Annotated in this window: 55 protein-coding genes (2 of these 55 cut by a window edge); 38 read left to right on the top strand and 17 right to left on the bottom strand. The window is 72.2% G+C overall.

Going from position 1 to position 56203, the window contains the following annotated elements:
- Positions 1 to 1986 carry the 3' portion of an NADP-dependent isocitrate dehydrogenase gene (locus KG111_RS14450; RefSeq protein ID WP_205290982.1) on the top strand. It extends 204 nt beyond the left edge of the window, so only the last 1986 of its 2190 coding nucleotides appear in the window; the start codon falls outside the window, past its left edge; it ends in the stop codon at positions 1984 to 1986.
- Between the two features lie 162 nt (positions 1987 to 2148).
- A complete protein-coding gene (locus KG111_RS14445; RefSeq protein WP_205290981.1) occupies positions 2149 to 5682 on the top strand; it encodes an ATP-binding cassette domain-containing protein in 3534 nt (1177 codons plus the stop codon).
- 6 nt (positions 5683 to 5688) lie between these two features.
- On the opposite strand, the gene KG111_RS14440 is transcribed toward KG111_RS14445, so the two are convergent.
- Positions 5689 to 6294 carry a TetR/AcrR family transcriptional regulator gene (locus KG111_RS14440; protein ID WP_205290980.1) on the bottom strand — a complete coding sequence of 202 codons (606 nt, stop codon included), beginning with the start codon at positions 6292 to 6294 and terminating at the stop codon, positions 5689 to 5691.
- A 97-nt stretch (positions 6295 to 6391) separates the two neighbouring features.
- Between KG111_RS14440 and KG111_RS14435 the strand changes: the two genes are divergently transcribed.
- The 10 genes from KG111_RS14435 (at position 6392) to KG111_RS14390 (ending at position 15276) form a co-directional block, all read left to right on the top strand.
- Complete coding sequence (locus KG111_RS14435) at positions 6392 to 7732, top strand: cytochrome P450 (RefSeq protein ID WP_205290979.1); 1341 nt, start codon at positions 6392 to 6394, stop codon at positions 7730 to 7732.
- 95 nt (positions 7733 to 7827) lie between these two features.
- The gene (locus KG111_RS14430) at positions 7828 to 8685 is read left to right on the top strand and encodes an SDR family oxidoreductase (RefSeq protein WP_205290978.1); all 858 of its coding nucleotides are present in this window, start codon (positions 7828 to 7830) and stop codon (positions 8683 to 8685) included.
- Positions 8686 to 8790: 105 nt separating this feature from the next.
- Positions 8791 to 10023: an MFS transporter gene (locus KG111_RS14425; RefSeq protein ID WP_249666150.1), complete on the top strand. Its 1233-nt coding sequence runs from the start codon at positions 8791 to 8793 to the stop codon at positions 10021 to 10023.
- 55 nt (positions 10024 to 10078) lie between these two features.
- Entirely contained in the window at positions 10079 to 11173 is a 1095-nt protein-coding gene (gene trpS / locus KG111_RS14420; RefSeq protein ID WP_205290977.1) for a tryptophan--tRNA ligase, read from the top strand.
- Positions 11173 to 11679: a 2'-5' RNA ligase family protein gene (locus KG111_RS14415; RefSeq protein WP_205290976.1), complete on the top strand. Its 507-nt coding sequence runs from the start codon at positions 11173 to 11175 to the stop codon at positions 11677 to 11679. Before trpS ends, KG111_RS14415 begins: the two co-directional genes overlap by 1 nt.
- Before the next feature lie 40 nt (positions 11680 to 11719).
- The gene (locus KG111_RS14410; protein ID WP_205290975.1) at positions 11720 to 11944 is read left to right on the top strand and encodes an SCO4848 family membrane protein; all 225 of its coding nucleotides are present in this window, start codon (positions 11720 to 11722) and stop codon (positions 11942 to 11944) included.
- A gap of 77 nt (positions 11945 to 12021) precedes the next feature.
- Positions 12022 to 12666 (top strand): hypothetical protein, encoded by a 645-nt coding sequence (locus tag KG111_RS14405; RefSeq protein WP_205290974.1) that lies wholly within the window; start codon positions 12022 to 12024, stop codon positions 12664 to 12666.
- A gap of 89 nt (positions 12667 to 12755) precedes the next feature.
- Positions 12756 to 13370: a copper chaperone PCu(A)C gene (locus KG111_RS14400; RefSeq protein WP_205290973.1), complete on the top strand. Its 615-nt coding sequence runs from the start codon at positions 12756 to 12758 to the stop codon at positions 13368 to 13370.
- Positions 13367 to 14644: a Dyp-type peroxidase gene (locus KG111_RS14395; RefSeq protein WP_205290972.1), complete on the top strand. Its 1278-nt coding sequence runs from the start codon at positions 13367 to 13369 to the stop codon at positions 14642 to 14644. Before KG111_RS14400 ends, KG111_RS14395 begins: the two co-directional genes overlap by 4 nt.
- Positions 14641 to 15276, top strand: coding sequence for a copper resistance CopC family protein (locus KG111_RS14390; protein ID WP_205290971.1), 636 nt, complete (start codon positions 14641 to 14643; stop codon positions 15274 to 15276). Before KG111_RS14395 ends, KG111_RS14390 begins: the two co-directional genes overlap by 4 nt.
- A 118-nt stretch (positions 15277 to 15394) precedes the next feature.
- On the opposite strand, the gene KG111_RS14385 is transcribed toward KG111_RS14390, so the two are convergent.
- From KG111_RS14385 to KG111_RS14375, 3 genes are read right to left on the bottom strand one after another with little or no spacing between them, the layout of a single operon-like run.
- A complete protein-coding gene (locus tag KG111_RS14385; RefSeq protein WP_205291110.1) occupies positions 15395 to 16138 on the bottom strand; it encodes a succinate dehydrogenase/fumarate reductase iron-sulfur subunit in 744 nt (247 codons plus the stop codon).
- 11 nt (positions 16139 to 16149) lie between these two features.
- A complete protein-coding gene (locus KG111_RS14380) occupies positions 16150 to 18210 on the bottom strand; it encodes a fumarate reductase/succinate dehydrogenase flavoprotein subunit (protein WP_205290970.1) in 2061 nt (686 codons plus the stop codon).
- Between the two features lie 14 nt (positions 18211 to 18224).
- A complete protein-coding gene (locus tag KG111_RS14375) occupies positions 18225 to 18914 on the bottom strand; it encodes a succinate dehydrogenase cytochrome b subunit (protein WP_283770615.1) in 690 nt (229 codons plus the stop codon).
- Positions 18915 to 19148: 234 nt separating this feature from the next.
- On the opposite strand from KG111_RS14375, the gene KG111_RS14370 reads away from it, so the two are divergent.
- On the top strand, positions 19149 to 21476 hold the full coding sequence (locus KG111_RS14370) for an FdhF/YdeP family oxidoreductase (RefSeq protein ID WP_205290968.1): 2328 nt from the start codon (positions 19149 to 19151) through the stop codon (positions 21474 to 21476).
- Positions 21476 to 22381 carry a formate dehydrogenase accessory sulfurtransferase FdhD gene (gene fdhD, locus KG111_RS14365; protein ID WP_205290967.1) on the top strand — a complete coding sequence of 302 codons (906 nt, stop codon included), beginning with the start codon at positions 21476 to 21478 and terminating at the stop codon, positions 22379 to 22381. Before KG111_RS14370 ends, fdhD begins: the two co-directional genes overlap by 1 nt.
- 36 nt (positions 22382 to 22417) lie before the next feature.
- On the opposite strand, the gene KG111_RS14360 is transcribed toward fdhD, so the two are convergent.
- Complete coding sequence (locus KG111_RS14360) at positions 22418 to 22861, bottom strand: hypothetical protein (protein ID WP_205290966.1); 444 nt, start codon at positions 22859 to 22861, stop codon at positions 22418 to 22420.
- A gap of 34 nt (positions 22862 to 22895) precedes the next feature.
- Positions 22896 to 23963 (bottom strand): hypothetical protein, encoded by a 1068-nt coding sequence (locus tag KG111_RS14355; RefSeq protein ID WP_205290965.1) that lies wholly within the window; start codon positions 23961 to 23963, stop codon positions 22896 to 22898.
- 188 nt (positions 23964 to 24151) lie between these two features.
- Between KG111_RS14355 and KG111_RS14350 the strand changes: the two genes are divergently transcribed.
- From KG111_RS14350 to KG111_RS14325, 6 genes are all read left to right on the top strand, one after another.
- Complete coding sequence (locus KG111_RS14350; protein ID WP_249666149.1) at positions 24152 to 25900, top strand: methylmalonyl-CoA mutase family protein; 1749 nt, start codon at positions 24152 to 24154, stop codon at positions 25898 to 25900.
- On the top strand, positions 25897 to 28068 hold the full coding sequence (gene scpA / locus KG111_RS14345; RefSeq protein ID WP_205290963.1) for a methylmalonyl-CoA mutase: 2172 nt from the start codon (positions 25897 to 25899) through the stop codon (positions 28066 to 28068). The genes KG111_RS14350 and scpA overlap by 4 nt, the downstream gene beginning before the upstream one ends.
- 10 nt (positions 28069 to 28078) lie before the next feature.
- Positions 28079 to 29056, top strand: coding sequence for a methylmalonyl Co-A mutase-associated GTPase MeaB (gene meaB / locus KG111_RS14340; RefSeq protein WP_205290962.1), 978 nt, complete (start codon positions 28079 to 28081; stop codon positions 29054 to 29056).
- A gap of 170 nt (positions 29057 to 29226) precedes the next feature.
- Entirely contained in the window at positions 29227 to 30573 is a 1347-nt protein-coding gene (locus KG111_RS14335; protein ID WP_205290961.1) for a hypothetical protein, read from the top strand.
- 119 nt (positions 30574 to 30692) lie between these two features.
- A complete protein-coding gene (locus KG111_RS14330; protein ID WP_205290960.1) occupies positions 30693 to 31565 on the top strand; it encodes a hypothetical protein in 873 nt (290 codons plus the stop codon).
- Between the two features lie 18 nt (positions 31566 to 31583).
- Entirely contained in the window at positions 31584 to 32762 is a 1179-nt protein-coding gene (locus KG111_RS14325) for an amidohydrolase (protein WP_249666148.1), read from the top strand.
- Positions 32763 to 32874: 112 nt separating this feature from the next.
- On the opposite strand, the gene KG111_RS14320 is transcribed toward KG111_RS14325, so the two are convergent.
- From KG111_RS14320 to KG111_RS14305, 4 genes are all read right to left on the bottom strand, one after another.
- Entirely contained in the window at positions 32875 to 34167 is a 1293-nt protein-coding gene (locus KG111_RS14320; protein ID WP_249666147.1) for an ABC transporter permease, read from the bottom strand.
- Positions 34164 to 35438, bottom strand: a complete 1275-nt coding sequence (locus KG111_RS14315; RefSeq protein ID WP_249666146.1) for an ABC transporter permease — start codon at positions 35436 to 35438, stop codon at positions 34164 to 34166. Before KG111_RS14315 ends, KG111_RS14320 begins: the two co-directional genes overlap by 4 nt.
- Complete coding sequence (locus KG111_RS14310) at positions 35435 to 36949, bottom strand: ABC transporter ATP-binding protein (protein ID WP_205290959.1); 1515 nt, start codon at positions 36947 to 36949, stop codon at positions 35435 to 35437. The genes KG111_RS14315 and KG111_RS14310 overlap by 4 nt, the downstream gene beginning before the upstream one ends.
- Positions 36950 to 37049: 100 nt before the next feature.
- Positions 37050 to 38099 (bottom strand): BMP family lipoprotein, encoded by a 1050-nt coding sequence (locus KG111_RS14305; RefSeq protein ID WP_205290958.1) that lies wholly within the window; start codon positions 38097 to 38099, stop codon positions 37050 to 37052.
- Between the two features lie 220 nt (positions 38100 to 38319).
- On the opposite strand from KG111_RS14305, the gene KG111_RS14300 reads away from it, so the two are divergent.
- From KG111_RS14300 to KG111_RS14285, 4 genes are all read left to right on the top strand, one after another.
- Positions 38320 to 38727: a cytidine deaminase gene (locus tag KG111_RS14300; RefSeq protein WP_205290957.1), complete on the top strand. Its 408-nt coding sequence runs from the start codon at positions 38320 to 38322 to the stop codon at positions 38725 to 38727.
- A 10-nt stretch (positions 38728 to 38737) separates the two neighbouring features.
- Positions 38738 to 40030, top strand: a complete 1293-nt coding sequence (locus KG111_RS14295; protein WP_205290956.1) for a thymidine phosphorylase — start codon at positions 38738 to 38740, stop codon at positions 40028 to 40030.
- Between the two features lie 284 nt (positions 40031 to 40314).
- On the top strand, positions 40315 to 41280 hold the full coding sequence (locus KG111_RS14290) for a type IV toxin-antitoxin system AbiEi family antitoxin (protein ID WP_205290955.1): 966 nt from the start codon (positions 40315 to 40317) through the stop codon (positions 41278 to 41280).
- Positions 41281 to 41480: 200 nt separating this feature from the next.
- The gene (locus KG111_RS14285; RefSeq protein WP_205290954.1) at positions 41481 to 42575 is read left to right on the top strand and encodes an adenosine deaminase; all 1095 of its coding nucleotides are present in this window, start codon (positions 41481 to 41483) and stop codon (positions 42573 to 42575) included.
- A 67-nt stretch (positions 42576 to 42642) separates the two neighbouring features.
- Here KG111_RS14285 and KG111_RS14280 read toward each other — a convergent pair whose 3' ends face one another.
- Genes KG111_RS14280 through KG111_RS14250 form a run of 7 tightly spaced genes read right to left on the bottom strand, consistent with a single transcriptional unit; the run spans position 42643 to position 49314 of the window.
- Positions 42643 to 43167, bottom strand: a complete 525-nt coding sequence (locus KG111_RS14280; protein WP_205290953.1) for a hypothetical protein — start codon at positions 43165 to 43167, stop codon at positions 42643 to 42645.
- Positions 43151 to 43777 carry an AAA family ATPase gene (locus KG111_RS14275; protein WP_205290952.1) on the bottom strand — a complete coding sequence of 209 codons (627 nt, stop codon included), beginning with the start codon at positions 43775 to 43777 and terminating at the stop codon, positions 43151 to 43153. The genes KG111_RS14280 and KG111_RS14275 overlap by 17 nt, the downstream gene beginning before the upstream one ends.
- Positions 43778 to 43836: 59 nt before the next feature.
- Complete coding sequence (locus KG111_RS14270; RefSeq protein ID WP_205290951.1) at positions 43837 to 45165, bottom strand: DUF58 domain-containing protein; 1329 nt, start codon at positions 45163 to 45165, stop codon at positions 43837 to 43839.
- 33 nt (positions 45166 to 45198) lie between these two features.
- A complete protein-coding gene (locus KG111_RS14265) occupies positions 45199 to 46326 on the bottom strand; it encodes an AAA family ATPase (protein ID WP_240195545.1) in 1128 nt (375 codons plus the stop codon).
- The gene (locus KG111_RS14260) at positions 46323 to 47534 is read right to left on the bottom strand and encodes a DUF4350 domain-containing protein (protein WP_205290950.1); all 1212 of its coding nucleotides are present in this window, start codon (positions 47532 to 47534) and stop codon (positions 46323 to 46325) included. Before KG111_RS14260 ends, KG111_RS14265 begins: the two co-directional genes overlap by 4 nt.
- On the bottom strand, positions 47531 to 48199 hold the full coding sequence (locus KG111_RS14255; RefSeq protein WP_205290949.1) for a DUF4129 domain-containing protein: 669 nt from the start codon (positions 48197 to 48199) through the stop codon (positions 47531 to 47533). The genes KG111_RS14260 and KG111_RS14255 overlap by 4 nt, the downstream gene beginning before the upstream one ends.
- Positions 48200 to 48204: 5 nt before the next feature.
- Positions 48205 to 49314 carry a hypothetical protein gene (locus KG111_RS14250; protein WP_205290948.1) on the bottom strand — a complete coding sequence of 370 codons (1110 nt, stop codon included), beginning with the start codon at positions 49312 to 49314 and terminating at the stop codon, positions 48205 to 48207.
- 667 nt (positions 49315 to 49981) lie between these two features.
- On the opposite strand from KG111_RS14250, the gene rpsJ reads away from it, so the two are divergent.
- The 14 genes from rpsJ to rplE form a co-directional block, all read left to right on the top strand.
- Positions 49982 to 50290, top strand: a complete 309-nt coding sequence (gene rpsJ, locus KG111_RS14245) for a 30S ribosomal protein S10 (RefSeq protein WP_007078637.1) — start codon at positions 49982 to 49984, stop codon at positions 50288 to 50290.
- Positions 50291 to 50300: 10 nt separating this feature from the next.
- The gene (gene rplC, locus KG111_RS14240; RefSeq protein WP_205290947.1) at positions 50301 to 50951 is read left to right on the top strand and encodes a 50S ribosomal protein L3; all 651 of its coding nucleotides are present in this window, start codon (positions 50301 to 50303) and stop codon (positions 50949 to 50951) included.
- A 5-nt stretch (positions 50952 to 50956) separates the two neighbouring features.
- The gene (rplD, locus tag KG111_RS14235; RefSeq protein WP_205290946.1) at positions 50957 to 51565 is read left to right on the top strand and encodes a 50S ribosomal protein L4; all 609 of its coding nucleotides are present in this window, start codon (positions 50957 to 50959) and stop codon (positions 51563 to 51565) included.
- The gene (gene rplW / locus KG111_RS14230; protein WP_205290945.1) at positions 51565 to 51867 is read left to right on the top strand and encodes a 50S ribosomal protein L23; all 303 of its coding nucleotides are present in this window, start codon (positions 51565 to 51567) and stop codon (positions 51865 to 51867) included. The genes rplD and rplW overlap by 1 nt, the downstream gene beginning before the upstream one ends.
- Positions 51867 to 52703, top strand: a complete 837-nt coding sequence (gene rplB, locus KG111_RS14225) for a 50S ribosomal protein L2 (RefSeq protein WP_205290944.1) — start codon at positions 51867 to 51869, stop codon at positions 52701 to 52703. Before rplW ends, rplB begins: the two co-directional genes overlap by 1 nt.
- Before the next feature lie 14 nt (positions 52704 to 52717).
- Complete coding sequence (gene rpsS, locus KG111_RS14220) at positions 52718 to 52999, top strand: 30S ribosomal protein S19 (RefSeq protein ID WP_028656347.1); 282 nt, start codon at positions 52718 to 52720, stop codon at positions 52997 to 52999.
- A complete protein-coding gene (rplV, locus tag KG111_RS14215; RefSeq protein ID WP_205290943.1) occupies positions 52996 to 53427 on the top strand; it encodes a 50S ribosomal protein L22 in 432 nt (143 codons plus the stop codon). Before rpsS ends, rplV begins: the two co-directional genes overlap by 4 nt.
- Positions 53427 to 54266: a 30S ribosomal protein S3 gene (gene rpsC / locus KG111_RS14210; protein ID WP_205290942.1), complete on the top strand. Its 840-nt coding sequence runs from the start codon at positions 53427 to 53429 to the stop codon at positions 54264 to 54266. The genes rplV and rpsC overlap by 1 nt, the downstream gene beginning before the upstream one ends.
- 3 nt (positions 54267 to 54269) lie before the next feature.
- Entirely contained in the window at positions 54270 to 54689 is a 420-nt protein-coding gene (gene rplP, locus KG111_RS14205) for a 50S ribosomal protein L16 (protein WP_205290941.1), read from the top strand.
- On the top strand, positions 54689 to 54925 hold the full coding sequence (rpmC, locus tag KG111_RS14200) for a 50S ribosomal protein L29 (RefSeq protein ID WP_205290940.1): 237 nt from the start codon (positions 54689 to 54691) through the stop codon (positions 54923 to 54925). The genes rplP and rpmC overlap by 1 nt, the downstream gene beginning before the upstream one ends.
- Positions 54925 to 55200 carry a 30S ribosomal protein S17 gene (rpsQ, locus tag KG111_RS14195; protein WP_205290939.1) on the top strand — a complete coding sequence of 92 codons (276 nt, stop codon included), beginning with the start codon at positions 54925 to 54927 and terminating at the stop codon, positions 55198 to 55200. The genes rpmC and rpsQ overlap by 1 nt, the downstream gene beginning before the upstream one ends.
- Before the next feature lie 67 nt (positions 55201 to 55267).
- Complete coding sequence (gene rplN / locus KG111_RS14190) at positions 55268 to 55636, top strand: 50S ribosomal protein L14 (protein WP_205290938.1); 369 nt, start codon at positions 55268 to 55270, stop codon at positions 55634 to 55636.
- Positions 55636 to 56016 carry a 50S ribosomal protein L24 gene (rplX, locus tag KG111_RS14185; RefSeq protein ID WP_205290937.1) on the top strand — a complete coding sequence of 127 codons (381 nt, stop codon included), beginning with the start codon at positions 55636 to 55638 and terminating at the stop codon, positions 56014 to 56016. The genes rplN and rplX overlap by 1 nt, the downstream gene beginning before the upstream one ends.
- A protein-coding gene (rplE, locus tag KG111_RS14180; RefSeq protein ID WP_205290936.1) for a 50S ribosomal protein L5 crosses the window boundary here: on the top strand, positions 56016 to 56203 show its start. It continues 391 nt past the right edge of the window; the window shows 188 of its 579 coding nt (coding positions 1–188); its start codon is at positions 56016 to 56018; its stop codon lies beyond the right edge, outside the window. The genes rplX and rplE overlap by 1 nt, the downstream gene beginning before the upstream one ends.

The raw sequence follows: 56203 nt of genomic DNA, 5'->3' as shown, positions 1-56203 counted from the left end.
GCGAACATCATCAAGCTGCCCAACATCTCCGCCTCGATCCCGCAGCTGAAGGCCGCGATCAAGGAGCTGCAGGCCCAGGGCTTCGACGTGCCGGACTACCCGGAGTCGCCGAAGACCGAGGAGGAGAAGGAGATCCGGGCCAAGTACGACAAGGTCAAGGGCTCCGCGGTCAACCCGGTCCTGCGCGAGGGCAACTCCGACCGGCGCGCCCCCGCCTCGGTGAAGAACTACGCCAAGACGCACCCGCACCGCAACAAGCCGTTCGGTGAGGGCTCCAAGACCGACGTCGCCACCATGGGCGACCACGACTTCGCCAGCAACGAGAAGTCCGTGACCCTGGCCGCCGACGACACCTTGTCGATCGTGCTGGAGAAGGCCGACGGCGAGACCGTCGTGCTCAAGGACGGCCTGAAGGTGCTGGCCGGCGAGATCGTCGACGCGACCAAGATGGAGGTCGCGCACCTGCACGCCTTCCTGCGCAACGCGATCGCCAAGGCCAAGGCCGAGGACGTGCTCTTCTCGGTCCACCTCAAGGCCACGATGATGAAGGTCTCCGACCCGATCATCTTCGGCCACGTGGTCAAGGCCTTCTTCGCCGACGTCTTCGCCAAGTACGGCGACGACCTGGCCGCGGCCGGGCTGTCCGCCAACGACGGCCTCGGCGCCATCCTGTCCGGCCTCGACGCGCTGCCGAACGGCGCCGAGATCAAGGCCGCCTTCGACGCCGCGCTGGCCGAGGGCCCGCGGGTGTCCTACGTCAACTCCGACAAGGGCATCACCAACCTGCACGTGCCCAGCGACGTCATCATCGACGCCTCGATCCCGGCGCTGATCCGCAACGGCGGCAAGCTGTGGGGTGCCGACGGTGGCGAGGACGACACCCTCGCCGTCATCCCGGACTCCTCCTACGCCGGCGTCTACAAGACCGTCTTCGACGACGTGAAGGCCCACGGCCCGCTCGACCCCGCCACCATCGGCAGCGTCTCCAACGTCGGCCTGATGGCGCAGGCGGCCGAGGAGTACGGCTCGCACGACAAGACCTTCGAGATCCCCGCCGCGGGCACCGTCCGGGTGCTGGCCTCCAACGGCGACGTGCTGATCGAGCACGACGTCGAGGCCGGCGACATCTGGCGCGCCTGCCAGACCAAGGACGTCCCGATCCAGGACTGGGTGAAGCTGGCCGTCAACCGGGCCCGCGCCTCGCAGACCCCGGCGGTGTTCTGGCTCAACGAGTCCCGCGCCCACGACGCCGAGCTGATCAAGAAGGTCCGGACCTACCTGGCCGACCACGACACCGACGGCCTGGAGATCGAGATCCTCAGCCCCGACGAGGCCACCGCCTACTCGCTGGAGCGGATGCGCCGGGGCCTGGACACCATCTCGGTGACCGGCAACGTGCTGCGCGACTACAACACCGACCTGTTCCCGATCCTCGAGGTCGGCACGTCGGCGAAGATGCTCTCGATCGTCCCGCTGATCGCCGGCGGCGGCCTGTTCGAGACCGGCGCGGGCGGCTCGGCCCCCAAGCACGTGCAGCAGCTGGTGGAGGAGAACTACCTGCGCTGGGACAGCCTGGGCGAGTTCTTCGCCCTGGTGCCCGCGCTGGAGAAGTACGCCGAGCAGGCCGGCGCGCCCGCCGCGACGGTCCTCGCCGACGCCCTCGACCGGGCGACCGGCACGTTCCTCAACGAGGACCGCTCCCCGGGCCGCAAGCTGGGCACGACCGACAACCGCGGCTCGCACTTCTACCTCGCCCTCTACTGGGCCGAGGAGCTCGCGACGCAGACCGAGGACGCCGAGCTGGCGGCCGCGTTCAAGCCGCTCGCGGAGAAGCTGCGCGCCAACGAGGACAAGATCGCCGAGGAGCTGATCGCGGTCCAGGGCAAGCCCGCCGACATCGGTGGCTACTACCGCCCCGACGCCGAGAAGACCTCGGCCGTGATGCGGCCGAGCGCCACGCTGAACGAGACGCTCGCCGGGTTCTGACCCGACGCGGCGCGGCTCGACCGCGCTGAGGCACCGGGCTCCCGGGGTGAGAGATCACCCCGGGAGCCCTGCCTTTTGCCGCAACGGTTTCGGCGAACGGGGCCGGAAGGCAGCAGAATATTCGGAGGCGCCCGGCCCCCTGGATGCCTAGCCTGGAGAACCATGACCGAGATGCTGAGCCGCCGTACCGCCACCGAGGCACCGGCGCACCTCGGTGCCGGTCCCGCGCGCCAGGTCGACTGGCGACGGCTGCGCGGTCGGGCGGCCGTCGTCGCCGTCGCGGCGGTCGCGCTGGCCGCGCTCGGCACCGCCGTGGGCAGCATCTTCGCCGGCCGGATCGCCGAGCAACCGAGCTCCGCCCTGCTCGGCTGGTTCGCGCTGTGCGTGGTCGGCGCCGCGGTCGTCGACACGGTCGGCCGGGTGTTCTGGGCCGGGGTCGTCGACCGGGCCGAGGGCCGGCTGCGCGGCGACCTGCTCAGCGCCGCGCTGCAGCAGCCCCTGGCGCACCTGACCGAGCAGGCGGTCGGCGAGATCCTGGACCGGGTCGACGACGACACCCACGAGGTCGGGACCCTGCTGCGCCAGCAGATCTGGACGGCCATGCGGACCCTCTTCGGGGCGCTGCCGATGTGGGTGGTGGCCGGGGTGACCTGGTGGCCGGCGTTCGTGCTGTTCCCCGTGGTCGGCCTGCTCACCGTCGCGGTGATGCGTCCGGCGCTGGGGGAGATCGCCCGTCGCAAGGTGATCGAGGAGGCGGTCTGGACCGACCACGCCGCCGCGCTGGAGGAGGGCGTCACCGGCCGCGACGACCTGCGCACCAGCGGCGGCCGCGCGTTCGTCGTACGACGCCTCGCGGAGCTGTCCGCGAAGGCGCACGCACGCTTCCTCGACGTCGTGACGCTCGAGGGGCGCCTGGCGATGCAGGTCGGCTGGCTGCTGCACGGCCTGCTCGCGGCGGTCGCGCTCGGCGGGGTGGCGATGGTCAGCGGCGGCGGGCTCGACGTGGCCGGGCTGGTCACGCTGTTCCTGATCACCACCATCTTCGTCGGCCAGCTCAGCAACCTGAGCCACCAGCTGCCCGAGATCCAGGCGGGGATGGGTGCGGTCATCCGGCTGCGCCAGCTGCTCGCCGTGGAGGCCGAGCCGCTGGGGGGCGACCCGGTGCCGCCTGGCGCGCTGGACCTGCGCATCCGCGAGCTGGACTTCAGCTACGCCGACGGCGACTTCGCGCTGTGCGACGTCGACCTGCACCTGCCTGCGGGGCAGACGCTCGCGCTGGTGGGGCGCACTGGATCCGGGAAGTCCACGTTGGCCGCGTTGCTGTCGCGGGCCGCGGAGCCGCCGCCGGGCACGATCTTCCTGGGCGGGGCCGACATCACCGCCCTGGACCTGCACGAGCTGCGGCGCCGGGTCGGCGTGGTCACCCAGCGCACCGAGATCCTCGCCGGCACCCTGGCCGAGAACATCGCGCTCTTCGCCGACATCCCGCGGACCGAGGTCGCCGCCGCGGTGGCCGAGCTGGGCCTGCTCGACTGGGTGGCGGGCCTGCCCGACGGGCTGGACACGCTGCTCGGGCCCGGCGGCACCACGCTGTCGGCCGGCGAGGAGCAGCTGGTCGCCTTCGCCCGGCTGCTGGTGCGCCACGTGCAGGTGGTGGTGCTGGACGAGGCCACCGCCCGGATGGACCCGGTCACCGAGGCGCGGGTCGTGGCCGCCGCCGACCGGCTGCTGTCCGGGCGTACCGGGGTGCTCGTCGCCCACCGGCTCAGCACCATCGAGCGTGCCGACACCGTCGCCGTGCTCGACCACGGCCGCGTGGTCCAGCACGGCCCGCGCGCCGAGCTCGCCGAGTGCGACGGCCCGTTCCGCCGGCTGCTGCTGGCCGGCGGAGAGCGCCGGGACGTACCGCTGGAGACCCTTGCGGAGCTGCCCTCGGTGACGCAGGAGACGCCCGCGCCCGGCATCGGCGGCCGCCGTCGGGTCGGCGAGCCCCCGGAGCGCCCCGAGGTCGGCTCGGGCCCGAGCCTGGCCCGCGGCATCTGGCACGCACTGTGGGTCCGTCCGCGGTGGGGGGCCTGGTCGGTCGTGGTGTTCCTGGCCGCCAGCCTCCTCGCGCCGCTGGGCGCGGTGACCGGCTACCTGTGGGGCCAGGTCGTCGAGCGCATCGGCCGGGGCGAGCCCACCACCGGGCTGCTCGTGGTGATGGTGCTGGCGCTGCTGTGCGCGCCGCCGCTGCTGGCGGATGCGATCCGGCGCTACCCCCGCTGGTGGGTCGAGGTGCTGCTGCGCGTGCGGATGTCGGTGCTGCTCGGCCAGGTCCGGGACCGCCGGCTGCCGCGCACGCCGCCGGGGGAGGTCGTCGCCCGGGCGATGGACGCCGACCGCTTCGCCCGCTACGCCGACCGCTGGGTCGACGTGACCAACGGACTCATCATCGCCGGCCTCACCATGGTGGCGGGCGGCAGCTGGCTGGCCGGTGCCGTGCTGCTGGCGGTGATGGCCGCCAGCGCGCTCGCCTCGTCGATCGGCCGTCCGATCGCAGGTCGCTCCGCGACCCGCTCCTCCACCGCCCGCGCCCGGTTCGGCCGCGCGGTGGTGTCCGCGGTCGAGTCGGCCCGCACGGTGAAGCTGGCCGGGCGGACCCCGCAGGTCCACGCCCACCTGCGCCGGGTCGACGGCGGGCGGGTCGAGGCCGCGGTCTTCGAGCACCGGGTGCAGGCCGTCCTCGACGGCGTGCCGATGGTGATGGTGCAGCTCGGCGCCGTCGCCGCCTGGGCGCTGTACTTCCTCGACGTGTGGGGCCTGGCCACCGCCGTGCTGGTCTCCACCGCGGTCAACGGGTTCGACTGGTACGGCCGCGTAGCCGGGGCGGTGGTCACCGAGGCGCCCGGCACGCGGGCCTGGCAGACGGAGACCGCCCGACTGGCCGGCGGCGTGGACCTGATGACGATGCCGCCCGGCGTCGACCTGGTCACCGGGGCCGCTCCGGAGCCGGTGGCCCCGCAGCGATCGCCGCTGCAGCACCTGCGGCTGCGCGGGTTCGCCGCGGTGCACGACGACGGCACCGTCGGGGTCGAGGGCGTCGACCTCGACCTGGCGCGCGGTGAGCTGGTGCTGCTGCTGGGCCAGGTGGGCTCCGGCAAGTCGAGCCTGCTGTCCGCGCTGGCGGGGCTGGTGGAGCACCGCGGCGAGCTGTGCTGGAACGGCCGGCCGGTGACCGACCCCGAGACCTTCCTGCGCCCCGCCCAGGTCGCCCACGTGGCCCAGGTGCCCCGGGTGCTCTCCGGCACCTTCGCCGACAACGTCCAGCTCGGCCACCTCCGCGAGCTCGATCGGCCGCTGGCCTCCGCGCGGCTGGGGCAGGACGTGGCCGAGGCGGGCGGTCCGCACGCGCTGGTCGGGCACCGCGGCGTCAGGCTCTCCGGAGGCCAGGTGCAGCGCCTGGCGCTGGCCCGGGCGCTGGCGGTCGACCCCGAGCTGTTGTTGGCCGACGACGTCTCCAGTGCCCTGGACGCCGCCACCGAGATCGAGCTGTGGGCGGCGCTGCGCGAGCAGCAGGTCACCGTGGTCGGCGCCACGTCGAAGCGCGCCGCCCTCGAGCAGGCGGACCGGGTCGTGGTGCTCGTCGAGGGCCGGCTGGCCGCGGTCGGTCCCTGGGCCGAGCTCGCTGCCCGCTGGGGCCACCTGGCCGGCTGAGCGGCCTCAGCCGTAGAGCCCCAGGAAGCTGCGGCTCGCGGTCTGCACGATCTCCTCGGGCGTCGCGTCGAGCACGCCGTCGAGCCAGGCGGTGACCACCTCGGCCATGCCGCCGATGAACAGCAGGCCGGCCAGCTCGTCCTGGCGGTCGCGGCGCGGCAACCCGCCCTCGTGCGCCTCGGCGGCGGCCAGGTGGGCGAAGTGCCGCAGCAGCTCGGTACGGCGTCCGCGCAGCGCCGGCATCGTGCCGGCCTCGATGATCGCGACCCGTCCCTTGCGGGGATCCGCGGTGAGCAGCTCCACCAGGGCGGTGATGGCCGCGTGGATCCGGGCGGCGGGATCGGCGCCGGCGGCCTCCGCCGCAGCGAGGGTGGTGGTCTCGATCTCGACCGCCACGGCCTCCAACAGCGCGGACTGCGCCTCGTCGAGGTTCTTGAAGCTCTCGTAGAAGTAGCGCTCGGTGAGGCCCGCGGCCGCGCACACCGCGGTCATCGTGGTCCGGGTGCCGGGGTCGGCCCACACCGACAACGTCGCCTCCAGCAACCGGCTGCGGCGCTCCGCCGCGCGGTCGGCGGCGCTGACCCCCTTGTAGATCCCGGATTGCACTGCCATGCCCCCAGCCTGCCGTAACCAACGGCGAAACAGAAGGTTGACAGAGCGTCCTTCCTGAATCAGTCTTGTGTCCTCCGCCACGCGAAGGAGTTCGAAGATGAGCACCGATCAAGCTGTCCGTCCCCTGCCCGACCTGGTCTCCGGCGACCGAGGATGGCCGCTGCTCGGCCGTGGGCTGGACTACGCGCGGGACCCGGTCGCGCTCATGCAGCACCAGTGGGACACCTACGGTCCGGTCTCCCCGCTGCCCTTCCTCGGCAAGACCTACGTGATGCTGCTCGGCCCCGATGCCGTCGGCGACGCCCTGCGCAACGCCGACAAGGCGTTCGTCAACGAGCCCGCCTGGGGCGCCATGGTGGGCCCGTTCTTCAACCGCGGGCTCATGCTGCTCGACGGCTCCGAGCACCACGGGCACCGGCGGATCATGCAGGAGGCGTTCACCCGCGACCGGCTCACCCGCTACGCCGAGCTGATGCACCCCTCGATCGCCCGGGGCCTGGCCCGGTGGCCCGCGCAGGAGGGCTTCGCCTGCTACCCCGCGCTCAAGCAGCTCACCCTCGACGTCGCGGCGGACATCTTCATGGGCGGCGCCGCCGACACCACGCCCGGCGAGATGGACCGGGTCAACCGCGCCTTCATCGCGTGCGTGCAGGCCGCTGCGGGCGTCGTCCGCGCCGACGTGCCGTTCACGCGCTGGGGCCGGGCCTACCGCGGCCGCCGGGTGCTCGAGGACTTCCTGCGCCACTACCTGCCGGCCAAGCGGGCCGATCCCGGCGACGACCTGTTCTCCGTGCTGTGCCACATCGAGGACGCCGACGGCGATCGCTTCAGCGACGACGACGTCGTCAACCACATGATCTTCTTGATGATGGCCGCCCACGACACCTCCACGATCACCACCTCGACGATGCTGCAGCTCCTCGGCCAGCACCCCGAGTGGCAGGAGCGCTGCCGCGAGGAGTCGATGGCGCTGGGCGATGCCCCCGGGCTGGCCGAGCTGGAGGGCCTGACCTCGCTGGACATGGTGATGAAGGAGGCGCTGCGGCTGCGCGCGCCGGTGCCCGCGATGGCGCGCCAGACGGTCAAGGAGACCGTGGTGCAGGGGGTGCGGCTGCCCGCCGGCACCCCGCTCGCGGTCGGCGTGCAGTTCAACCACCTGATGCCCGAGCTGTGGAGCGACCCGACCCGCTTCGACCCCGAGCGGTTCGGCCCCGAGCGCCGCGAGGACAAGTCCCACCGCTACGCGTGGGCGCCGTTCGGCGGGGGAGTGCACAAGTGCATCGGCCTGCACTTCGCCGGCGCCGAGGTGAAGACGATCCTGCACCACCTGCTGCGCACCCGGCGCTGGCACGTCGACCCGTCGTACGTCGCCCCGCTGGACAACCACTCGCTGCCCTACCCCAAGGACGGCCAGCCCATCGACATCGCGCCTCTCTGAGCACGAGCAGCACCCCGGAGCAGCACGACGCTCCGTGACGATCCACCCCCACACCCACCCGGCCCGCCCGCCGGGAGAACCGAGAGGAACCCCTCGTGAGCCGCTCCATCAACGGCCTGTCCATCATCGTCACCGGCGGTGCCCGCGGCATCGGCCGTGCCACCGTCGACCTCTTCGCGCGTCAGGGTGCGAAGGTCGCGGTGGGCGACCTGGACGGGGACCTCGCCGCCGAGGTCGCCGCGCAGTACGACGACAAGGTGGCCGCGGCGCCGCTCGACGTCACCGACCCCGACTCCTGGACCGCCTTCCTGGCCGCGGTCGACCACCTCGGCCCCTGGGACGTGCTGGTCAACAACGCCGGGATCATGCCGCTGGGCCCGGTGCTGGAGGAGTCCCACGCCACCGCCCGGTCGATCATCGACGTCAACGTGCACGGCGTCATCTTCGGCACCAAGGCGGTGGCACCCGGCATGGTCGCGCGCGGGCGCGGCCACATCGTCAACGTCGCCTCGGCGGTCGGCCGGGTCGCGCTGGCGAACGGGGCGACGTACTCGGCGTCGAAGTTCGCCGTGGTCGGCTTCTCCGAGGCCACCCGCCAGGAACTGGCGCCCCAGGGCGTCGACGTCACCATGGTGTTGCCCAGCGTGGTGAACACCGAGCTGGCGGTCGGCGTGCCGGCGGCCCGCGGCGTCAAGAAGGTCACCGCCGAGGACGTCGCCGAGGTGATCGACTCCGCCGTGAAGAAGCCGCGCGCCGAGCTGTGGGTGCCGCGCTGGGGCCAGGCGCTGTCGAAGCCCACGCTGGCCCTGCCCCGCGCCGTGCAGGACGCGATCACCAAGGCGATGAAGGCCGACGAGGTGCTCAGCGGCACCGACTTCTCCGCCCGGGCCGCCTACGAGGCCCGCGCCGCCCGGCAGAACGTGGCCCGCGAGGCCACGGGCGACAAGAGCTGACCCGACTCGCACGACACCCTGGCCCGGCGCTTCGCGCCGGTCTGTGACGAACGCCCCGCGCCCCGGCCGGAATACCGCCCGGGGCGCAGGGCGTTCTTGCCTCCCGTGACCTCTGCGACCACCACCGGCCCCGACTCGGAGGAGGCGGCGATGGTCTCCCACCCGCGACCCGCACTCGCGATCCTCGCCCTCGCGGTCGGCGGCTTCACCATCGGCACCACCGAGTTCATGACCATGGGCGTTCTGCCGGAGATCGCCGACGGCGTCGACGTCTCGGTCCCGGCCGCCGGCCACGTCATCTCCGCCTACGCGCTCGGCGTGGTGGTCGGGGTGCCGATCCTCGCCTTCTTCGGCGCCGCCCTGCCGCGCCGCGCGATGCTGGTGGGCCTGATGGGCGCCTACGCCGCCTTCAACCTGCTCTCCGCCGCCGCACCCAGCTACGAGGTGCTCGCCGCCGCACGGTTCCTCGACGGCCTGCCGCACGGCGCCTACTTCGGGGTCGCCAGCCTGGTCGCGGCCAGCCTCGTCGCACCCGCCCGGCGCGGTCGCGCGATCGCCGCGGTGATGCTCGGCCTGTCGGTGGCCAACGTGGTGGGTGTGCCGCTGGCCACGTTCCTGGGCCAGCAGGTCGGCTGGCGCTCGACGTACCTGCTCGGCGGGCTGCTCGCCCTGGCCACCGCCGCGATGGTGCTGGCCGTGGTGCCCTCGATCCCCGGCGATCCGGAGGCCAGCGGCCGCCGGGAGGCGCGCGAGTTCTTCACCAGCCTGCAGGTCTGGCTCACGATGGCGGTGGGCGCGGTCGGCTTCGGCGGGATGTTCGCCGTCTACTCCTACATCGCCAAGACCGTCACCGCGGTCGGCGGCCTGGACAAGGGCACCGTGCCGGTCTTCGTCCTCGCGCTCGGCCTGGGCATGGTCTTCGGCACGTGGCTGGCCGGCGAGCTCGCGGCCTGGTCGGTCTTCCGCAGCCTGCTGCTCTCCGGCGTCGCCGGTATCGGGCTGATGCTGCTCTACTACCTCGCCGCTCCGGGCGGCTGGGCGCTGCTTCCCGTCGCCTTCTGCGTGACCACCGCCGGCTCGGTGCTCGTGGTCAACCTGCAGCTGCGGCTGATGGACGTGGCCGGCGGTGCGGTCACCCTCGGCGCGGCGATGAACCATGCCTCGCTCAACATCGCCAACGCCCTCGGCGCCTGGATCGGCGGCGTCGTGATCACCGCCGGGTACGGCTACCGCGCTCCGGCGTTGGCCGGCGCGGGCCTGGCCACCCTGGGCGTCGTCATCCTGGTGGTCTCCGCGCTGGTCCACCGGCGCGCCGCGACCCCGGTCACCGCCGGCTGAGCGCGGTGAGGCGGCGAGTGGGTCGCCGCGGGAGGGGGGTGAAACAATGACGCCCATGTCCGCCACCACCGCGCACCCTCCCGTGCCGGAGACCGCACAGCCCGCCGTACCCGCCTCCGGTGCCCGTCCGCGGGTGTTGTCGGGGATCCAGCCGACGTCGGACTCCTTCCACTTCGGCAACTACCTCGGTGCGACCCGGCAGTGGGTGGACCTGCAGCGCGACCACCAGCCGTTCTTCTTCATCGCCGACCTGCACGCGATCACCGTCGAGCAGGACCCGAAGGTGCTGCGCGAACGGACCCTGCGGGCAGCAGCACAGCTGATCGCGATGGGCATCGACCCGGCCCGCAGCGCGATCTTCGTGCAGAGCCACGTGCCCGAGCACGCCCAGCTGGCGTGGGTGTTCAACTGCCTCACCGGCTTCGGCGAGGCCCGGCGCATGACGCAGTTCAAGGACAAGTCCGCCAAGGGTGGCGAGGGCGCGGCCAGCGTCGGGCTGTTCACCTACCCGATCCTGCAGGCCGCCGACATCCTGCTGTACCGGCCGCACTACGTGCCGGTGGGCGAGGACCAGCGCCAGCACCTCGAGCTGACCCGCGACCTCGCGCAGCGGTTCAACAGCCGCTACAAGAAGACCTTCCGGCTGCCCGAGCCCTACATCCTCAAGGCCACCGGCAAGATCGCGGACCTGCAGGACCCGACGTCGAAGATGTCGAAGTCGGCGTCCTCGCCGTCCGGCATCATCGAGATGCTGGACGACCCCAAGGTCAGCGCCAAGAAGATCCGCTCGGCGGTGACCGACTCCGAGGCCGTCGTCCGTTTCGACCCCGAGACCAAGCCGGGGGTGAGCAACCTGCTCACCATCTACTCCGCGCTCACCGGCGAGTCGGTGCAGGCGTTGGAGGAGCAGTACGCCGGCAGGATGTACGGCGACCTGAAGAAGGACCTCGCCGAGATCGTCGTGGGCTTCGTGACGCCGTTCCGGGACCGGACGCTCGAGCTCCTCGACGACCAGAGCTACCTGACCCAGGTGCTCGCCCAGGGCGCCGCCACCGCCCGCGAGGTGGCCGAGGCCACGCTGCGCGACGTCTACCAGCGGGTCGGCTTCGTCGCCCCGCCCGCAGCGAAGCCGCCGGTGGCTGGTTCCTGATGCCGGTCATCGGCGTCGCGATCGCGATCCCGGAGCCGTGGGCCAGTGAGCTCTACGACTACCGGCAGAGCATCGGCGACCCGACGGCCGCCGGGGTGCCCAGCCACGTCACGCTGATCCCGCCGCTGGAGGTCTCCGGCGACCTCGCCGACATCGAGGCACACCTGGAGGCCGCGGGCACCGTGGTGTCCTCCTTCGGCGTGCACCTGCGCGGCACGGCGACCTTCCGCCCGGTCTCCCCGGTGGTGTTCGTCAGCCTGGTCGAGGGCATCTCCCACGTCGAGCAGCTCGCCGACGCCGTACGACGCGGGCCGCTGGCCGTCGACCTGGACTTCCCCTACCACCCGCACGTCACCATCGCCCACCACCTCGACGACCCGACCCTGGACCGGGCCTTCGACGACCTGGCGGGGTTCGAGTGCCGCTTCGAGGTCACCGACTTCCACCTCTACGTCCACGACGACGAGCAGGGGTGGGTCTCCCGGCGCACGTTCGCGCTCGGGTGAGCCCCGCCCCGCCAGCACGCACGTCCACGAAAGGAACCCGATGAAGTTCGAGCGCAAGCACGCGATCCTGCTCCTGGCCGTCGCGGCCTGGAACGTCTTCTCGTTCGGCAACTTCGCCCGCAACCTGTACTCCGCCTACAGCTCCGGTGAGGAGCGGGCGACCGGCTACTGGGTGGCCCACACCGTGCTGATCGTGGTCAACTTCGCGATCGCCGCCGTGCTGGGCTCGCTGGGCTGGAAGGCGCTGCGGGCCAACCGGCGATAGCCGCGCGAGCGGCGCCACCGCCTACCATGGGGGCAGCGGCCAGCCGAGCCCAGCGCTGCCCGATCAAGGAGCGAGTGATGACCGTCGCCGTCCCCGCCGCCGGGCTGCGTGCTCGCCGCGACCGGGGCATCGCGGCCGGTCTCGTCGCCTCGTTCGGTGCGCTGGTCGCGCACGTCGCCGGCGGCGGCGACGTCGAGCTGGTCTCCGGCCTGGTCGTCCTCGCCGTGACGGTGCCGCTGGCCGTCCTGCTGGCCCGGCACGACACCACCGACCTGCCCCGGCTGGTCGCGGTCGCCCTCGTCGCCCAGGTCGTCGGGCACCTGTGCCTGATGATGTCGTCGAGCCCGGCCGGGCACGCCCACCTGCTGCCCGGCCCACCCGATCCCGACGCGGCCGCAGGGGCCGGCAGCGCTGCCGGCTCGGTCCCCGCCGCGCTCCCCGCCGCGCTCGGTATCGAGCCGCGGCTGGTGGCCCTGCACCTGGCGGTCGCCGCGATCACCGTCGCCGTGGCCGCCGGTCTCGACCGTGTCCTGCTCGGGCTCGTCAGGGTCCTGGTGGGACGGCTGCTGCCGGTCCTGCCGCGCGTGCTCGCGGTGCCGGTGCGCCACCGCCCCCGGCTCCTGACCCGGGTCCACCGGCGCGCCAGCCAGGTCGCGTACCGCGTGCTCGCGGCCCGCGGGCCGCCGCGCGCCGCGCGACCCGCGACCTGCGCCGCGCACTGAGGCTCCACACCGGGTGTGAGCCGGAGGAGGTGCGCGTGCGCCTCCTCCCACGCGCGCGCCCGTGCGCGCCCAGCAGAACGGACGGTTCGATGACCACCACCCCCCGCCGCATGGCCGGCGCGAGGAAGACCCTGACCACCGCGGCGCTCGTGGCCGCGCTGGTCCCGGCACTCGCCGCCTGCGGCACCGAGAACGACGACAAGGCCGGTGCCGACACCTCGAGCAGCCCCAGCGCCAGGGAGCGCTCCTCCACCGACGGTGCCGACGGCGCCGCCGTGCTGAGCGTGAGCGACCCGTGGGTGAAGGCCGCCGACCGCGGCATGACGGCGGCGTTCGGCACGCTCGTCAACACCGGTGCCGAGGACGTCACCGTCACCGACGTCGCCAGCGACGTCGCGGCTCGCGCCGAGCTGCACGAGACGGTCGAGAACGCCGACGGCTCGGTGGCGATGCAGGCCAAGGACGGCGGATTCGTCGTCCCCGCCGGCGGCACGCTCGAGCTCGCCCCGGGCGGGGCCCACATCATGCTGATGAAGCTGACCCGCGCGCTGGAGCCCGGCACGACGGTGACCCTCACGCTCACCCTCGACGACGGCTCCACCACCGAGGTCGAGTCCACCGTGAAGCCCTTCGACGGCGCCGACGAGAAGTACCAGAACGGCCACGACGCCGGTCACACCGAGGACGGCGGACACGGCTCATGACCGGGGGTCCCCGGTGGGACCGCCGACGTCTCCTGCGCACCGGTGCTGCCGCCTTCGGTGGCGCCGGTGCGGGCTGGAGCACCTCCGCGCTCGTGGCGGGCTCCGCGAGCGCGGACAGCGCGTCGGGCAGCGCGTCGGGCAGCGTCGCCGCCCCCACCGTGATCGCACCGTCCCCGGGCGCCGAGACCGTGCCGCCGGAGGGCAACCACCAGCCGGGCGTCGTGACCCCGCCCCAGGCCCACCTCGCGCTCGTCGGCTGGGACCTGCACGAGGACGCCACCGTCGAGCACCTGGCCCGGATGATGCGTCTGCTCAGCGACGACGCCCGCCGGCTCGGCCAGGGCGAGGGCGCGCTCGCCGACACCGAGCCGGAGCTCGCCGCCCACCCCTCACGGCTCACCGTCACCTTCGGCTTCGGCCCGCGGGTGCTGCGCGACCTGGTGCCCGCCTCCCGGCGTCCCGCCCTGGCCGAGCTGCCCGAGTTCAGCCGTGACCGGCTGCGGCCGGAGTGGGGCCAGAGCGACGTCGTCGCGCAGATCTGCTGCGACGACCCGCTCACCCTGGCCCACGCCCGTCGGATGCTGGTCAAGGACGCCCGCGCCTTCGCTGACGTCCGCTGGATCCAGCAGGGCTTCCGCAACGCCCGCGGCACCCTGTCGCAGGGCACCACGATGCGGAACCTGATGGGCCAGGTCGACGGCACCGTCAACCTCGCCGAGGCCGAGCCCGACTTCGCCCCCCTGGTGTGGGCCGACGGGACGAGCGGACCGGAGGCGTTCGCCGGCGGCACCTTCCTGGTCGTACGACGCATCCGGATGCAGCTGGAGCGCTGGGACCGCGTCGACCGGGTCGGGCGTGAGGCCGTGGTCGGACGACGCCTCGACACCGGTGCCCCGTTGACCGGCGAGGCCGAGTTCGACGAGCCCGACTTCGAGGCCACGGACCGGTTCGGCTTCCCCGTCATCGACCCGGCCAGCCACATCGCCCGGGTCCGGCACACCACGCCGGAAGAACGGTTCCTGCGCCGCTCCTACAACTACACCGAGCCGGACGACACCCGCTCCTCCGGCGAGGACAGCGGCCTGCTGTTCCTCGCCTTCGCCGCCGACCCCGCCCGCCAGTTCGTGCCGGTGCAGCAACGGATGGACGAGGTGGACCGGCTCAACGACTGGATCGTGACGATCGGCTCCGCCGTGTACGCCGTACCGCCGGCGGCGGCTGAGGGCGGCTACGTGGGCCAGGCGCTGCTCGAGGGCACGGGGGAGCAGCCGTGATCGCCCGGACCCTCGTGGCGCTGCTCGCCGTGGCTCTCGGGCTGCTCGGTGCCCTGGCCTGGCAGCCGCCCGCCTCGGCGCACGCCTCCCTGGTCTCCGCCGACCCCGCCGACGGGACGCGCCTCGACACGCTGCCGGCCCAGGTCCGCCTCGAGTTCAGCGAGCCGATGAGCGCCCCGGCGTACGTCGTGGTGACCGCCCCGGACGGCACGCAGGTGCAGCAGGGCGAGGCGGCCGTGGCCGACACGCGGGTCTCGATCGCGTTGAGCGGGGCGGGCGCCGAAGGCACCTACGGGCTGGCGTTCCGGGCGGTGTCCGCGGACGGGCACCCGGTCTCCGGCCGGCTCGTCTTCGTCGTCGGCGACGGCCCGCTGGAGGAGCCCTACGTCCCCCCCGGCCAGGACGCCGGCGACGCCGGGACCGGCGCCCCCGAGGCGGCCTCCGAGCAGGCCGGCGACACCTCCTCCGGCACGTCCTCCGACAAGGCCTCGAGCCGCTCCGGCACCGACGGGGGTGGCGTCAGCCTGACCCAGGTGCAGGTCGGCGTCGGTGCCGTCCTGTTCCTCCTCGCCGGCGGGCTGCTGCTGTGGTCGCGCCGGGTCGGTCCCGGCGACGCGGGCCCCGGGGACTGACCGGGCCCACCTCGCCGCACCCGACCCCGGCCCCGACGGCCGCCGAGGGAGAACGACACCGCCCCGGCTCCATCGGAGCCGGGGCGGTGTCGTCGTTGCCGTGGATCAGTGCTGAGGATCAGTGACCGCTCTTGAGCGCGGTGCGCAGGTCCTTGTTCAGCTGGGAGATCACGTCGAGCGGGATCTCCTTGGGGCACGCCGCCGCGCACTCGCCGATGTTGGTGCAGCCGCCGAAGCCCTCGACGTCGGCCTGGCCGACCATGTCCACCACGCGGGTGTAGCGCTCCGGCTGGCCCTGGGGGAGCTCGCCGAGGTGGGTGATCTTCGCGCCGACGAACAGCGACGCGGAGCCGTTGGGGCACGCCGCGACGCACGCACCGCAGGCGATGCAGGTCGCCACGTTGAACGCGCGCATCGCCTTGTCGCGGGGAGCCGGCACGGAGTTCGCCTCGGGCGCCGAGCCGGTGTTGGCCGAGATGTAGCCGCCGGACTGGATGATCCGGTCGAACGCGGAGCGGTCGACGATCAGGTCCTTGATCACCGGGAACGGGCCGGCGCGCCACGGCTCGACCGTGATCGTGTCGCCGTCGGCGAACGAGCGCATGTGCAGCTGGCAGGTCGTGGTGACCTCCGGGCCGTGCGCCTGGCCGTTGATCATGAGCGAGCAGGTGCCGCAGATGCCCTCACGGCAGTCGTGGTCGAACGCGATGGGCTCCTCGCCCTTCTCGTTCAGCTGCTCGTTGAGGACGTCGAGCATCTCGAGGAAGCTCATGTCCGAAGAGATGCCGGCGACCTGGTAGGTGTGCAGACCGCCCTTGTCCTGCGGGCCGGCCTGACGCCAGATCTTCAGGGTCAGGTTCATGGTGCCTTCGCTCACTTGTAGCTCCGCTGCTTCATCTCGATGGCGGTGTAGATCAGGTCTTCCTTGTGCAGCACCGGCTTGCCGCCCTCGAGCGAGTCGCCGCCCCACTCCCACGCCGCGACGTAGGCGAACTCGTCGTCGTGACGCAGCGCCTCGCCGTCCTCGGTCTGCGACTCGGCACGGAAGTGGCCGCCGCAGGACTCACGCCGGTTGAGGGCGTCGATGCACATCAGCTCACCGAGCTCGATGAAGTCCGCGACGCGGCCGGCCTTCTCCAGGCTCTGGTTGAGGGTGTCGGCGGAGCCGAGCACCTTGAGGTTCTTCCAGAAGTCCGCCTTGAGCTCGCGGATCAGCTCGATGGCCTTCTTCAGACCGGCCTCGGTGCGCTCCATGCCGCAGTACTCCCACATGATCGCGCCCAGCTCCTTGTGGTAGCTGTCCGCGCTGCGGGTGCCGTTGATCGACAGGAACTTCTCGATCCGCTCCTGCACGCTGCGCTGGGCCTCCACGACGGCCTCGTGCGACTCGTCCACCTTCGGGAAGGGGCCGTCGGCGAGGTACTCGCGGATGGTGTTCGGCAGCACGAAGTAGCCGTCGGCCAGGCCCTGCATCAGCGCGGAGGCGCCGAGACGGTTGGCGCCGTGGTCGGAGAAGTTGGCCTCACCGGTGCAGAACAGGCCGGGGATGTTGGTCTGCAGGTGGTAGTCCACCCACAGGCCGCCCATCACGTAGTGCACGGCCGGGTAGATCCGCATCGGGACCTCGTAGGGGTTCTCCCCGGTGATCCGCTCGTACATGTCGAAGAGGTTGTCGTACTTCTCGCGCACCGCGTCCTCGCCGAGGCGGTTGATCGCGTCAGCGAAGTCGAGGTAGACGCCGCGACGCACCATCCGCTCGTTGCCGTCGGCGTCGATCTCGCGCACGGCCGGGCCGACACCGCGACCGTCGTCGCACTGGTACTTCGCGGCACGCGAGGCGATGTCGCGGGGGACCAGGTTGCCGAAGGCGGGGTAGATCCGCTCCAGGTAGTAGTCGCGGTCCTCCTCGGGGATGTCGCGCGGGTCCTTGGTGGCGTCCTCGGGGTTCTTCGGGACCCAGATCCGGCCGTCGTTGCGCAGCGACTCGCTCATCAGGGTCAGCTTCGACTGGTGGTCGCCGGAGACCGGGATGCAGGTCGGGTGGATCTGCGTGTAGCAGGGGTTGGCCATGTAGGCGCCCTTGCGGTGCGCGCGCCAGGCGGCGGTGACGTTCGAGCCCATCGCGTTGGTCGAGAGGAAGAACACGTTGCCGTAGCCGCCGGTGGCCAGGACCACGACGTCGGCGAGGTGGGTCTCGATCTCGCCGGTGACCATGTCGCGGGCGATGATCCCGCGGGCCTTCCCGTCGACGATGATCACCTCGAGCATCTCGTGGCGGGTGTACTGCTTGACCGTGCCGGCCGCGACCTGGCGCTCCATCGCCTGGTAGGCGCCGATCAGCAGCTGCTGACCCGTCTGGCCGCGGGCGTAGAAGGTGCGGGAGACCTGCACGCCGCCGAAGGAGCGGTTGTCGAGCAGGCCGCCGTACTCGCGGGCGAACGGGACGCCCTGCGCGACGCACTGGTCGATGATGTTCGCGCTGACCTCGGCGAGGCGGTAGACGTTGTTCTCGCGGCTGCGGTAGTCGCCACCCTTGACGGTGTCGTAGAAGAGACGGAACGTGGAGTCGCCGTCCTCCTTGTAGTTCTTCGCCGCGTTGATGCCGCCCTGGGCGGCGATCGAGTGCGCCCGGCGCGGGGAGTCCTGGTAGCAGAAGGACTTCACGTTGTAGCCGGCCTCGCCGAGCGTGGCGGCGGCGGCGCCGCCGGCCAGGCCGGTGCCGACGATGATGATGTCGAGCTTGCGCCGGTTGGCCGGGTTGACCAGGCGGTTCTCGAACTTGCGGGTGGTCCAGCGGTCCTTGATCGGACCGGTCGGGGCGACCGGGTCCACCAGGGGCTCGCCGGGGACGTAGTAGCCCTTGGCGTCGTCGGACTTCTGGACGGGCGCCGCGTTGAGCGGAGTGGTGCCGTCGTGCAGGGTGCTGCCAGCCATTGCGCGGTGGTTCCTTACTTCTCGATGATGCCGACGAGGACGGACAGCGGGACCAGCGAGAAGCCGCCGGCGATCACGATCGCGACCACCCAGCCGGCTGCTCGCGCACGAGCCCGGGACGCCGCGGTGTTGGTGAAGCCGAGCGTCTGCATCGCGCTGAACGTGCCGTGGTGCAGGTGCATCCCGAGCGCGACCATCGCGATCAGGTAGATCACCGTCATCCACCACAGGTCGAACGTCTGCACGAGCAGCTCGTAGGGGTTGTCGCCACCGGTCTCACCGTTGCTCGGGTTGATCTTGACGATGGTGAAGTTGAGGAGGTGCCACACGATGAAGACCAGCAGGGCCACCCCGCCCCAGCGCATGGTGCGCGAGGAGAGCGAGGAGCCGCGGTTCTTCTTCACCGCGTACTTCACCGGGCGCGCCTTCGAGGCCCGCGCGGAGAGGATCGCGGCGGAGGCGACGTGGGCGATCAGCGCCAGGATCAGGCCGACGCGCAGGATCCACAGGAAGCCCTCCTTCGGCAGCATCGGCTCCCCGAACTCGCGCAGGTGGTGCGCGTAGTCGTTGAACACCCGCTCCCCGCCGAAGGTCATGAGGTTGCCGTACATGTGCGCCAGCGTGAAGGCGATGAACAGCAGGCCGCTGACGGCCATCAGGAGTTTCAGGGCGATGGTTGAGCGAGCTCCGCGGGAGCCCTTCACCAGTTCAGGTCGCGTCGTCGTTGCCACAGGGGGCCACGCTACTCCTGCCTCGCGGGCGCGCGGACGGCGACCGTGTGTGAGATATGCACGTAAGGCGAGCCTTACTGCCCGCTGTTCCCGGGCGCTGCCCCCGTGCTCGGTGCGCGTTGGCGCCCCGGGGGAGACTGGACGACCTAGCCGGCACGAGTGACGCGGACCGCGTCGCGACGCCGGCCCGGCGAGAGGAGCGCGGCGATGAAGCCGATCGAGGACCCCGCGGACGACCTGCGCGTGACCGAGCCCAAGACGTGGGCCGCCGGACTTCCGGGGGTGCAGCACGCGCTGGGCTACTCGCTGTCGCAGACCTCGCCCCGTCGTACGGCGCTGACGCTGCTCAACCTCAACCAGGCCGGGGGCATCGACTGCCCGGGCTGCGCCTGGCCGGAGAACAAGAAGCGGCACACCAACGAGTACTGCGAGAACGGCGCCAAGCACGTCAACGACGAGGCGACCTCGCGGCGCATCACCGCCGAGTTCTTCGCCGAGCACTCGGTGGCCGACCTCGACGCGCATTCCGACATGTGGCTCAACCAGCAGGGACGGCTCACTGAGCCGATGCTCAAGCGTGCCGGCGCGACCCACTACGAGCCGGTCGGCTGGGACGAGGCGCTGGGCCTCGTCGCCGCCGAGCTGCGCGGCCTGGACTCACCCGACGAGGCGATGTTCTACACCTCCGGTCGGGTCAGCAACGAGGCCGCGTTCTTGCTTCAGCTCTTCGTCCGCGCCTACGGCACCAACAACCTGCCGGACTGCTCGAACATGTGCCACGAGTCGAGCGGCGACGCCCTCGGCGCGACGCTCGGCACCGGCAAGGGCACGGTCTCCCTGGACGACATCCACGCCGCCGACCTGATCTTCGTGGTGGGCCAGAACCCGGGCACGAACCACCCGCGGATGCTCTCGGCGCTGGAGGAGACCAAGCGCAACGGCGGCAAGATCATCGCGGTCAACCCGCTGCCCGAGGCCGGGTTGATCCGGTTCAAGAACCCGCAGCGCCCGCGCGGCATCGTCGGGCGCGGCACCAAGATCGCCGACCAGTTCCTGCAGATCCGTCCCGGTGGCGACCTGGCGCTGTTCCAGCTCCTCAACCGGCTGCTGCTCGAGGCGGAGGACGCCGCGCCGGGCACGGTGCTGGACCACGACTTCCTCGACCAGCACGCCATCGGCCTCGACGAGCTGCGCGCGCACCTGGCCGGCCTGACCTGGGACGAGGTGCTCGCGGCCACCGGGTTGGCGCGCGAGGAGATCGAGCAGACCCTGGCGATGGTGCTCGAGGCGCGCAGCGTCATCGTGTGCTGGGCGATGGGGCTCACCCAGCACAAGCACGGCGTGCCGACGATCCGCGAGATCGCGAACTTCCTGCTGCTGCGCGGCAACATCGGCCGCCCCGGTGCCGGTGTGTGCCCGGTGCGCGGACACAGCAACGTCCAGGGCGACCGCACGATGGGCATCTGGGAGCGCCCGCCGGACGCGTTCCTCGACGCGCTGGGCGCCGAGTTCGGCTTCGAGCCGCCGCGTGAGCACGGCGTCGACTCGGTCGCCGGGGTGCGGGCCATGCGTGAGGGCCGGGCGAAGGTCTTCGTCGGCGTCGGCGGCAACTTCGTGCGCGCCATGTCCGACAGCGACGTCACCGAGGAGGCGCTGCGCAGCTGCCGGCTGACCGTGCAGGTCTCCACCAAGCTCAACCGCTCGCACACCGTGTGCGGGGAGACCGCGCTGATCCTGCCCACGCTGAGCCGCAGCGAGGTGGACCGCCAGGCCGGCGGCGTGCAGGTCGTCACCGTCGAGGACTCGATGAGCCAGGTGCACGCCTCGCGCGGCAAGCTCGAGCCTGCCTCGCCGCACCTGCTCAGCGAGGTCGCGATCATCAGCCGGCTGGCCCGGCGCACCCTCGAGCCCAACCCGCGCATCGACTGGGCCGGCTTCGAGGCCGACTACGGCCGCATCCGCGACCACATCGCCCGGGTGGTCCCCGGCTTCGACGACTTCAACGCCAAGATCGCCGACGGCGCCGGCTTCCGGCTGCCCACGCCCGTGGCTGACCGGGTGTTCCGCACCCCGAGCGGCAAGGCCGTGCTGACGTGCAACGAGCTGGAGTGGCTGCGCGTCCCGCCGGGGCACCTGGTGCTGCAGACGATGCGCTCGCACGACCAGTGGAACACCGTCCCCTACTCCGGCAACGACCGCTACCGCGGCATCCACGACGCCCGACGGGTGGTGATGGTCAACCCCGAGGACCTGGCCGAGCTGGGCCTCGCCGACCGGTCGCTGGTGGACGTGGTCAGCGTCTGGACCGACGGCACCGAGCGACGTGCGCCGGGCTTCCGGGTCGTCGGCTACCCGGCGGCACGCGGCTCCGCGGCGGCGTACTACCCGGAGGCGAACGTGCTGGTGCCGCTGGACAGCGTCGCGGACGGGAGCAACACCCCGACCTCGAAGGGGGTCATCGTCCGCCTCGAGCCGGTGCCCGAGCCGGTGCCCGAGCCGGCCGGCGCCGTCACCGACGGGACGGCGGTGCGCTGATGGGACGGGTGAGCGTACGACGCCCCGTGCTGCGGGTGCGCGAGGGCGGTGTGTCGTACCGGCCCGACACCCTCGCGGTCGAGGAGCCGATGGAGATCCGCCTCGACGGGCGGCCGCTGAGCATCACGATGCGCACGCCCGGTGACGACTTCGACCTGGCCGCGGGGTTCCTGCTCGGCGAGGGCGTGGTGCGCGACAGCGAGGACATCCGTTCGATCCGGTACTGCGCGGGCGCGCTCGCGGACGGCACCAACACCTACAACGTCGTCGACGTCGGGCTGGACCCCGCCGTGCCCGCCCCGGACGTCTCGCTGGAACGCAGCTTCTACACGACCTCGTCCTGCGGCATGTGCGGCAAGGCGAGCCTGGACGCGGTGCGGACCACCGCGACGTGGTCGGTGCGCGAGGACCCGCTGCGCGTCGGGGTCGAGGTGCTGGCGGCGTTGCCGGAGCGGCTGCGCGCGGCGCAGCGCGTCTTCGACCGCACCGGCGGCCTGCACGCCGCCGGCCTGTTCTCCGCCGAGGGAGAGCTGCTGGTCCTGCGCGAGGACGTCGGCCGGCACAACGCGGTGGACAAGGTCGTCGGGCACGCCCTGCGCTCGGGGTGGCTGCCGTTGCGGGGCACGGTGCTGATGGTCAGCGGCCGCGCCTCCTTCGAGCTGGTGCAGAAGGCGGTGATGGCCGGCATCCCGATGCTCGCCGCCGTCTCCGCGCCCTCCTCGCTGGCCGTCGACCTGGCCGAGGAGAGCGGGCTGAGCCTGGTCGGCTTCCTGCGGGGCGCCTCGATGAACGTCTACACCGGCGCGCCCCGGGTGCTCGCGCCAGGCGAGGACGGCGTACTGGCCGGCACCGTCGGTGAGGCAGACGCGGACGGGGACACCGTCTCCGGACACCGCGCCGGATAGGCCTGGCTCACCGAGCACCGGTCCGAGGCTCCTGCGTCAGGACACGCCCTTGTCCTCCTTGGTCTGCTGCTCGACCTCCGAGGCAAGCTGGTCGAGCTCCGCGCGGATGCCGTCGTCGGTTCCCTTGAAGTCGTTGAGCACTTCCACGCACTTGGCGGCGACGTCGCGCATCTCCGTGCCGTTGTTCTTGAGCAGGGCCACCACCACCTCGACCAGGGAGGAGAACGAGGAGTAGTGGCCGCTCCCGCCGCCGCCGCTGACCCCTCGCAGCCACGGTCCGATCTCGGGCGCGGACGCGAGCTTGCTCGCGACGTCGTGGCAGTGGTCGCCGATCAAGGATCCGTCGACCACGTAGGGCTGGCTGCGCCGCATGAAGGCGTCGATCATCGCTTCCGCGAGACGGTCCAGCATGCCGGTCGTCACGAAGCTGGCAGAGCTTTCGAAGTTCGCGAAGTCGATGCCGTCGCCGGTCATGGTCACTCCCGTGTGGGTCGATGGCTGCGGTCTCTGGGCCTCAGCGCTTGAGGGTGAAGGTCTGGTCGATGCCGAAGACGACCGTGGGGGGTCCGGCGTCGGAGCCGGCCGCGCGCACCGCGGTCATGGGGGCGGCCACGTGCAGCCGCGCAGGGACGAGGTCGGCGGGCGTGCTGAACACCCACGTGCCGCTCCACCTGGTCCGGCCGTCCCGGGCGCCCGGTCCCCGGGCGGGCCCGCTGACCGGCTCTGCGCCGGAGAGGGTCACGTCCACGGCCCCGTGTCGCACCGCGTAGGGGTCTCCGGTCGGCAGCCAGGTGAGCGCGGCGGGCGCGGTCACCGTGAGGGTCACAGCACTCCACACCCTCCCGTCCGGGGCCCAGCCTCGACCCGGCAGGTACGACGTCCGGGTGAGCGGGCCGACCCGGCAGTAGATCGAGCCGGCGCCCGCGTCGAGGTTGCGCGCCTGGCGCGTGCGCCGGGCGTCGCAGTCCTCCGCCACGCCCAGCGTGGTCGGACCGTCGGGGTAGAGGGCCGCGGCACGGCCGGCGTCGAGGTCGCCCGAGGCCGCGTCGACGGTCTGCGCCACGTCCTCGTACGTCACGACCAGGTCGAGGTCGCGACCGTCGCCGTCGACCACCACGACCGCGGCGCCCTCCGCGGGCACCCCCGAAGCGGCGCTCGCACGCGGGTCGACGTCCTGCTCGCCGAGCTCGGTGCGCTCGTCGTCGGACACCACCGCCAGGGAGTAGCGCAGGGGATGGGCGATCAGGTCGTCGTAGGCCAGGCCCGGCGCGAAGCGCCAGGTCAGCGGCACGATCCGCGCCCCGTCCTGGGCCCGCACCCGGCCCTCGCCGGCCTTGCCGACCCGGCGCGCAGCGATCTCCTCGACCGCCGGACCGGCGAAGAGCCGCACGACGCCGATCGGCAGACGCACCGCGCCCACCTCGTCCAGACCGGTGCCGGCGGACCCGGCGGCCACGAAGCCGACCGGCAGGGTCTCCTGGCTCCGCAAGGGCCCGCGCCCCACCGCGGCCAGCACCGCGAGCGCCACGACCAGCGTGGCCACCACCACGGCGGCCCATCGGGCGGGTGTGGTGCGGAGCATCGGCAGACCTTCGTGTGACGGGAGCGGAGGGCTGCGCCCGTGCGAGGCACCGGGCGCGACCGAGTCGGCTCGTGACCCGTCGACGGTCCTGGCAAACCTGCGGTACCACGCCGGGCCGTGGACCGGGGTTGCGGCCGAAGTATGGTCACTCCCGACGATGCCGCTCCCCGAAGATAGGCTTGACGTTCGTGACTGACACGCCCCTCTCCCTGGCGCAGCCCGAGGACGCACACACCCGTGCGGACTGGGAGGCGGCCACGGCCGCGGTCCTGCGCAAGAGCCGCAAGCTCGCCGAGGACGCCCCGGACTCCGACGTGTGGCAGAAGCTGACCCGCACCACGCTGGACGGCATCGCCGTGACCCCGCTCGGCCTCCCCGGCGGTACGACGACCTCGGTGCGCCCCTCGCGCGCCGGGTCGTGGGACATCCGCTCCCTGGTCAGCGGCCCGGACGCCAAGCTCGCCAACGAGGCGGCGCTGGTCGACCTCGACGGCGGCGTGACGAGCCTGTGGCTGGCCGCCGACGAGAGCACCGACGTCGCCGCGACGCTGGCCGGCGTGCTGCTCGACCTGGCGCCCGTGGTGCTCGACGCGCCCGGTGCCACCACCGCCGTGGCGGAGGCGTTCCTCGCGCTGCCCGGCGCCAAGCACCCCGACTCCAACCTCGGCATCGACCCGCTCGGGGCGATGCTGCGCGAGGTGCCGGTCGCCATCGACGACGCCGTCGCGCAGCTGCAGACGCTGGCCGGCAAGGCGCGGCAGCACGACATCCGTGCGATCGCCGTCGACGCCACCGCCGCCCACGACCTCGGCGCCAGCGACGCCCAGGAGCTCGGCTGGTCGATCGCCGTGGGCGTGGCCTACCTGCGCTGGCTGAGCGCGCACGGGCTGTCCGTGGCCGAGGCCGCCGGTCAGATCGAGTTCCGCTACGCGGTGACCGACGAGCAGTTCCCCAGCATCGCCAAGCTGCGCGCCGCCCGCGTGCTGTGGGCGCGCGTGCTGGAGGTCAGCGGCGCCTCGGCCGGCCCGGACGGCGGCATCCCGCAGCGCCAGCACGCGGTGACCAGCCGGCCGATGCTCTCCAAGTACGACCCCTACGTGAACATGCTGCGCGGCACCGTCGCCGCCTTCGCCGCGGGCGTCGGCGGCGCGGACGCGGTCACGGTGCTGCCCTTCGACAGCGCCAACGGCCTGCCGGAGGGCTTCGGCCGCCGGATCGCGCGCAACGTCAACCACCTGCTCATCGACGAGTCCCACGTCGCCGCGGTCGCCGACCCCGCCGGCGGCGCCTACGCCGTCGAGCAGCTCACCAGCGACCTCGCGGAGGCCGGCTGGGCGGAGTTCCTGCGCCTGGAGGCCGAGTGGGAGGGCGGCCACGACTTCGACGGCTTCCGCAGCCGCGTCGCCGCCGTCGTCGAGGCCCGCGAGGCCGACATCGCCCGCCGCAAGCGCCCCCTGACCGGGCTGAGCGAGTTCCCCAACCTCGCCGAGACCCTGCCGCAGCGGGCTCCCGACCCGCTCAACGACCGGGTCCGGCGCTACGGCGCCTCGTTCGAGGAGCTGCGCGACACCCCCGCCACGCGCCCGGTCTTCCTGGCCACGCTGGGTCCGATCGCCCAGCACACCGCCCGCGCCACCTTCGCCGCCAACCTGTTCGCCGCCGGCGGCGTGGCGGTCGAGGTCGCCGGACCGACCTCGGGTGTCGAGGACGTCGTGGCGGCGTACCGGGCGACGGCCGAGCCGTCCCCGGTCGTGTGCCTGGCCGGCACCGACGCCGTCTACACCGAATGGGGCCAGGCCGCGGCGGAGGCGCTGCGTGAGGCCGGCGCCCAGCGCGTGGTCATCGCGGGCAAGGCCACCGACTACGTCGACGACAGCGCGGCCATGGGCGTGGACGCCCTGTCCTTCCTCAACCGGACCCGGGAGGCCCTGGCATGAGTATCCCCGACAGCTTCGCGGGAGTCCCGCTCTTCGACGCCGGCTCCACCCCGGCCGACGCGGGCGCCGACGCCGCGCCCGACCTGCCCCTCGGCGAGGGCTGGCGCAGCCCGGAGGGCATCGAGATCAAGCCGTCGTACGGCCCCGGTGACCTCGCCGGGCTCGACGCGCTGGACACCTACCCGGGCCTCAGCCCGTTCCTGCGCGGGCCCTACCCGACGATGTACACCACCCAGCCGTGGACGATCCGGCAGTACGCCGGCTTCTCCACCGCCGAGGAGTCCAACGCCTTCTACCGCCGCAACCTCGCGGCCGGGCAGAAGGGCCTGTCGGTCGCCTTCGACCTGGCCACCCACCGCGGCTACGACTCCGACCACCCCCGGGTGCGCGGCGACGTCGGCATGGCGGGCGTGGCGATCGACTCGATCTACGACACCCGCACGCTCTTCGACGGCATCCCGCTGGACCAGATGAGCGTGTCGATGACGATGAACGGCGCCGTGCTGCCGGTCCTCGCCCTCTACATCGCCGCGGCCGAGGAGCAGGGGGTGAAGCCGGAGCAGCTCTCGGGGACCATCCAGAACGACATCCTCAAGGAGTTCATGGTCCGCAACACCTACATCTACCCGCCGACGCCGTCGATGCGGATCATCTCCGACATCTTCGCCTTCACCAGCCAGCGGATGCCGCGGTTCAACTCCATCTCGATCTCCGGCTACCACATGCAGGAGGCCGGGGCGACCGCCGACCTCGAGCTCGCCTACACCCTGGCCGACGGCGTGGAGTACATCCGCGCGGGCCTGGAGTCGGGGTTGACGATCGACCAGTTCGCGCCGCGACTCTCGTTCTTCTGGGCGATCGGCATGAACTTCTACATGGAGGTCGCCAAGATGCGCGCGGCCCGGGCGCTGTGGAGCCGGCTGGTGCGCCAGTTCGAGCCGGCGAACCCGAAGTCGCTGTCGCTGCGCACCCACTCGCAGACCTCCGGGTGGTCGCTGACCGCCCAGGACGTGTTCAACAACGTGGGGCGCACCGCGATCGAGGCGATGGCCGCGACCCAGGGCCACACCCAGTCGCTGCACACCAACGCCCTCGACGAGGCGATCGCGCTGCCCACCGACTTCTCGGCCCGGATCGCGCGCAACACCCAGCTGCTGCTGCAGCAGGAGAGCGGCACCACCCACACCATCGATCCGTGGGCCGGCTCGTACTACGTCGAGAAGCTCACCCACGACCTCGCCGAGCGCGCCTGGGCCCACATCGCCGAGGCCGAGGCCGCCGGCGGCATGGCCGCCGCGATCGAGCAGGGCATCCCGAAGATGCGCATCGAGGAGGCCGCCGCCCGCACCCAGGCCCGGATCGACTCCGGCGCGCAGAAGGTGATCGGCGTCAACACCTACCGGCTGGCCGCCGAGGACCCGCTCGAGGTGCTCAAGGTCGACAACGACGAGGTCTACCGCGCCCAGATCGCCAAGCTCGAGCGGCTGCGCGCCGAGCGCGACGCCGGCGAGGTCGAGGCCGCGCTGGAGGCGCTCACCCGCTCCGCCGACACCGGGGAGGGCAACCTGCTCGACCTGGCCGTCGTGGCCGCGCGCAACAAGGCCACCGTGGGCGAGATCTCGGCGGCGCTGGAGAAGGTCTACGGCCGGCACCAGGCGGTCATCCGTACCATCTCCGGCGTGTACCGGGACGAGGCGAACGAGGCGGGCGACACCCTGCTCGGACAGGTCCGCACCGCGACCGACGAGTTCGCGGAGGCCGAGGGCCGCCGGCCGCGGATCCTGGTCGCCAAGATGGGCCAGGACGGTCACGACCGCGGCCAGAAGGTGGTCGTGTCCGCCTTCGCCGACATGGGCTTCGACGTCGACGTGGGGCCGCTGTTCTCCACGCCCGAGGAGGTCGCGCAGCAGGCGATCGATGCCGACGTGCACATCGTCGGTGTCTCGTCGCTGGCCGCCGGCCACCTCGCCCTGCTCCCGGCGCTCAAGAACGCGCTGGCCGAGCAGGGCCGTGACGACATCATGGTCGTCATCGGGGGCGTCATCCCGCCCGACGACGTGCCCACCCTCAAGGAGATGGGCGCCGCCTCGGTGTTCCTGCCCGGCACGGTGATCGCCGAGTCGGCGCTGGACCTGCTGGCCAAGCTCCGCGACCTCCTCGGGCACTGAGGGCGCGCGGGTGGACGTTGAGCAGCTGCTCGACGGGATCCGGGCGGGCCGGCGCGCGCAGGTGGCCCGTGCCATCACGCTCGTCGAGTCGACCGCCCCGCGGCACCGGGAGACGGCCCGGCGGCTGCTGACCGAGCTGGCCGGGCACACCGAGGCGCCGCCGGCGGTCCGGATCGGCATCTCCGGCGTGCCCGGGGTGGGCAAGTCGACCTTCATCGAGGCGCTCGGCGGTCGGCTCACGGCCGCCGGGCACAAGGTCGGGGTGCTCGCGGTGGACCCCTCCTCGGTGCGCACCGGCGGCTCGGTGCTGGGCGACAAGACCCGGATGGCGCAGCTGTCCTGCGACCCGAACGCGTTCATCCGGCCCTCGCCGTCGGCCGGCACGCTGGGCGGCGTCGCCCGCGCCACCGTGCAGGCGATGTCGGTCCTCGAGGCCGCCGGGTACGACGTGGTGCTGGTCGAGACCGTCGGCGTCGGCCAGTCCGAGGTGACCGTCGCCGGGATGGTCGACACCTTCTTGTTCCTCACCCTGGCCCGCACCGGGGACCAGCTCCAAGGCATCAAGAAGGGCATCCTCGAGCTCGCCGACGTGATCGCGGTCAACAAGGCCGACGGCGACCGTGAGCAGGAGGCGCGCAGCGCCGCCCGTGAGCTCGCCGGTGCGCTGCGCCTGGTCCGCGGTCACGACGAGTGGGCACCGCCGGTGGTCACCTGCTCCGGCCTCACCGGCCAGCGGGTCGACGAGGTGTGGGCGCAGGTGCAGGCGCACCGCGAGCACCTGGGCGAGGCCGGCCTGGCCCGCAAGCGCGCCGAGCAGCAGCTCGAGTTCACCTGGGCGCTGGTCCGCGACGAGCTGGACCAGCGGTTGCGGCACAACGCGGCGGTGAAGGCCGTCTCCGGGCAGGTGCGCAGCGCGCTGCTCGACGGCGAGCTCACCGCGCCGTTGGCCGCCGACCGGATCCTCGCCGCCTACGACGAGAGCAGCTGAGACCCGCACCTACGGTTTGCCTGCAGTGTCTCAGGGCAGAAGACCCGCCGACGATGACGGACTCGGACGCGGGGTGAGTTGTGGTGCATGACGACGGTGGTGGCGGTGGTGGCAGGTCGGTAGGGCTCTACAGCCGGTTGATCGCGGCAGCGGCGGCGAAGGCGGAGCTGATGCACGATGCCAGCGCCTGGGAGTCCACCGGCGAGTACTCCCTCAAGCGTGAGATCAATGCCAGCACGGCGTACTCCTACACCTACGCGACGATCGAGGTGAACACCTACTCCGGCGAGTACTCCACCGAGCACGGGGGCGCCACGGGGGAGCTGAGCCGGGACCTCCTGGTCGCCCAGGCGCTCGCGGCGATCGAGAAGTGGCCGCCGCTGATCGAGGACCTGTTCACCAAGTGGCAGAACCTGCCGAGCCGATACACCTCGGCCGCGCTGCTCGACTGGGCGGCCCGCGAGCTCAACATCGACCCGGAGAACCTGACCGGCACCGGGGACGCCGCCGGGGACGTGAACTCCCGGCTCGCCGGAGACCTGGAGCGACTCAAGTCCCGGGCCGGGGACCTCAACGGGCGCTACGCCGAGGCGTTCTCCGACTACTACGTCAACGACCTGCCGGCGACCGTGGGCGGGCAGGACATGTTGATCTCCGCGCTCGCAGTGGCGAGCCGCGCCCAGGGCGAGGTGTGGGGACGGGCCTCGGACGACGTCGCGAACTTCGAGCACGACGCACTCCAGGCAATGAAGTCGTCCGGTCCGGACGGTGGTCCCGACGGGAGCCTGGTGTTGGGGCTCACCGTGGTGGCTGCGATCGGCACCGCGCTCGCCGCGGTGCCGACGCTCGGCGGCTCCGTGGCCCTGTTCGGTGCGATCAGCGGTGCCGCCGCGATCGGAGCCGGGGTGGAGGCCGCGAAGACCGCGGACACCTCCTTCGAAGACCTTCCGCTGGGGGCGGACCACCCGGACACCGTGCTGGCCAACATGGAGGCCTGGCTCGACGCGCTGGACAAGCAGATCGAGGTCCAGGAGGTCGGGATCCGGGACCTGCTGACGTCGGCGAAGGTGTTCGCCGACAGCGGCTCGTGCGAGCTCACGGCCCCCGAGCTCACCTCCGCACCCACCGGCGAGGTGCTCAGCGCACGACAGGGCCTCATCGTCGACAAGCGGATGATCGCGCAGATCACCGAGCTGTGGCTTCCCTCGGTCGCCGCGGACCTGCGCAAGGCCGAGAGTTACCTCACCGTCACCGCCGACGACGGGTTCCGGCGCGAGGGTGGCGTCGGCCTCGCCCCGAACGGTGCTTGGTCGCAGTTCGATGCACTGCAGACGCGCACCTCTGCGTTGCTCACCGGGTTGTCGGGCGACCTGGAGGCGGCCGCGGACAAGCTCGAGGAGGCGGCTGCCCTCATCGGCATGACCGACGAGGCGATCAGCGGTGACTACCGGCGGATCGAGAACGAGGTCGAGCGACGCAACCTCAACGACACCGACGACGTGCGCGCGCTGCTGTGAGCCGCCCCTCCGGGGCCACGGCCCTCGGGGCCGTCGGGGCCCTAGCAGTGGTTGCCTCGCTGCTTGCCGGGTGCGGTGCCCCAAGCGCTCCGGACCTGGCCGGTGCCAGGCCTGTGAAGGTGGTGGGGCCCACCCTGTGGGTGCAGCTGCCGACCGGGCGGGTGCGGCTCACGGTGGGGGGGCAGGTCCGGACGATCCCGGCGGCACAGGTCGCGTCCGGCGAGGCGATCGAGGCTGACGGTGACCGTGCCTTCGTGCCGATCCGGGTCGAGTACCGCGACCTCGAGGGGACCCCGGCGACGGCACCGCAGGATCCTGCGGTGGATCCGGCCGAGCTCACCCGGGTGAGCCTGGTCATCGGTGGCGCGTCGTACCCGGTGCCGTTCAGCGCCGCTGACGAGCTCTCCTACCTCGAGGTGGAGCAGAGCTCCGACGACGGGCTCTCGCTCGAGGTCGAGTTCGACGGCGTCCCACAGAGCGTCGACGAGTCCGGTCGCCGAGATGAGGGCGAGTCCGCCGGTCTGTACGACGCGAGCACGCGCCTGGAGCTGCTGAGCTGCGGCGAGGAGACGGAGGACCGGCCGGAAGGCGCCGGCGCCGCCCCGGTGCGCACCTGCCGCTACGACCTGTGGCAGTACCCGTACCTGGAGGGTCTCGGGTGGGCGTCCCAGGCCGAGCCGGGCGCGATCTGGGCGGTCGCCACCGCCCAGACCTGGCTGCGTGCCGACCAGGTCCGAGGACAGGGGGGAGGCTGTCGGCCGGGTGCGATGGGAGGCAGCGCCCGGCTCTCCCTGGACGGTCAGCAGGCCATCGAGGAGCTGCCCGTCGTCGCCAACCAGCGCGCAGGCGGGCACGGACTGGGGGCGCGTGCGGCCTTCCTCGTGACGCCCTCGCCAGAGCACGACCTCGAGATCGTCAGCACCTGGGGCTGCCGGCTCGGAGACCGATCGCAGGACCAGGCCTTCGTGGACCGGGTGAGTGCCCGCCCCTGAGCGGAATACCCTGGGACGGTGGATGCAGCACTGAACCTGATCGACTCCGTCGTGGGCAAGTACGACGCGGAGCTCGTCGACCTTCGCCGTGACCTGCACAGCCACCCGGAGCTGGCCTGGCGGGAGAGCCGCACCCTCAACGTGGTCCAGGCGCACCTGGAGCGATGCGGCTGGCGCGTGGTGCGCACCCCGCGCAGTGGCATCGTGGCGGACCTCGGCACCGCGGGCCCGCTGGTGGCGCTGCGCGCCGACGTCGACGCCCTGCCGATCGAGGACCTGACCGAGGACCCGTGGCGCAGCCAGGTGCCCGGCGTGGCCCACGCCTGTGGTCACGACGTGCACACCGCGGCCCTTGTCGGCGCCGCGCACGCGCTGGGCGCCGCGCACGAGCAGGACCTGCTGCCCGGACGGGTGCGGCTGCTGTTCCAGCCGGCCGAGGAGGTCATGCCCGGCGGCGCCAGGCACCTGATCAACCACGGCGCGCTCGACGGCGTCGAGCGGATCTTCGCGCTGCACTGCGAGCCGTCGGTGGACGTGGGTGCGGTCGGCCTGCGGGTCGGGCCGATCACGAGCGCGGCCGACCGGATCGACGTACGGCTGGAGGGGCAGGGCGGGCACACCTCCCGCCCGCACCTGACCGGCGACCTGACCTTCGCGCTGGCCAAGATCACCAGCGAGCTGCCGGCGGTGCTGAGCCGCCGGATGGACCCCCGCGCCGGGGTGAGCGTGGTGTGGGGGATGCTGCGGGCGGGCGCCGCGGCCAACGTGATCCCCGACCGCGGCATCGCCAGCGGCACGGTGCGGATCCTGGACGCCAAGGCGTGGGCGTCGTGCCAGGCGGTCGTGCGCGAGGCCGTGATGGACATCGTGCGGCCCTACGGGGTCACCGCCAACGTGGACTACCTCCAAGGCGTGCCGCCGGTGGTCAACGACGCCGCGAGCGTGGCGATGCTGGCCGGGGTCGCCGACGAGCTGCTCGGCCCGCACCACCGCACCGAGGTCGGCCAGAGCCTCGGCGGGGAGGACTTCGGCTGGTACCTGGAGCAGGTGCCGGGCGCGATGTTCCGCCTCGGCACCCGCACCGCGGGCGGCCCGCGCTACGACCTGCACCAGGGCGACTTCGCCGTGGACGAGCAGGCGATCGGCCACGGCGCGCGGATGATGGCCGGCGTCGCGGTGCGCGCCCTCACCCGCTGACCTCCCGCTCATCGCCCGCGGTCCCCGCGGCTGGGCCCGGAGCCGTCCGCAGAAAGCGCCGGACCCCGGGCCGCGACGAGCGACCCGGGGTCCTGGTGAGCGCGGAGCGGCCTCAGGCCTTCCGGTAGGGCTTGCCGGTCGCGGCGGGGGCGCGGGAGGCACCGACCAGCCCGGCGACGGCGACGATGGTGACGACGTACGGCAGCATCAGCATGAACTGGCTGGGCACCGGCGAGCCGATCACCGAGAGCACCCCGGACAGGTTCGTCGCGAACCCGAACAACAGCGCCGCCAACGTGGCCCGGATCGGGTCCCAGCGGCCGAAGATGACGGCGGCCAGGGCGATGTACCCGGCGCCGTCGGTCATCTCCTGGCCGAACTGCGGGACCGACACCAGGGTGTAGGTGGCACCGCCGGCGCCGGCGATCAGGCCCGCGATCAGCATGGTGGTGTAGCGGGTCCGGTTGACCTTGATGCCGACGGTGTCGGCGGCCTTCGGGTGCTCGCCGACGGCTCGCACGCGCAGGCCCCAGCGGGTGCGGTACAGGGCCCACGCCACGACGGCGACCGCGACGTACATCAGGTAGACCAGGATCGTCTGGCGGAACAGCACGGGACCGATCACCGGGATGTCGCCGAGCACCGGGATCGAGATCCGGGAGAAGTGCGGCGGCGAGTTGAGGCCCTCGGGGTTGTCGGTCATCAGCTGGCCGAAGAGGAAGCTGGTCACGCCGATCACCAGCACGTTGAGCACCACGCCGACGATGACCTGGTCGACGAAGTAGCTGATCGCGAAGAAGCTGAGGATGATCGCGACGATCGCGCCGGCCACCATCGCCGCGACCAGGCCGCCCCAGGCGCTGCCGGCCATGGTGGCGAACATCGCCGCGGCGAAGGCGCCGAACAGCAGCTGGCCGTCGATGGCGATGTTGACCACGCCGGCCCGCTCGCCCAGCACGCCGCCGAGCGCACCGAAGACCAGCGGCACGGCCAGCGCGATGGAGCCGGCGAGCAGGCCGATCACCGGCACGGTACCGCCGGCGGCCGCCCAGGCCAGGAAGCCGACCATGCCCAGCACGCCGAACAGCGCGACCAGCCACAGCGGCGTACGACGCCCGCGCGCGGTGGCGAGCGCGGACAGTGCCGTGATGGCCAGCAGCAGCACCAGGACCACCCACACGGTGCCGCCGGACGGCACGACGACCTCGGGCAGCTCGAACAGGTCCGCGGCGGTGGCCAGGCGGAACGTGGTGTCGCCGGGGCGCTCCTTGAACACGGCCAGCCAGGCGACCAGCAAGGAGACGACGCCGAGCGCGATCGGTGTCTTGAGCAGCGTCCGCGGCGGCAGCGTGGAGACGGTCTCCAGGGGCTCGTCGGTGGGGACGGGGGCGGTCGTGGTGCTCACGCGTTCGCCTCCTTCGGCAGTCGGAACAGCGCTCGCACCAGCGGGGGAGCGGCGATGAACAGGACGATGAGGGACTGGATGACCAGCACGATCTCGACCGGGATGCCCTCGGCGGCGGCCATCGAGAAGCCACCGGCCTTCAGCGCGCCGAAGAGCAGGCCGGCGGCGAGGATGCCCAGCGGCCGGGAGCGGCCGAGCAGGGCGACGGTGATGGCGTCGAAGCCGATGCCGGCGTCGAGGTCGACCGTCACGCCGCTGGTCGCGGTGCCCAGGACCTGGTTCACCCCGGCCAGGCCGACCAGGGCGCCGGCGATCAGCATGACGGTGACGTAGGTGCGGCCGACGTTGATGCCTGCGGTGCGTGCGGCGTCCGGGTTCTCCCCGACGGCACGGAACCGGAAGCCCATCGCGGACTTGTTCAGCAGCCACCACGTGAAGACCACCGCGATGAGCGCGAGGAGGAAGCCGGCGTGCAGGTTGAACTTGTCGCCGAGCAGCCGGGGCAGGATGACCGACTCCGGCATCGCCTCCGACTTCGGGTTCCCCGAGCCGGGTGCCTGCAGCCAGCCCTGGCGGGTGAGCGCGTAGAACACCAAGTAGTAGCCGACGTAGTTGAGCATGATCGTCACGATCACCTCGTGCGCGCCGCTGCGCGCCTTGAGGAACCCGGCGATCCCGGCCCACAGGGCGCCCGCGGCGATCCCGGCGAGCACCGCCAGCGGCAGGTGCAGGCCCTTGGGCAGCTCGAAGCTGACCGCGACCCACCCGGCGGCGGCACCGGCGAGCAGCATCTGGCCGCGGCCACCGATGTTGAACAGCCCGGCGCGGAACGCCAGGCCGACGCCGAGGCCGGCGAGGATCAGCGGACCGGAGTACTTCAGGGTCTCGGACAACGGCCGGATCCGGGCCTCGAAGCCCTCGACGTTGGTGTTGTAGATCGATCCCTGGAACAGCGCGCTGTAGGCGTCGGTGATCGCGTAGCGCACCGCCCAGAGGAAGTCGTTGGGGCGCGCGGTCAGGTAGCCGGCGGACTCCCGCACGTCCTCGTCGGTCAGCAGGATCATCAGCGAGCCGACCACGACGGCCAGCAGCACCGACAACAGCGCGACCATGGCGTTGCCCATGGCGATCTCGCGCATCGCGCGGCGCCACCGGTCGGCGTCGGTACGGCGCCCCTTGCCGCCGTCCGCGCCACCGTCCGCGCCGCCGGGCTCCTGGCCGGTGTCCTTCTCGGTGCCCTCCGGCATCTTGTTGCTGTCCTCCCCGATCACGCGACGATTCCTTCCGGCCGCTCGCCGGCCATCATCAGGCCGAGCACCTCACGAGGGGTGTCGGCCGGGACGATCCCGACGATCCTGCCGCGGTAGAGCACCATGATCCGGTCCGACAGGGCGGCGATCTCGTCCAGCTCGGTGGAGACCACCAGGACCGGCACCCCGGCGTCGCGGGTCACGATCACCTGCTTGTGGATGAACTCGATGGACCCGACGTCGACACCGCGGGTGGGCTGGGCGGCCACGAGCAGCCGCAGGTCCCGGGAGAGCTCGCGGGCCACGACCACCTTCTGCTGGTTGCCGCCGGAGAGCTGGCCTGCGGTGGCGTGGATGCCGGCCGCGCGGACGTCGTACTCCACGAGCTTCTCGCTCGCGAAACGCTCCAGGACCTTGCGGTGCACCGTGCCGAAGCGCACGAACGGCGCGCGGTAGCTGCGGTTGAGCATCAGGTTCTCGGCCAGGGTGAAGTCGGCGACGAGGCCGTCGACCTGGCGGTCCTCGGGGATGAAGCCGACACCGGCGTCGAGGATCTTGCGCACCGAGCGACCGACGAGCTGCTTGCCGTCGAGCTCGATGGAGCCGCGCACGTGGTGCTGCAGGCCGAGCAGCGCCTCGGTGAGCTCGGTCTGCCCGTTGCCCTGCACCCCGGCGACGCCGAGCACCTCGCCGGCGGCGATGGAGAAGCTGATCCCGTCGACGTGGATGTGCCCGGTCTCGTCGAGGACCTGCAGGTCCTTGACGACCAGGGCGTCCGGCCCGGGCTCGGCCGGCCGCTTCTGCACGGTCAGCTCGACCGGGCGGCCCACCATGAGCGCGGCGAGCTCGGCGTTGGTCGCCGTCGGGCTGGCCTCGCCGACGACGGCGCCGCGGCGGATCACGGTGATCCGGTCGGCGATCTCGCGGACCTCGCGCAGCTTGTGGCTGATGAAGACGATGGAGGTGCCCGACTCCTTGAGCTGGCGCATGATCGCCATCAGCTCGTCGGTCTCCTGCGGGGTGAGCACCGCGGTCGGCTCGTCGAAGACGAGGACGCGGGCGTCGCGGGAGAGGGCCTTGATGATCTCGACGCGCTGCTGCACGCCGACCGGCAGCGTCTCGACGACGCGGTCCGGGTCGACGTGGAAGCCGAACCGGGCGGAGATCTCACGCACCCGCTCCCGGGCGGCCTCGAGGTCGAGGCTGCCGGCGAAACCGGTGGACTCGTGGCCGAGCATCACGTTCTCGGCGACGGTGAAGACCGGGATCAGCATGAAGTGCTGGTGCACCATCCCGATGCCGGCGGCCATCGCGTCCCCGGGACCTTCGAAGTGCTGGGGCACACCGTCGAGCAGGATCTCGCCCTCGTCGGCGGTGTAGAGGCCGTAGAGCACGTTCATCAGCGTCGACTTGCCGGCGCCGTTCTCGCCGAGCAGCGCATGGATCTCACCCTCCTTCACGGTGAGGGAGATCTGGTCGTTGGCGACCAGGGAGCCGAAGCGCTTGGTGATGCCCCGGAGTTCGAGCGTCATGGAGTTGATCCTGTCCCAGCAGCGGAGGAGTGACCAGTGTCAGAAAAGGGTGGGGGAGGCCGGCCCGTGGCCGACCTCCCCCGGACGCGAAGATTGTGCGTCAGTTCTTCTTCAGGTACGAAGTCACCGGGATGGTGCCGTCGACGATCTTCGCCTTCACGTCGTCGAGCTCGGCAGCCAGGCTGTCGGAGATCTTGGACTCGAAGTTGTGGAACGGCGCGAGGCCGACCCCGTCGTTCTCGAGGGTGCCGACGTAGGACTCGGCGTCGAACTTGTCCTCACCGGCGGCCAGGACGGCCTCCTTGGTGGAGATCTTCATGTTCTTCAGGATCGAGGTGAGCACCACGTCCTTGGTGTTCGGGTCGGTCTCGAAGAAGTCGGCGTCGACGCCCACGAGGGCGACGTCCTTGCCGGAGTCGGCGATGGCCGTCAGCGCACCCTGGTAGATCGGGCCACCGACCGGCAGGATCACGTCGGCGTCGGCCTCGAGGATCTGCTTGGCGGTGTTCGTCGCCTTCTCGTTGGCGTCGAAGCCGCCGGTGAAGACGCCCTTGTCGTTGCCCTGCCAGCCGACGACCTTGACGTTCTTCCCCTTCACCTTGTTGTAGTACTCCACGCCCTGCTTGAAGCCGTCCATGAAGATGGTCACGGTCGGGAAGGGCTGGCCGCCGAAGGTGCCCACGACGCCGGTCTTGGAGTAGTCCGCCGCGGCGTAGCCGGCCAGGAACGCGGCCTGCGCGGTGTCGTACAGGATCGGCTTGATGTTGTCGGCGTCCTTCTTGCCGTCGAAGTCGTTGTCCGCGGCGTCGTCGATCAGGATGTACTCGATCTCCGGGTTCTCCTTGGCCGACTTCACGGTGGCCGCGGAGAGCGCGAAGCCGACGGTCACGATCGTGTCGCAGCCCTGGGCCACGAAGTTCTCGAGCGCACCGGCGTAGTCGTTCTCGTTCTTGGACTCGAACTCCTTGAACTCGGAGTTGAGCTCCTCGGCGGCCTCCTTGACACCCTCGTAGCTGAGCTGGTTGAACGACTTGTCGTTGAAGCCGCCGGCGTCGGACAGGACGCAGGGGAGGAAGTCGTTCTTCTTCGCGCTGCCCCCCTTGCCCTCGTCCGGGGCGTCGCCGCAGGCCGCGAGCGCCGCGCTCGCCATCAGTGCGACTGCAGCCGCAGCCGTCGTCCGCTTCCAGGTCTTCACAGGTGTCCTCCAGGTCTGCCCCGCCCGTGGCGGAGCCGGATGTCAAGGGTGCCGAGACACCGTGCATCTTCGCCCACCCGGGCGCGGGCCGGTAGCAGGCTTGGCAAAACGGTTACCAAGTTGCGACCTTCGTCTCGTTGCCCGGCGCCGGTCGTCAGGGGTCTAGATTGGCGCGATGGTCGACTGGGACTCCCTGCAAGCCGCGGCCCGCGACGTCGCGGCCCGCGCCTACGCCCCCTACTCCGGCTACCGTGTCGGCGCTGCCGCGCTCGCCGACGACGGCCGGCTGCTCGTCGGCTGCAACGTCGAGAACGCCGGGTACGGCGTCACGCTGTGCGCCGAGTGCGGACTGGTCTCCTCGCTGCACGCCACGGGTGGCGGTCGGCTCACGCACTTCGTGTGCGTCAACGGCGAGGGCGAGGTGATCATGCCCTGCGGACGCTGCCGCCAGCTGCTGTGGGAGGCCGGCGGTGCGGCCCTGCAGGTGCTCACCCCGAAGGGCGTGCTGGGCATGGAGGAGGTGCTGCCGCAGGCGTTCGGGCCCCAGGACCTGGAAGCGGTCGCGGAGGCGGGCGGCGCGTAGGGTGCCTGGCATGCGGGCAGGGAAGCACGACGTCATCGAGGTCATCCACGCCAAGCGGGACGGCGGGGTGCTCAGCACCAGCCAGATCGACTGGGTGATCGACGCCTACACCCGCGGTGACGTCGCCGACGAGCAGATGGCGGCGCTGGCGATGGCGATCCTGCTCAACGGCATGGACCGGCGCGAGATCGCCGACTGGACCGCGGCGATGATCGCCTCGGGCGAGCGGATGGACTTCTCCTCGCTGACCCGTCCCACCGCCGACAAGCACTCCACCGGCGGCGTCGGCGACAAGATCACCCTGCCGCTCGCGCCGCTCGTCGCGGCCTGCGGCGTCGCCGTGCCGCAGCTCTCCGGGCGCGGGCTGGGCCACACCGGCGGCACGCTCGACAAGCTCGAGGCCGTCCCCGGCTGGCGCGCGCAGCTGTCCAACGACGAGATGCTCGCCCAGCTGGACTCCCTCGGCGCGGTCATCTGCGCCGCCGGCGACGGCCTGGCGCCCGCCGACAAGAAGCTCTACGCACTGCGCGACGTCACCGGCACCGTGGAGGCGATCCCGCTGATCGCCTCCTCGATCATGAGCAAGAAGATCGCCGAGGGCACCGGTGCGCTGGTGCTCGACGTCAAGGTCGGCTCGGGGGCGTTCATGAAGTCCCTCGACGACGCCCGCGAGCTCGCCGAGGTGATGGTCGCCCTGGGCAAGGACGCCGGCGTCGCCACGGTCGCGCTGCTCACCGACATGGAGACCCCGCTCGGGCGCACCGCAGGCAACGCGATCGAGGTCGCCGAGTCCGTCGAGGTGCTCGCCGGAGGCGGGCCCGCCGACGTCGTCGAGCTCACCGTCGCCCTGGCCCGCGAGATGCTCGCCGCCGCCGGCCGCGACGACATCGACCCCGCCGACAAGCTCGCCGACGGCTCCGCCATGGACGTGTGGCGCGCGATGATCTCCGCCCAGGGCGGAGACCCCGACGCGCCGCTGCCCGTGGCGAAGGAGAGCCACGTCGTGACGGCCACCGCCGACGGCGTGCTCACCCGCCTCGACGCGATGGCGGTGGGCATGACCGCTTGGCGCCTCGGTGCCGGCCGGGCCCGCAAGGAGGACCCGGTGCAGGCCGGCGCCGGTGTGGTCTGGCACGCCCGCCCCGGTGACACGGTGCGCGCCGGCGAGCCGCTGTTCACCCTGCACACCGACACCCCCGAGCGCTTCGACCGCGCCCTCGCCACGCTCGAGGACGGCTACGACGTCGCCGCCCCCGGGACGTCGTACGACGCGCGGCCGCTGATCATCGACCGCCTCGCCTGACGCCGAATCCCCCCTGGTGGTCCGCCGAATCGCCTCCTGTGGTCCGGCGAATCGACGGTGGTGGTCGGGCGAATCGGCTCCTGTGGTCCGGCGAATCGACGGTGGTGGTCGGGCGAATCGGCTCCTGTGGTCCGGTGAGTCGACCCTGACGGTGCCGCGGTGGTCCGCCCCACCCGTGTCGTGAGGGCACGGTCGGCGTCCACAGGTGCCGGGTGGGGGACCAGCGTCCACAGCCCGCTCCACCAGCGCGGGTGCTCACCGCGGCGTGCGGCGAGGCTCCGGTCATGTCGTCCTCCCGCTCACAAGCCACCGCCCCGCCTGCCCTGCCCAGCACCCCGGTCACTGCCGGGCACCTGCGCGAGCTCGGCATCACCAGGAGCACTCTGCGCCGCATGGTGCGTGAGGGCGTCGTACGGCACGTCACCCGTGACGTGTACGTCGCCGCCGACCTCGAGGACAGCGTCGAGCTGCGCTGCCGGGCGATCGCGCGCGTCGTCCGCCCGCACCAGGTGGTCTGCGACCGCACCGCGGCGTGGCTGTGGGGCGTCGACGCCTTCGCGTACGGCGAGCTCGACGACCCGCCGATCGAGACGGCGGCGCTGCGCGGCAGCACCCCGTGCCGGCGCGCGGCCGTCCAGGGGCACACGCGCGACCTGTCCCCGGACGACGTCTGCACCGTCGCCGGGGTCCGGCTCACCACACCCCTGCGCACCGCGCTCGACCTCGGCTGCACGCTCCACCGACGCGAGGCCCTGGCCGCGCTGGACGCGTTCCGCCGCCTGCACGGCCTGTCGCTCGGGCTGTTGAGCACGGCGTGCACCCGGTACGCCCGACGCCGCGGCGTCGTCCAGCTCCGCGAGCTGATCGCGTTGTCCGACCCGCTCGCGGAGTCTGCACGCGAGTCGTGGACGCGGCTGGCGATCCTCGACGCCGGCCTGCCGGCGCCCGAGCTCCAGGTGTGGGTCCACGTGGACGGGGTGCCGCGCTACCGGCTCGACCTCGCCTACCGGCGACGCCGCGTGGCGATCGAGTACGACGGCTGGGAGGCCCACCACCGCGACCCCGAGCAGCGTGAGCACGACGACGAGCGCCGTCGGTGGCTGCGCGAGCAGGGGTGGACCGTCGTCGTGGTGCGTGCCGGCGACTTCACCGGCGCGGGGCTCGATCGATGGCTGGCCGCGCTGCGCGAGGCGCTGGGCACGTCGTACTCCTCCAGGCGGAGGCTGGAGCGCGGCCGCAGCGTCGCGTGAGGGACGTACCAGATGACTCGGTGGACCACGACAGACGATTCGACGGACCACCACGGGCGATTCGGCAGGCCACGACAGGTGATTCGGCGGACCACAAGGGGTGATTCGGCCGACCACCACGGGTGATTCGGCCGACCACCACGGGTGATTCGGCGCGTGCGGCGCCGAGGCCCGAGACCGGCGTCCGGTAAGAAAGGGGCATGTCGACGACGAGCACGCCGAGCCCGGAGGACCTCCGGACGGCCCCCAAGGTCCTGCTGCACGACCACCTGGACGGAGGGCTGCGTCCGGCCACGATCGTGGAGCTCGCCGCGGGCGTCGGTCACGCGCTGCCCGAGACGAACGCCGAGTCCCTGGCCGCGTGGTTCGCCGAGGCCGCGGACTCGGGCTCGCTGGAGCGCTACCTGGAGACGTTCGCCCACACGGTCGGGGTGATGCAGACCGCGGAGGCGATCACCCGGGTGGCACGGGAGTGCGTGGAGGACCTGGCCGCGGACGGTGTCGTGTACGCCGAGGTCCGCTACGCCCCCGAGCTGCACGTCGAGGGCGGGCTCGACCTCGAGGAGGTCGTCGCCGCGGTGCAGCAGGGCTTCGCGGAGGGCATGGCCGCCGCGGGCGGCCGGATCGAGGTGCGGCACCTGCTGACCGCGATGCGTCAGGCCGCCCGGGCGATGGAGATCGCCGAGCTGGCCACCGCGTGGCGCGACAAGGGAGTGGTCGGCTTCGACATCGCCGGCCCGGAGGCCGGCTACCCGCCCACCCGCTTCCTCGACGCCTTCGAGTACCTGCAGCGCGAGAACGCACATTTCACGATCCACGCCGGTGAGGGCTTCGGCCTGCCCTCGATCTGGGAGGCCGTGCAGTGGTGCGGCGCGGACCGCCTGGGCCACGGGGTGCGGATCGTCGACGACATCGAGGTCGACGCCTCCGGCACGCCGCGCCTGGGTCGGCTGGCCAGCTACGTGCGCGACAAGCGCATCCCGCTGGAGATGTGTCCGTCCTCGAACATCCAGACCGGTGCCGCCCCGTCGTTCGCCGAGCACCCGATCGGGCTGCTGGCCTCGCTGCGCTTCCGGGTCACCGTCAACACCGACAACCGGTTGATGAGCCGTACGACGCTGAGCAACGAGTTCGCGATCCTGGCCGAGACGTTCGGCTACGGCTGGGCGGAGATGGAGTGGCTGACGGTGAACGCGATGAAGTCCGCGTTCATCCCCTACGACGAGCGCTACCGGCTGATCACCGAGACCATCAAGCCCTGGTACGCCGCCCGGATGGACCACGACGCCCGCTGATGGGCGCCCCACGGGGCGGCACTGCCCGGCGCGCCACGCCGGTGCCGGTGCCGGTGCCTGTGATCCGTCAGATGACGAACCACAGGTGCGTCCAGCCGGCGACGCCGACGCGGTGCCCGCGCCAGTTCTCCGCCGGCACCCGCACCAGCCGGCCGTGCGCCGGGTCGAACACGCAGATCCCGTCGGGCTCCGCGGCGACGGCGACGACCACGTGCCGAGGCAGCCACCGGTTGCCGAGATAGACGAGCACGGGCCGGTCCTGCAGCTGCGCGCGCAGCACCTCGTACGCGATCGCGGGACGGGGGCGCGCAGAGACCGTGGCCAGGTGGCGGCCGGTGAGCACGCGCAGCGCGTTCGCCACCGCCCACGGGGGAGTGCCGAGCCTCCGCGGCCACGGCGCCTGCCAGCGGTCGCGCGGGCTGCGCGAGGAGGTGAGCATCCGGTGCTCGTCGAGGATCTCCTCGGCCGCGCCGTCGGGGTCAGGGCGCCAGCCGGTGAGCAGCGCACGCGCGGCGAGGACGGAGGCCGCGCCGCAGCTGCGCGCGTCAGGTTGGCGCAGGAGCGCGGGATCGAGGTCAGCCGGCCAGCGCATGGTCGTCCTCCGGGCCGCCCAGCTCGGTGAAGGCCTGCTCACCGGTGGCGACCCGGCACCCGGCGGCGGTCGCACGCCGCACCACCCGGCGCTGCGCACGGGCCAGGGCGAGCCCGCGCCGCACCAGCACCAACGGCGGCTTGCGGTGCTCGCGCAGGTCGCGGGCCAGCCGCCGCCAGAACGTGAGGAGGGGATGCTGGGTGATGCAGTACGCCGCCTCGAGCAGCCCCTCGCGCCGGCACTGCTCGACGACCTCGGCGGCGAAGATGCCCTCGGCGCAGAACCGGGTGGCGCCGCGCAGGTCGAGGTGCTGGGTCCCGGTCGCGCGGCTCTCGGAGATCGAGTAGACCGGCAGGTCGGCGACGCCGGTGCGGCACAGGGAGCGCAGCGCGGCCACCGCGTCGTCGCGGCGCCAGGTGGCCGGGTCGTCCCAGTCGACGATGCCCGCGTTGGGGCCCTCGGCGATCAGCGGCAGACCGGGCTCGTCGGCGTCGCGGTAGAAGTCGTCCAGACGCAGGGTGGGCCAGCCGTGGGCGCGGTGCAGGCGTTCGGCGAGCCGGGACTTGCCCGCGCCGGAGGGGCCGGCCAGGACGATCACCCGAGCGGTCATGGCCGGTCAGTCTGCCGCATCCGGGCCCGCCGGGCCGAGTCGCGGGCACGACGGCGTGCTCACAGCAGGCCCTGCGCCTTGAGCATCAGGTAGTGGTCGGCCAGCGCCGGGGGCAGCGCGTCGGCGTCCGCGTCGACGACGTCGACGCCGAGGCGGCCGAGCACCTCGCCCATCCGGCGGCGCCGGTCCAGCTCGTGCTCGGCGGCCGCGGCGGCGTGCACCTCCTCGATGCCCGCATCGTGCTCGGCCACCTCGGCGAGGCGGCTCAGGTCGGGGTCGCGCACCGAGGCGAGGACGACGCGGTGGTGCCGGGTCAGCACCGGCAGCACGGGCAGCAGGCCCTCGGCGACGGCGGAGGGCTCGAGCGCCGTCAGCAGCACGACGAGCGCCCGCTGCCGGCCCAGGCCCTGCACGGCACCGGCGAGGGCGTCCCAGTCCGCCTCGGCCAGCACGGGCTCCAGCCCGGCCATCTGCTCCTGCATCCGGGCGGCGACGTCGCGGCTGCCGTGCAGCCGCTGCAGCGCCCGGACCCGGCGGTCGCCCGCCACCAGGTCGACCCGGTCCCCAGCCCGGGAGGCGAGCGCAGCGAGCAGCAGCGCAGCGTCCATCGCCGCATCCAGGCGCGGCATGCCGTCGGTCTCGTCCGCACCGGCCACCCGGGCGACGCGGCCCGCGGAGGTCCGGGAGGTGTCCAGCACAAGCACCACGCGGCGGTCCCGCTCCGGCTGCCAGGTCCGCACCACGACCTGGGGGGTGCGCGCCGAGGCCCGCCAGTCGATCGAGCGGACGTCGTCGCCCCGCACGTACTCGCGCAGCGAGTCGAACTCCGTGCCGGCGCCGCGCACGCGCACGGCCGCCCGGCCGTCGAGCTCGCGCAGCCGCGCCAGCCGGGAGGGCAGGTGCTTGCGGGAGTCGAAGGGCGGCAGCGCGCGCACGGTGCCGGGGACGTCGTACGTGCGCTGGCGGGCGGCCAGGCCGAGCGGTCCCCAGGTGCGCACGGTGACGCCGGCCGCGGCCAGGTCGCCGCGGCGCCGCGGCAGCAGCGGGGTCCTCAGCCGGGCCACGTCACCGGCGCGCAGGTGCAGCCGGTGCCGGTTGTCGTGGGCCCCGGCGGAGGGCTGCCAGGCGTCGCGGACCTGCAGGTGCACGGTCCGTCGGGTGTCGTTGCGCAGCACCAGACCGGCCTGGGCCGGGTCGCCGAGGCGCACCGTGCCGGGCTCGCGACGGGTGAGGCCGACCGCGGCCGGCGAGGGGGCGAGCAGCAGGTCGAGACCGGTCAGCACCGCCACGCCCAGCACCCACAGCAGCACGGTGCTCGGGCTCGGGCGCAGCAGGACGCCGACCAGCCCGAGGGCCAGCAGCAGCGGCACCCGCCCGGAGATCACCACGTCGCAGACTCCCTCACCGATCCGGTCCCGGTCTCAGCGGGGGACCGGGACGGAGGCGAGCGCCGAGGCCAGCACCTGGGAGACGTCGACCCCCTCGAGCTCGGCCTCGGGGCGCAGCCCGAGCCGGTGCACGAGCGTGGCGTGCGCGAGCGCCTTGACGTCGTCGGGGGTGACGAAGTCGCGGCCCGAGAGCCACGCCCAGGCCCGGGCGGCGCGCAGCAGCGCGGTCGCCCCGCGCGGGCTCACCCCCAGCGACAGCGACGGCGAGGTCCGCGTGGCGCGGGCGATGTCGACGATGTACGCCGACACCTCCGGCGAGACCTGCACCCGTCGTACGGCGACCTGGGCGGCCTCGATGTCGGCGGCGCTGGCGACCGCCCGCACGCCCGCACCGGCGACGTCGCGCGGGTCGAACCCCTGGGCGTGCCGGGTCAGCACGGTGATCTCGTCCTCGCGCGGCGGCACGGGCAGCACGACCTTGAGCAGGAAGCGGTCCAGCTGGGCCTCCGGCAACGGGTAGGTGCCCTCGAACTCCACCGGGTTCTGCGTGGCGGCGACCAGGAACGGCCGCGGCAGCGGCCGGGTGACCCCGTCGGCGGAGACCTGGCCCTCCTCCATCGCCTCCAGCAGCGCGGACTGCGTCTTCGGGGGCGTCCGGTTGATCTCGTCGGCGAGCAGCAGGTTGGTGAAGATGGGGCCCTCGCGGAACGTCAGCTCGCCGCCGCCGGCCTCGATCACCAGCGAGCCGGTGATGTCGCCGGGCATCAGGTCCGGGGTGAACTGCACCCGGCGGGTCTGCACCGACAGGCTCGCTGCGAGCGTGCGCACCAACAGCGTCTTCGCGGTGCCAGGCACGCCCTCCATCAGCACGTGCCCGCCGCACAGCAGCGCCACCAGCAGGCCGGAGACGGCCGCGTCCTGCCCGACCACCGCCTTCGCCACCTCCTGGCGCACCGCGAGCAGCCGCTCGCGCAGCAGCGCGTCGTCGGCGTGCTCCGTCCCGGGAGCGCCGGTCCGCGCGGTGCGGATCGGTGCGGGGGCGCCGGTCGCCGCCCGGGCAGTGGCAGGCGGCGGCGGGTAGGCCGGGGGAGTGTCCTCGGTCGGCACTGCGTCGGTCGGCACTGCGTCGGTCGGCACTGGTGCGTCCTCGTGCGAGGTCATCGGCGTCGTACCTCTCTTCTCCATCGGGTGAGCGACTCGGCGAGCCGGACCAGGTCCCGCTCGCTGGACGGTGGGGTGCTCTCGTCGAGCAGGGCGAGGAGATCGGCGGCGGGACGGCCGACCTCCCGGGCGGCGGCCTCGGCCACGGCGGCGGCGTCCGCGTGCGGGTCGAGACGCAGCCGCTCGGCGAGGTCGGCGCGCGCCGCTCGGCGCAGGATCGCGGCGGAGTGCGCGAGGTCGCCGCTGCGCCGGTAGAGCCGCCCGCGGCTGTGCGCCGTCTCCACCGCGCGTACGACGACGGGCAACGGCTCCGTGCTCAACGGCCCGAGGCGGCGGAACCGCCAACCGATCACGGCCAGCAGCGCGATCGCACCGAGCCAGAGGCCGGGGCCGATCCACTCCGGCAGCAGCGAGGTCAGCGTGGGCGCCTCGGCCGCCGTCGCGTCCGCGGGGTCCGGCACGTACCAGACCAGCCGCTCGGTGCCGCCGAGCAGCCGCAGTCCGATGGCGGCGTTGTCACCGCGCAGCACCTGGTCGTTGCTGAACGCCTCCCCGGCGCCGAACACGCTCACCCGGCCACCCGCGGCGTCCTCACCGCTGTCGTCGCCGTCCCCGTCGCCGGCATCCAGCTCGACGAGCACGGCGCCGTCGGCGGTGATGAAGCAGCGGTCGGCGACGTCGGGACCGGTGAAGGAGGTGTGGGTGTCGACGTCCAGGCGCAGGTCGGCGAGGCTCGGCGCGCAGCCGGTGGCCGACGCCGACCCGGTGCCGCGCCGCGCGCGCAGGTCGAGGGACTCGGTCAGGGCGGGGTCGGGGTCGACGACCACCAGGTGCCCGGGCCTGGCGGCCTCACGGAGCCGGTCGTAGGTGCTCGGTGCCAGCGCCTCGGTGCGCGTGGTCACCACGGTCGTGGCCGCGTCCACCTCGGCCTCGTCGAGAGCATCGGCGGAGCGGACCACGTCCACCTCGACGCCGAGCTCGGCGAGCACCTCGGCGAGCGCCTGGCTGCCCTGGGGGCCGGGGTTGCGGGGGTCCAGGGGGTCCGGCCAGCGCTCGCCGCCGCGGGCGGTCCACAGCGCCGCACCGAGGGCGAGCACGAGGGCCAGCACGATCGGTCCCCACCGGCGCAGCCAACGGCGTACGGCGCCGCCGGAGGGGGTCTGCGAGCCGGTGCCGGTCTGCGTGCCGGCGGTTCCTAGCGCGCTCATCGCGGCACCGCCCCCGCTGGGTCGTCGAGGGCGCCGAAGCGGTCGGGCCGGTGCGCGGCGAGGGTGTCGTCGAGGGCGAGCAGTGCACGCGCCTGGGCCGTGTCGGCCGGGTGGTCGCCGTAGCGGACGGCGTCGAAGAGGTCCGCGCTGTCGCGGATGGCGCGGGCGTGCGTGCCGAACACCGCGGCGAGGGCGGCGGCGAGCTCGTGCGCGGTGGCCTGCGGGATGTCCTCGATCCGGCCGCGTTCGATCTGGCGCACCGCGATCGCCCGGAACGCCTCGACGACCGCCTCGTCGGTGGCGCCGGCGGCGAGCGCCTGCTCCGCCCGGGCCCGCAGCTCGTCGGCGCTCAGCGTCTCGGCCCCCAGCACGGCCGCGGCGCGGGTCCCCGACCGTGCGGCACCACGGGCGCGGCTCACCAGGAGCAGGACGACCGCGACCAGGGCGAGGGCGACGAGCACCGCTACCGCGACGCTGAGCGGCCGGGAGCCGGCGGCGACGTCCACGCCGTCGCCCACCAGCCGCTCCAGCCAGCGCACCAGCCGGTCGAGCACGTCGGTGTCCTGGTACTCCGGCTTCACCAGCTCGCGGCGCAGCTCGTGGCGCGCCTCGTCACCGCTCGGGTCGAGCGGCGGCTCGAGGAGCCCGCGGAGCACGGCGTGCACGGGGGTCATTCTCGGAGCAGCCCTGCCTCGCGCAGCAGCTCCACGTCGAGCGCCTCCTTGCGCATGCGCAGGTCGAGGTACTGCAGCGACGAGACGGCGGAGGCGAACGGAGCCACGAAGGCGTTCTGCAGGACCAGCGCCACGGCCTGGGTGAGCACCAGCAGCAGGAGGGTGTACTGGGGCAGGGCGATGGCTGCGAGCTGGCCGACGAGGGTGACCGGCGTCGTGAGCATCCCGCCCGCGACGCTGCCGATGATGAGGGTCAGCAGCGCGATGCCGAAGGTGCGCCAGAAGTGGCCGCCGCTCAACCGCCACGCCCGTCCGAGCGCCCCCAGGACGCCGACGTCCTCGAGCATCAGCGGCGGCACGGCCAGGTAGGTGAGGCGTAGCCACAGCCAGCAGCACAGGCAGAAGAAGGCAGGCACCGACAGCAGTCCCCACGCCACGACCACCAGCACCTCGCCCAGGACCACCACGAGCACCCAGGCCAGCACGTAGAGCGTCACCAGCGCCGAGAACACGGCGATGATCAGCGCGGTGAGCCCGACCAGGCGCCACCGCTTGCCCCGGGTCGCCGCCCAGGCGCTCGCCAAGTCCATCTGTCGCCCGACGGCGGCCGCGCGGGCCACGTGGGCGACCATGCCGGTTACCAGCACCACGCCGACCTGGGCCAGCGCCAGCGAGAGCAGCAGGGAGCCGTACGCCGCGAGCAGGCTCAGCGTCTCCGCGGTGTCCAGGTTGTCGCCGACCTCACCGGAGGCGTCGACGGCCAGGCCCACGGTGAAGGTGAGCACCGCGGTGACCAGCACCGGGATCAGCATCGCGACGGCGGTCACGATCACCGCGGCGCCCACCGTGGCCCGCGGGTTGAACCGGATGATCCGGAACGCGCCGTCGTAGATCGCGCCGAGGGTGAGCGGGCGCAGCGGGAAGGCGCCGGGCTTGTGCGCAGCGCCCAGCGCCAGCCCGTTCGGTACGACGCCCCGCCCGCCCACCGGGTACGGCGCCCAGCCGCCCGGCGCCGCGACCGGCCCGCCCGGACGTCCGGGACCACCAGCCACACGAGGCACGCCGGGCACGCCGGGCACGCCGGGCACGCCGGGCCCCCCAGGCACGCCAGGCACGCCAGGCACGCCGGGCCCCCCAGGCACACCGGGCACACCGGGAGCCCCGGGGGCGGCGGGTGCACCCGGGGGAGGGAACGAGGCCGGCGCCGGCCACCCGGCCGGCGGGGGAGCCGAGCCGGGGGAGGCCCCGGGGCGATCGTCGGGCGGAGGGGACCCCGGAGGCGGGTAGGACGACGGGCCGTCGGTCATCGGTCTCCCTGGCGCTGCTCGGATGGTCCTGGGGGGCGCTCGCGGAGCGGCTCCGGCGCTGCGCGGGGGCCATCCTGTCACCCCCGTCGGCGCTGCGAGGCCGGCCCCGTAAGGAGGGCCCGCGTCGATTTGTGGGCGGGATGGGAGTCTGCCAAGATGTTCAGGTTGCTCCGGTGGGTTCATCGGGGTGCGCGCCAACTTGACTACTGAATCGTGTCTCCCCGCGGAGGACCGGATCCTGAGGATCCGGTGTGCCGTGAAGAGCGTGCTCGGTCGTCGATGTCAGGTCGCACCGCATGCCACCGAGTCCCCGCAAGGGGGTGAGGGGTGAGATCCGAAGCAGCCAAGACGAACAGCTCCACTTCCCCCGCGGAAGAAGCGTGTGCCTCCAAACAGAGCGACACGCCCGACCTCGGGGGTCGGAGACCGGCCCGGTACGTACGACACAGAAGGACGAGAGAGACCTATGGCGGGACAGAAGATCCGCATCAGGCTCAAGGCCTATGACCACGAGGTGATCGACACCTCGGCGCGCAAGATCGTCGACACGGTGACCCGCACGGGTGCCAAGGTCGCCGGCCCGGTGCCGCTGCCGACCGAGAAGAACGTCTTCTGCGTCATCCGGTCGCCGCACAAGTACAAGGACTCGCGCGAGCACTTCGAGATGCGCACCCACAAGCGCCTCATCGACATCATCGACCCCACGCCGAAGACCGTCGACAGCCTCATGCGCCTCGACCTGCCGGCTGGTGTCGACATCGAGATCAAGCTCTGAGGTTGTTGACATGACTGTTGAACGCAACGTGAAGGGGCTGCTGGGCACCAAGCTCGGCATGACCCAGCTCTGGGACGAGAACAACCGCGTCGTCCCCGTGACCGTGGTCGCGGCCGGCACCAACGTGGTGACCCAGGTCCGCCAGCCTGAGCCGGACGGCTACAACGCCATCCAGATCGGCTTCGGCGAGATCGAGGGCCGCAAGGTCAACAAGCCGCAGGCCGGTCACTTCGCCAAGGCCGGCACCACGCCGCGCCGCCACGTGGTCGAGATCCGCACCGCCGACGCCGCCGAGTACACCGTGGGCCAGGAGCTCCCGGTCGACACGTTCGAGGCCGGCCAGGTCATCGACGTGACCGGCACCAGCAAGGGCAAGGGCTTCGCCGGTGTCATGAAGCGCCACGGCTTCGCCGGTGTCGGCGCCTCGCACGGTGCCCACCGCAACCACCGCAAGCCGGGCTCCATCGGTGCCTGCGCGACGCCTGGTCGCGTGTTCAAGGGCCTGCGGATGGCCGGCCGGATGGGCTCGGACACCGTGACCACCCAGAACATCACCGTCCACGCCGTCGACGTCGAGAAGGGCATCGTCCTGCTCAAGGGCGCCGTTCCCGGCCCCAAGGGTGGACTGGTCGTCCTCCGCACGGCAGCGAAGAAGGGCTGATCACCATGGCCAAGAACGTTTCCGTCGACCTCCCCGCCGACATCTTCGGCGTCGAGCTCAACGTGCCGCTGATCCACCAGGTCGTCGTGGCCCAGCAGGCCGCGGCCCGCCAGGGCACGCACGCCACCAAGACGCGGGCCGAGGTCCGCGGCGGTGGCCGCAAGCCGTACAAGCAGAAGGGCACCGGTCGCGCCCGCCAGGGCTCGACCCGCGCGCCGCAGTTCGCCGGCGGTGGCGTCGTCCACGGCCCGCAGCCGCGTGACTACAGCCAGCGGACCCCCAAGAAGATGAAGGCCGCCGCCCTGCGCGGTGCCCTCTCGGACCGGGCCCGCAACGGCCGCATCCACGTCGTGGACGCGCTGGTCTCCGGCGACAAGCCCTCGACCAAGGCCGCGCTGACCTCGCTCTTCGAGCTCGCCGACCGCCGCAAGTTCCTCGTCGTGCTGGAGCGCGCCGACAGCCTCACCTGGCTCTCGCTGCGCAACGCGCCCGAGGCGCACATCGTGGCCGTCGACCAGCTCAACACCTACGACGTGCTCGCGAGCGACGACGTGGTGTTCAGCAAGGCCGCGTACGACCGCTTCGTCGGTGCGACCCAGGAGGAGACCAACTGATGAGCACCCTGCACAAGGACCACCGCGACATCCTGATCGCGCCGGTCGTCTCGGAGAAGAGCTACAGCCTCCTGGACAACAACAAGTACACGTTCCTGGTGCGCCCCGACGCCAACAAGACCGAGATCAAGATCGCGGTCGAGAAGGTCTTCGGCGTCAAGGTCACCTCGGTGAACACCCTCAACCGGGCGGGCAAGGTCCGCCAGACCCGCCACGGCCTCGGCAAGCGCAAGAACACCAAGCGCGCGATCGTGAGCCTGGCCGAGGGCCACCGCATCGACATCTTCGGAGGTCAGGCCTGATGGCTATCCGCAAGTACAAGCCGACCACCCCGGGCCGTCGCGGCTCGTCGGTGGCCGACTTCGCAGAGATCACCCGGACCACCCCGGAGAAGTCGCTCACCCGTCCGCTGCCCAAGAAGGGCGGCCGCAACAACCAGGGCCGGATCACCACCCGGCACCAGGGCGGCGGCCACAAGCGGGCCTACCGGATCATCGACTTCCGTCGCTACGACAAGGACGGCGTGCCGGCCAAGGTCGCTCACATCGAGTACGACCCCAACCGCACCGCCCGCATCGCGCTGCTGCACTACGCGGACGGCGAGAAGCGCTACATCGTTGCTCCCAAGGACCTGCGCCAGGGCATGAACGTCGAGTCCGGTGTCGGCGCCGACATCAAGCCGGGCAACAACCTGCCGCTGCGCAACATCCCGGTCGGCACGACCATCCACTGCGTGGAGCTCCGCCCCGGCGGCGGCGCCAAGATGGCCCGCTCCGCGGGCAACAGCGCGCAGCTGGTCGCCCGTGAGGGCTCCCGCGCGACGCTGCGTCTGCCCTCGGGCGAGATGCGGTTCGTCGACGTGCGCTGCCGGGCCACGGTGGGCGAGGTCGGCAACGCCGAGCAGTCCAACATCAACTGGGGCAAGGCCGGCCGGATGCGCTGGAAGGGCAAGCGCCCGACCGTCCGCGGTGTCGTCATGAACCCCGTCGACCACCCGCACGGTGGTGGTGAGGGCAAGACGTCCGGTGGTCGCCACCCCGTCTCGCCGTGGGGCAAGCCCGAGGGCCGTACGCGCAAGCGCAAGGCCAGCGACTCCCAGATCATCCGACGCCGCAAGTCCGGCAAGAACAAGCGCTGATAGGAACCTGAGAGATGCCTCGCAGCCTGAAGAAGGGCCCCTTCGTCGACGGCCACCTTCTCAAGAAGGTGGACGCCGAGAACGAGAAGGGCACCCACAACGTCATCAAGACCTGGTCGCGCCGGTCCATGATCATCCCCTCGATGATCGGCCACACGATCGCCGTCCACGACGGCCGCAAGCACGTCCCGGTCTTCATCTCCGACTCGATGGTCGGCCACAAGCTCGGTGAGTTCGCCCCCACGCGTACCTACCGCGGCCACGTCAAGGAAGACCGGAAGGGGCGCCGTCGATGAGCACCACCGAGCGTCAGAGCACCAGCGCGCGCCGGGAGTCGATCCTGGGCGACGAGCCCGGTGCCTTCGCCTCCGCGCGCTTCGTGCGGATCACCCCGATGAAGGCGCGCCGCGTCATCGACCTGGTCCGCGGCCTGCCCGCCGACGAGGCGCTGACCATGCTGGAGTTCGCTCCGCAGTCCGCCGCCGTCACGATCCGCAAGGTGCTCGCGAGCGCCGTCGCGAACGCCGGGACCACCGAGGGCCTGCCCACCGGTGACCTGGTCGTCTCGGTCGCGCGGGTCGACGAGGGCCCGACGATGAAGCGCTGGCGTCCGCGTGCGCAGGGCCGGGCCACCCGGATCAACAAGCGCACCAGCCACATCACGATCGCGGTCCAGCCCGCTGAGGTCGTCGCCGCCAAGTCCAAGAAGGGGGCCAAGAAGTAATGGGTCAGAAGATCAACCCGAACGGCTTCCGTCTCGGCATCTCGACCGACCACAAGTCGCGTTGGTACGCCGACAAGCTGTACAAGGCGTACGTCGGCGAGGACGTCGCGATCCGCAAGCTGCTCAGCAAGGGCATGGAGCGGGCCGGCATCTCCAAGGTCGAGATCGAGCGCACCCGGGACCGGGTCCGCGTCGACATCCACACCGCCCGCCCGGGCATCGTCATCGGCCGCCGCGGCGCCGAGGCGGACCGGATCCGTGGCGAGCTGGAGAAGCTCACCGGCAAGCAGGTCCAGCTGAACATCCTCGAGGTCAAGAACCCCGAGATCGACGCGCAGCTGGTCGCCCAGGGTGTCGCAGAGCAGCTCTCGGGTCGCGTGCAGTTCCGCCGCGCGATGCGCAAGGCCATGCAGACCTCGATGCGCTCCGGTGCCAAGGGCATCCGGATCCAGTGCTCCGGCCGCCTCAACGGCGCCGAGATGTCGCGCACCGAGTTCTACCGCGAGGGCCGCGTCCCGCTGCACACGCTGCGTGCCGACATCGACTACGGCTTCTACGAGGCCCGCACGACCTTCGGCCGCATCGGCGTGAAGGTCTGGATCTACAAGGGTGAGGTCGCCGGCACCCGTGCCGAGCGCCAGGCCCAGGCTGCTGCCCGCGCCGGTGTCCCCGGCCGCGGCGGTCGCCCCTCCCGCGGTGGTGAGCGCCCGACCCGTGGGTCGCGCGGAGACCGCCCGAACCGTTCCGACCGTGGTGGCGACGCCCCCGCCGTGACCGAGGCTCCGGCCGGCGGCGACACGGCTCAGGCCACCGCGCCGGCCGAGACCCAGGAGAGCTGACCCATGTTGATGCCCCGTCGCGTCAAGCACCGCAAGCAGCACCACCCGAAGCGTCGGGGTGCTGCGAAGGGTGGCACGTCGCTCGCGTTCGGTGACTTCGGTATCCAGGCCATCGAGGGTCACTACGTGACCAACCGCCAGATCGAGTCCGCTCGTATCGCGATGACCCGTCACATCAAGCGCGGTGGCAAGGTGTGGATCAACATCTACCCCGACCGCCCGCTGACCAAGAAGCCGGCTGAGACCCGCATGGGTTCCGGTAAGGGCTCGCCCGAGTGGTGGGTCGCCAACGTCAAGCCCGGCCGTGTCATGTTCGAGCTCTCCGGTGTCTCGGAGGAAGTTGCTCGTGAGGCGATGCGCCGCGCGATCCACAAGCTGCCCATGAAGTGCCGCTTCATCACCCGAGAGGCCGGTGAGTTCTGATGGCCAGCGTCATCCGCGCCCACGAGCTCGACGAGCTCAACGACGTCGACCTCGAGGCCAAGCTCCGCGAGGCCAAGGAGGAGCTGTTCAACCTCCGCTTCCAGGCGGCCACCGGCCAGCTGGAGAGCCACGGTCGGCTCCGCACGGTCAAGAAGGACATCGCCCGGATCTACACCGTGGTGCGTGAGCGCGAGCTCGGCATCCGGACCGCCCCGGGTTCTGAGGAGGAGAACTGATGAGTGAGTCCACCGAGACCCCTCAGCGCAACGCCCGCAAGACCCGTGAGGGCCTCGTGGTCAGCGACAAGATGGACAAGACCGTCGTCGTGTCCGTCGAGGACCGCGTGAAGCACGCCCTGTACGGCAAGGTCCTTCGCCGCAACACGCGGCTCAAGGCGCACGACGAGCAGAACCAGTGCGGCGTCGGCGACCGTGTCCTCATCATGGAGACCCGCCCGCTCTCGGCCACCAAGCGCTGGCGCGTGGTGGAGATCCTCGAGCGCGCGAAGTAAATCCGTTCGGCCAGGCTCGGGCGCCGTTTGAGCGTCCGAGAACCGGCACGACAACCAGGAGAAATCGATGATTCAGCAGGAGTCGCGACTCAAGGTCGCCGACAACACCGGTGCGAAGGAGATCCTTTGCATCCGCGTGCTTGGCGGGTCCGGTCGTCGCTACGCCGGGATCGGCGACGTCATCGTCGCCACCGTCAAGGACGCCATTCCCGGCGGCAACGTGAAGAAGGGTGACGTCGTCAAGGCGGTCATCGTGCGCACCGTCAAGGAGCGGCGCCGTCCCGACGGCTCGTACATCCGCTTCGACGAGAACGCCGCGGTGATCCTCAAGGGCGACGGCGAGCCCCGTGGCACGCGCATCTTCGGCCCCGTGGGCCGTGAGCTGCGCGAGAAGAAGTTCATGAAGATCATCTCGCTCGCGCCGGAGGTGCTGTGATGGCTAAGAAGGCAGAGCAGAGCCGCAAGAAGCCCAACCTTCACGTCAAGAAGGGCGACACCGTCAAGGTGATCGCGGGCAAGGACAAGGGCGCCGAGGGCAAGATCATCAAGGTCATCCGCGAGGAGAACCGAGTGGTCGTCGAGGGTGTCAACCGGGTCAAGAAGCACACCAAGGTCGTCGACCAGGGTGGCACCACCGGCGGCATCATCACCACCGAGGCCCCGATCCACGTCTCCAACGTGATGCTGGTCGAGGACGGCACCGTGACCCGCGTCGGTCACAAGCGGGTCGAGGTCACCAAGCGCCGTCCCGACGGCTCGGAGTACTCCTCGACGCGCAGCGTCCGCATCTCCCGCAAGACCGGGAAGGAAATCTGATGACCGAGAGCACCGTCGACGTGGCCGAGAAGGTCACCCCCCGGCTCAAGACCAAGTACCGCGAGGAGATCCTCCCGGCGCTGAAGTCCGAGTTCGAGATCGCCAACGTCATGCAGGTCCCCGGCCTGACCAAGATCGTGGTCAACATGGGTGTGGGCGAGGCTGCTCGCGACTCCAAGCTGATCGA

This window comes from Nocardioides faecalis (assembly GCF_018388425.1).
GTDB lineage: Bacteria > Actinomycetota > Actinomycetes > Propionibacteriales > Nocardioidaceae > Nocardioides > Nocardioides faecalis.
The sequence above is the reverse complement of the archived record's forward strand: the minus strand, read 5'-3'. Positions and strand labels throughout refer to the sequence as shown.

Coding starts and splice junctions, on each gene's coding strand:
- KG111_RS14445 (WP_205290981.1), top strand. CDS start 2,149: ATGACCGAGATGCTGAGCCGCCGTACCGCCACCGAGGCACCGGCGCAC.
- KG111_RS14440 (WP_205290980.1), bottom strand. CDS start 6,294: ATGGCAGTGCAATCCGGGATCTACAAGGGGGTCAGCGCCGCCGACCGC.
- KG111_RS14435 (WP_205290979.1), top strand. CDS start 6,392: ATGAGCACCGATCAAGCTGTCCGTCCCCTGCCCGACCTGGTCTCCGGC.
- trpS (WP_205290977.1), top strand. CDS start 10,079: ATGTCCGCCACCACCGCGCACCCTCCCGTGCCGGAGACCGCACAGCCC.
- KG111_RS14415 (WP_205290976.1), top strand. CDS start 11,173: ATGCCGGTCATCGGCGTCGCGATCGCGATCCCGGAGCCGTGGGCCAGT.
- KG111_RS14410 (WP_205290975.1), top strand. CDS start 11,720: ATGAAGTTCGAGCGCAAGCACGCGATCCTGCTCCTGGCCGTCGCGGCC.
- KG111_RS14405 (WP_205290974.1), top strand. CDS start 12,022: ATGACCGTCGCCGTCCCCGCCGCCGGGCTGCGTGCTCGCCGCGACCGG.
- KG111_RS14400 (WP_205290973.1), top strand. CDS start 12,756: ATGACCACCACCCCCCGCCGCATGGCCGGCGCGAGGAAGACCCTGACC.
- KG111_RS14395 (WP_205290972.1), top strand. CDS start 13,367: ATGACCGGGGGTCCCCGGTGGGACCGCCGACGTCTCCTGCGCACCGGT.
- KG111_RS14385 (WP_205291110.1), bottom strand. CDS start 16,138: ATGAACCTGACCCTGAAGATCTGGCGTCAGGCCGGCCCGCAGGACAAG.
- KG111_RS14380 (WP_205290970.1), bottom strand. CDS start 18,210: ATGGCTGGCAGCACCCTGCACGACGGCACCACTCCGCTCAACGCGGCG.
- KG111_RS14370 (WP_205290968.1), top strand. CDS start 19,149: ATGAAGCCGATCGAGGACCCCGCGGACGACCTGCGCGTGACCGAGCCC.
- fdhD (WP_205290967.1), top strand. CDS start 21,476: ATGGGACGGGTGAGCGTACGACGCCCCGTGCTGCGGGTGCGCGAGGGC.
- KG111_RS14355 (WP_205290965.1), bottom strand. CDS start 23,963: ATGCTCCGCACCACACCCGCCCGATGGGCCGCCGTGGTGGTGGCCACG.
- scpA (WP_205290963.1), top strand. CDS start 25,897: ATGAGTATCCCCGACAGCTTCGCGGGAGTCCCGCTCTTCGACGCCGGC.
- KG111_RS14335 (WP_205290961.1), top strand. CDS start 29,227: ATGCACGATGCCAGCGCCTGGGAGTCCACCGGCGAGTACTCCCTCAAG.
- KG111_RS14310 (WP_205290959.1), bottom strand. CDS start 36,949: ATGACGCTCGAACTCCGGGGCATCACCAAGCGCTTCGGCTCCCTGGTC.
- KG111_RS14305 (WP_205290958.1), bottom strand. CDS start 38,099: ATGGCGAGCGCGGCGCTCGCGGCCTGCGGCGACGCCCCGGACGAGGGC.
- KG111_RS14300 (WP_205290957.1), top strand. CDS start 38,320: ATGGTCGACTGGGACTCCCTGCAAGCCGCGGCCCGCGACGTCGCGGCC.
- KG111_RS14295 (WP_205290956.1), top strand. CDS start 38,738: ATGCGGGCAGGGAAGCACGACGTCATCGAGGTCATCCACGCCAAGCGG.
- KG111_RS14290 (WP_205290955.1), top strand. CDS start 40,315: ATGTCGTCCTCCCGCTCACAAGCCACCGCCCCGCCTGCCCTGCCCAGC.
- KG111_RS14285 (WP_205290954.1), top strand. CDS start 41,481: ATGTCGACGACGAGCACGCCGAGCCCGGAGGACCTCCGGACGGCCCCC.
- KG111_RS14280 (WP_205290953.1), bottom strand. CDS start 43,167: ATGCGCTGGCCGGCTGACCTCGATCCCGCGCTCCTGCGCCAACCTGAC.
- KG111_RS14275 (WP_205290952.1), bottom strand. CDS start 43,777: ATGACCGCTCGGGTGATCGTCCTGGCCGGCCCCTCCGGCGCGGGCAAG.
- KG111_RS14265 (WP_240195545.1), bottom strand. CDS start 46,326: ATGACCTCGCACGAGGACGCACCAGTGCCGACCGACGCAGTGCCGACC.
- KG111_RS14260 (WP_205290950.1), bottom strand. CDS start 47,534: ATGAGCGCGCTAGGAACCGCCGGCACGCAGACCGGCACCGGCTCGCAG.
- rpsJ (WP_007078637.1), top strand. CDS start 49,982: ATGGCGGGACAGAAGATCCGCATCAGGCTCAAGGCCTATGACCACGAG.
- rplC (WP_205290947.1), top strand. CDS start 50,301: ATGACTGTTGAACGCAACGTGAAGGGGCTGCTGGGCACCAAGCTCGGC.
- rplD (WP_205290946.1), top strand. CDS start 50,957: ATGGCCAAGAACGTTTCCGTCGACCTCCCCGCCGACATCTTCGGCGTC.
- rplW (WP_205290945.1), top strand. CDS start 51,565: ATGAGCACCCTGCACAAGGACCACCGCGACATCCTGATCGCGCCGGTC.
- rplB (WP_205290944.1), top strand. CDS start 51,867: ATGGCTATCCGCAAGTACAAGCCGACCACCCCGGGCCGTCGCGGCTCG.
- rpsS (WP_028656347.1), top strand. CDS start 52,718: ATGCCTCGCAGCCTGAAGAAGGGCCCCTTCGTCGACGGCCACCTTCTC.
- rplV (WP_205290943.1), top strand. CDS start 52,996: ATGAGCACCACCGAGCGTCAGAGCACCAGCGCGCGCCGGGAGTCGATC.
- rpsC (WP_205290942.1), top strand. CDS start 53,427: ATGGGTCAGAAGATCAACCCGAACGGCTTCCGTCTCGGCATCTCGACC.
- rplP (WP_205290941.1), top strand. CDS start 54,270: ATGTTGATGCCCCGTCGCGTCAAGCACCGCAAGCAGCACCACCCGAAG.
- rpmC (WP_205290940.1), top strand. CDS start 54,689: ATGGCCAGCGTCATCCGCGCCCACGAGCTCGACGAGCTCAACGACGTC.
- rpsQ (WP_205290939.1), top strand. CDS start 54,925: ATGAGTGAGTCCACCGAGACCCCTCAGCGCAACGCCCGCAAGACCCGT.
- rplN (WP_205290938.1), top strand. CDS start 55,268: ATGATTCAGCAGGAGTCGCGACTCAAGGTCGCCGACAACACCGGTGCG.
- rplX (WP_205290937.1), top strand. CDS start 55,636: ATGGCTAAGAAGGCAGAGCAGAGCCGCAAGAAGCCCAACCTTCACGTC.